Annotated in this window: 38 protein-coding genes, 1 tRNA gene and 1 pseudogene; 22 read left to right on the plus strand and 18 right to left on the minus strand. The window is 47.4% G+C overall.

The features are described from left to right. Nucleotides 1-4 precede the first annotated feature (4 nt). From QT984_RS04480 to QT984_RS04525, 10 genes are all read left to right on the plus strand, one after another. On the plus strand, nucleotides 5-556 hold the full coding sequence (locus QT984_RS04480; RefSeq protein ID WP_333373364.1) for a hypothetical protein: 552 nt from the start codon (nucleotides 5-7) through the stop codon (nucleotides 554-556). Then, nucleotides 553-1062, plus strand: a complete 510-nt coding sequence (locus QT984_RS04485; protein WP_333053783.1) for a hypothetical protein — start codon at nucleotides 553-555, stop codon at nucleotides 1060-1062. Before QT984_RS04480 ends, QT984_RS04485 begins: the two co-directional genes overlap by 4 nt. After that, nucleotides 1063-1326, plus strand: coding sequence for a hypothetical protein (locus tag QT984_RS04490; protein WP_333053785.1), 264 nt, complete (start codon nucleotides 1063-1065; stop codon nucleotides 1324-1326). It begins immediately after the preceding gene. Beyond that, nucleotides 1317-1862: a hypothetical protein gene (locus QT984_RS04495; protein ID WP_333053786.1), complete on the plus strand. Its 546-nt coding sequence runs from the start codon at nucleotides 1317-1319 to the stop codon at nucleotides 1860-1862. The genes QT984_RS04490 and QT984_RS04495 overlap by 10 nt, the downstream gene beginning before the upstream one ends. Then, nucleotides 1855-2127, plus strand: a complete 273-nt coding sequence (locus QT984_RS04500) for a hypothetical protein (RefSeq protein WP_333053787.1) — start codon at nucleotides 1855-1857, stop codon at nucleotides 2125-2127. The genes QT984_RS04495 and QT984_RS04500 overlap by 8 nt, the downstream gene beginning before the upstream one ends. A 422-nt stretch (nucleotides 2128-2549) precedes the next feature. Further along, on the plus strand, nucleotides 2550-2945 hold the full coding sequence (locus QT984_RS04505; protein WP_333053789.1) for a hypothetical protein: 396 nt from the start codon (nucleotides 2550-2552) through the stop codon (nucleotides 2943-2945). Between the two features lie 142 nt (nucleotides 2946-3087). Further along, on the plus strand, nucleotides 3088-6063 hold the full coding sequence (locus tag QT984_RS04510; protein WP_333053790.1) for a DUF5906 domain-containing protein: 2976 nt from the start codon (nucleotides 3088-3090) through the stop codon (nucleotides 6061-6063). A gap of 140 nt (nucleotides 6064-6203) precedes the next feature. Beyond that, complete coding sequence (locus tag QT984_RS04515; protein WP_333270890.1) at nucleotides 6204-6497, plus strand: hypothetical protein; 294 nt, start codon at nucleotides 6204-6206, stop codon at nucleotides 6495-6497. A 91-nt stretch (nucleotides 6498-6588) separates the two neighbouring features. Beyond that, nucleotides 6589-6882: a hypothetical protein gene (locus QT984_RS04520; RefSeq protein ID WP_333270887.1), complete on the plus strand. Its 294-nt coding sequence runs from the start codon at nucleotides 6589-6591 to the stop codon at nucleotides 6880-6882. Nucleotides 6883-6914: 32 nt separating this feature from the next. Further along, the gene (locus QT984_RS04525; protein WP_333231460.1) at nucleotides 6915-7238 is read left to right on the plus strand and encodes a flagellar alpha dynein; all 324 of its coding nucleotides are present in this window, start codon (nucleotides 6915-6917) and stop codon (nucleotides 7236-7238) included. Nucleotides 7239-7316: 78 nt separating this feature from the next. Here QT984_RS04525 and QT984_RS04530 read toward each other — a convergent pair. Next, nucleotides 7317-7390 (minus strand) — tRNA-Pro (locus tag QT984_RS04530). A 91-nt stretch (nucleotides 7391-7481) separates the two neighbouring features. Between QT984_RS04530 and lipA the strand changes: the two are divergent. The 3 genes and pseudogenes from lipA to QT984_RS04545 all read left to right on the plus strand — a co-directional run. After that, nucleotides 7482-8357: pseudogene (gene lipA / locus QT984_RS04535) on the plus strand (lipoyl synthase); the annotation flags it as partial. An 871-nt stretch (nucleotides 8358-9228) separates the two neighbouring features. Continuing rightward, the gene (sigC, locus tag QT984_RS04540) at nucleotides 9229-10494 is read left to right on the plus strand and encodes an RNA polymerase sigma factor SigC (protein ID WP_333057963.1); all 1266 of its coding nucleotides are present in this window, start codon (nucleotides 9229-9231) and stop codon (nucleotides 10492-10494) included. Nucleotides 10495-10958: 464 nt separating this feature from the next. Further along, entirely contained in the window at nucleotides 10959-11486 is a 528-nt protein-coding gene (locus QT984_RS04545) for a transcriptional repressor (protein WP_006632310.1), read from the plus strand. Nucleotides 11487-11660: 174 nt separating this feature from the next. Here QT984_RS04545 and QT984_RS04550 read toward each other — a convergent pair whose 3' ends face one another. The 11 genes from QT984_RS04550 to QT984_RS04600 all read right to left on the minus strand — a co-directional run bounded on the left by QT984_RS04550 (nucleotide 11661) and on the right by QT984_RS04600 (nucleotide 21028). Next, nucleotides 11661-13238 (minus strand): peptidoglycan-binding protein, encoded by a 1578-nt coding sequence (locus QT984_RS04550; RefSeq protein ID WP_333057962.1) that lies wholly within the window; start codon nucleotides 13236-13238, stop codon nucleotides 11661-11663. Between the two features lie 657 nt (nucleotides 13239-13895). Further along, on the minus strand, nucleotides 13896-14072 hold the full coding sequence (locus tag QT984_RS04555) for a hypothetical protein (protein WP_293253839.1): 177 nt from the start codon (nucleotides 14070-14072) through the stop codon (nucleotides 13896-13898). 447 nt (nucleotides 14073-14519) lie between these two features. After that, nucleotides 14520-14981, minus strand: coding sequence for an SH3 domain-containing protein (locus QT984_RS04560; protein WP_333057961.1), 462 nt, complete (start codon nucleotides 14979-14981; stop codon nucleotides 14520-14522). A 204-nt stretch (nucleotides 14982-15185) separates the two neighbouring features. After that, on the minus strand, nucleotides 15186-16694 hold the full coding sequence (locus QT984_RS04565; RefSeq protein WP_333259118.1) for an AAA family ATPase: 1509 nt from the start codon (nucleotides 16692-16694) through the stop codon (nucleotides 15186-15188). A 115-nt stretch (nucleotides 16695-16809) separates the two neighbouring features. Further along, the gene (locus QT984_RS04570; RefSeq protein ID WP_333057959.1) at nucleotides 16810-17322 is read right to left on the minus strand and encodes a YceD family protein; all 513 of its coding nucleotides are present in this window, start codon (nucleotides 17320-17322) and stop codon (nucleotides 16810-16812) included. Between the two features lie 97 nt (nucleotides 17323-17419). Further along, the gene (locus tag QT984_RS04575) at nucleotides 17420-17893 is read right to left on the minus strand and encodes a R3H domain-containing nucleic acid-binding protein (protein WP_333039170.1); all 474 of its coding nucleotides are present in this window, start codon (nucleotides 17891-17893) and stop codon (nucleotides 17420-17422) included. An 11-nt stretch (nucleotides 17894-17904) separates the two neighbouring features. Then, entirely contained in the window at nucleotides 17905-19053 is a 1149-nt protein-coding gene (gene yidC, locus QT984_RS04580) for a membrane protein insertase YidC (RefSeq protein WP_333240900.1), read from the minus strand. A 204-nt stretch (nucleotides 19054-19257) separates the two neighbouring features. Then, nucleotides 19258-19650 carry a PH domain-containing protein gene (locus QT984_RS04585; protein WP_333057957.1) on the minus strand — a complete coding sequence of 131 codons (393 nt, stop codon included), beginning with the start codon at nucleotides 19648-19650 and terminating at the stop codon, nucleotides 19258-19260. Further along, nucleotides 19622-20026 (minus strand): ribonuclease P protein component, encoded by a 405-nt coding sequence (rnpA, locus tag QT984_RS04590; RefSeq protein WP_333057956.1) that lies wholly within the window; start codon nucleotides 20024-20026, stop codon nucleotides 19622-19624. Before rnpA ends, QT984_RS04585 begins: the two co-directional genes overlap by 29 nt. A gap of 42 nt (nucleotides 20027-20068) precedes the next feature. Continuing rightward, entirely contained in the window at nucleotides 20069-20206 is a 138-nt protein-coding gene (gene rpmH / locus QT984_RS04595) for a 50S ribosomal protein L34 (RefSeq protein WP_015174196.1), read from the minus strand. A gap of 687 nt (nucleotides 20207-20893) precedes the next feature. Continuing rightward, nucleotides 20894-21028 carry a MarR family transcriptional regulator gene (locus tag QT984_RS04600; RefSeq protein WP_333231454.1) on the minus strand — a complete coding sequence of 45 codons (135 nt, stop codon included), beginning with the start codon at nucleotides 21026-21028 and terminating at the stop codon, nucleotides 20894-20896. Nucleotides 21029-21165: 137 nt separating this feature from the next. Between QT984_RS04600 and QT984_RS04605 the strand changes: the two genes are divergently transcribed. The 8 genes from QT984_RS04605 to QT984_RS04640 all read left to right on the plus strand — a co-directional run bounded on the left by QT984_RS04605 (nucleotide 21166) and on the right by QT984_RS04640 (nucleotide 30078). Beyond that, on the plus strand, nucleotides 21166-21828 hold the full coding sequence (locus QT984_RS04605; RefSeq protein ID WP_333231451.1) for a class I SAM-dependent methyltransferase: 663 nt from the start codon (nucleotides 21166-21168) through the stop codon (nucleotides 21826-21828). A 124-nt stretch (nucleotides 21829-21952) separates the two neighbouring features. After that, complete coding sequence (locus QT984_RS04610) at nucleotides 21953-22177, plus strand: DUF433 domain-containing protein (RefSeq protein WP_333057949.1); 225 nt, start codon at nucleotides 21953-21955, stop codon at nucleotides 22175-22177. 45 nt (nucleotides 22178-22222) lie between these two features. Beyond that, nucleotides 22223-22933 (plus strand): M15 family metallopeptidase, encoded by a 711-nt coding sequence (locus QT984_RS04615; protein WP_333231449.1) that lies wholly within the window; start codon nucleotides 22223-22225, stop codon nucleotides 22931-22933. A gap of 434 nt (nucleotides 22934-23367) precedes the next feature. Next, the gene (locus QT984_RS04620) at nucleotides 23368-24438 is read left to right on the plus strand and encodes a glucose-1-phosphate thymidylyltransferase (protein WP_333209822.1); all 1071 of its coding nucleotides are present in this window, start codon (nucleotides 23368-23370) and stop codon (nucleotides 24436-24438) included. Between the two features lie 305 nt (nucleotides 24439-24743). After that, nucleotides 24744-25277, plus strand: a complete 534-nt coding sequence (locus tag QT984_RS04625; protein WP_333057946.1) for a hypothetical protein — start codon at nucleotides 24744-24746, stop codon at nucleotides 25275-25277. A gap of 253 nt (nucleotides 25278-25530) precedes the next feature. Continuing rightward, the gene (locus tag QT984_RS04630; protein WP_333373350.1) at nucleotides 25531-27660 is read left to right on the plus strand and encodes a glycosyltransferase; all 2130 of its coding nucleotides are present in this window, start codon (nucleotides 25531-25533) and stop codon (nucleotides 27658-27660) included. Nucleotides 27661-27830: 170 nt separating this feature from the next. Further along, nucleotides 27831-28901 carry a glycosyltransferase family 1 protein gene (locus QT984_RS04635; protein WP_333373353.1) on the plus strand — a complete coding sequence of 357 codons (1071 nt, stop codon included), beginning with the start codon at nucleotides 27831-27833 and terminating at the stop codon, nucleotides 28899-28901. Nucleotides 28902-28995: 94 nt separating this feature from the next. Beyond that, on the plus strand, nucleotides 28996-30078 hold the full coding sequence (locus tag QT984_RS04640; RefSeq protein ID WP_333373357.1) for a glycosyltransferase family 1 protein: 1083 nt from the start codon (nucleotides 28996-28998) through the stop codon (nucleotides 30076-30078). Between the two features lie 106 nt (nucleotides 30079-30184). On the opposite strand, the gene petG is transcribed toward QT984_RS04640, so the two are convergent. Continuing rightward, the gene (petG, locus tag QT984_RS04645; RefSeq protein WP_006632329.1) at nucleotides 30185-30304 is read right to left on the minus strand and encodes a cytochrome b6-f complex subunit V; all 120 of its coding nucleotides are present in this window, start codon (nucleotides 30302-30304) and stop codon (nucleotides 30185-30187) included. A 180-nt stretch (nucleotides 30305-30484) separates the two neighbouring features. Here petG and QT984_RS04650 point away from each other — a divergent pair, with 180 nt between their 5' ends. Then, nucleotides 30485-30865, plus strand: coding sequence for a cytochrome c (locus QT984_RS04650; RefSeq protein WP_333057942.1), 381 nt, complete (start codon nucleotides 30485-30487; stop codon nucleotides 30863-30865). A gap of 64 nt (nucleotides 30866-30929) precedes the next feature. On the opposite strand, the gene QT984_RS04655 is transcribed toward QT984_RS04650, so the two are convergent. From QT984_RS04655 to QT984_RS04675, 5 genes are all read right to left on the minus strand, one after another. Further along, nucleotides 30930-36320 (minus strand): DUF4347 domain-containing protein, encoded by a 5391-nt coding sequence (locus QT984_RS04655; RefSeq protein WP_333373361.1) that lies wholly within the window; start codon nucleotides 36318-36320, stop codon nucleotides 30930-30932. Between the two features lie 978 nt (nucleotides 36321-37298). Further along, nucleotides 37299-37658, minus strand: a complete 360-nt coding sequence (locus QT984_RS04660; RefSeq protein WP_333231441.1) for an NIL domain-containing protein — start codon at nucleotides 37656-37658, stop codon at nucleotides 37299-37301. A 214-nt stretch (nucleotides 37659-37872) separates the two neighbouring features. Next, the gene (gene cysW, locus QT984_RS04665; protein ID WP_333057939.1) at nucleotides 37873-38751 is read right to left on the minus strand and encodes a sulfate ABC transporter permease subunit CysW; all 879 of its coding nucleotides are present in this window, start codon (nucleotides 38749-38751) and stop codon (nucleotides 37873-37875) included. After that, nucleotides 38741-39601: a sulfate ABC transporter permease subunit CysT gene (gene cysT, locus QT984_RS04670; RefSeq protein WP_333057938.1), complete on the minus strand. Its 861-nt coding sequence runs from the start codon at nucleotides 39599-39601 to the stop codon at nucleotides 38741-38743. The genes cysW and cysT overlap by 11 nt, the downstream gene beginning before the upstream one ends. Before the next feature lie 101 nt (nucleotides 39602-39702). After that, nucleotides 39703-40848, minus strand: coding sequence for a sulfate ABC transporter substrate-binding protein (locus QT984_RS04675; protein ID WP_333314319.1), 1146 nt, complete (start codon nucleotides 40846-40848; stop codon nucleotides 39703-39705). Nucleotides 40849-41213: the final 365 nt, after the last annotated feature.

Below are 41213 nucleotides of genomic sequence, written 5' to 3' on the forward strand. Positions count from 1 at the left end.
CTGCTTGTATACCTTGACTGCACCACTAGACACAGTTCTAGGAAGTGTAGACGCAGTGCCTGAACTGCTTGACACAGCGACTGTAGACACTGTAGACGCAGTGCTAGACATACCACTAGACACAGGTGAAACAGTCGCAAACAGTCGCAAGCAGTCCGACTGCTTGTATACCTTGACTGCACCACTAGACACAGTTCTAGGAAGTGTAGACGCAGTGCCTGAACTGCTTGACACAGTACCCGAAGTTATACAAACAGTCGCAAGTAGTCGCAAGCAGTTCGACTGCTTGTATACCTTGACTGCACCACTAGACACAGTTCTAGAAAGTGTAGACACCCTAGATTGGACTAACGACGGTTCGTTCCCTGTGTGCGGTTTCACCCGCCAGAATTCCACCAGCTTTTTAGACTGGGTTGACCTTGGGCAACTCATCGCACTCATACTCGCATCGACGGGAGTGTTTGTGCTGGCTATGTCTATGTGGCGTCAAATCAATCCCCTGAATTTATTTCCCTCCCCAGTTCGCATCAACATTCAAATCGGGACAAAATTATGAGCTTACAACTACGCCTATTCGGCGGCAATTCTGATGCTGGAAAACTCACTGCCAGCAACGACGGCGGACACGCAATCGACAAATCCAAAGTTTTGGCAAGCACCGACGCAAGTGTTATCACACCGCTAAATCCTGGTAACTTTTCCAGCATCCGTAGTGTTCCAGTTGTGCCAGCACCGCGCTACTTCACCAAAGAAGAAGCGGACGCCATGAAGGATTTAGCAAAGGAGAAAACAGACGGTGCAAAACAGTCTAAACGCGCCTATGAAGCACTGGCAAAAGTTGAAGAAGCCGATGCTAAAGTTCACCGGCATCACCGCAAATATGAGGGTGTTGTGGCAGATAATGAACTGGGCAAAAAACGCTCAGACACTCGACTGGCTAAGCACTTGCACAGTTTGCGTCCCGGCTATGCCCGCCTAGGACTAGGTATCGACAAAGCTGACAGCGATGCTCGGACTCGCATTGATGAAATCAAGGCAAAACTCACAGGAGGGACTAACTAAATGAAAGCGATGTATCTGGCAAATTACTTCCTTGCCGGATGCGTCGCTTTCACCCTTCTGGGGTGGATAGCGAGTCTGCATCCGATGGCAATGAAAGCAGTCCTATTCTTGTTAGCAGCGATGGCAATTGCGTGGGGGCTGAGCTGGTTGCTGGACTATTCCCTGAGCAAACTACTTAAGATTACAGTTGCTGATTTGCAAGCAGTTCTCATCGGCGGTCTGGCGATGTTGCTGATTGGTTTGGGGGTGTTTCTATGCAGCTAAAACTGTTTGTGTTGAGTGCGTCCTCTGTCGTGCTGTGGTTGGTTCCACTAGCAGCACTAGACAAAAAGCTAGACATTCACAAAGCACTGCAAGGTGTCAGCTTGTGTGCTGCAATTGCTTGTGCAGTTTCTGCTGGCAACATCGCCCGTCAATTAGCAGACGAGGGAGAGATTGAGGAATTGAAACTGAGGGCAATCAAGGCAGATGTAGAGGATGAAATCAGCACCAGCGTCTACGTTTCACAGCAACAAAGACAGCAGGAAGCTGAACTTATCCTGACTTCCCCTGGTGTTGACGTGGAAGCCAGCCGTCAAGCACTGGAAGCTATATACAGCAGTGACTTACAGGAAACCGCTTCCCCTTCCGACTCTCCTGATTACCCTATATACTTGGAAGTTTGTAAGTCGATGGAAGCGGGTAAGTCTGTGACTTGGATTGTTGAGAATGTACTCAAAATGGGGGGACGTAAATTCTCAGAAGGCAAGGTCAAATTGCAAAATCTACTCAATCAGTTTGAGGGGAAAAGTAATGACTAAACAGCCAAACATCCCAACCACAGCAGCCCTAAGATTGACTGGTACCAAGTCAGAAATAGAGTTAGTTTTGGCAGTTCTGCGAGGCAAGGACTTCTTTTGGAAAACTAACGGCAAGTTCTACCCGCAACGGGGGGAGGACAATCAGTACGCTTACTACCTCAATGACCTGCAATTGCCTCAGCTTGGGGTAGCAGTCCCGGCAACACCAGGGGAACCACAACCTCGACCGTGGGATGCAGTTTTAGGTGGTCAGGGCGATAGGTAGTAGCCGAACAAATTCATCGGTGTAAGGTTTTGCCGAACCCTAGGGCTCGGCAAAATATTTTACTTCTCAAAGCTAGACTAGAAGAGACTTTGACGCTACTAGGTATACGCACAACCCTAGGGTTGGTTCGTTGCACTATCACCTATGAACTTAATCTTTTACCCCCAACTGGGAACTCGCAGCAAGCGGGCCCTTACCCGCCGCACTCGGCAAACTCATAAGGGCTCGCAGTCTCACACTTACCGACCCAAGGGAACTCTACTAACTAGACTTGCCCGTGAATCTGGAATGACTATCAACCAGGTACACTCTCAGCTCCAGAAAGAGCGGGAATATCTCTTAAGCCAGGACTCTCTATCCCTGTAAAATTGGTTCTCATGAACAAGTGGTTGATTCGACAAATCCGCCCATCAACTAGAAATATGGCTCCGCAATCGGCAGCCGCACTTGTTCGCATGATTGAATCCCGAACGCGAGGGGCAAAGACTAGGCAAGAAGCGATAGAGAAAGTAGCAGAGCTTGTACAGGACACCATTAATGCCTTCCGGAAGCGAGGACTCTCTGAAGAGCGTATTGTTGCCCGAATAGAAATAATTGTTACCTTTGCAAGCAATTGGATTGACCTTACCTTCGCCCTACTGCTAGCTTCCTTCAGCCCTGCAATACTTCTGCTAATTTGTCTAGCATCAACCCTAGACAACAATCTAGTACCTGAACGCCGGGACTTTACCTTTGAAGAGATAAAGCAAAGTCTCCTAGACCGACATTGGCCGCCACAGAGACAGCGTTGTGATTTCGTAGCTGCGTCCGCTTACTAAAGTTTGCGGAGCGGTACCTCCTATGCTCTAAATTTTCAGCAAATTCTAGACACCAAAAAACCGCTGCCTTCAATTGGTACCTGAGCGCAACGGTTTTGAGGATTCATCCACATTCAACTCGCCGTAGGGGCGAGCCAAATTTATGTACGACAATTCTACTCCGAACAACGACCAAACTTCAAGCACCCCCAAAAAATTCGACATCCGCGACCATCTGGACAAGCTGGAACCAGGCAAAGCCAAAAATTACTATATTTGCCCTGTCTGCGAAGGTCATAGCTTAGGGATTGACCACAAGAACGGTAAGTACCAGTGCTGGACAAACGCTTGCTCAACCGCTGATATTCGGGAAGCTATCCGACCACTGGCTGAATTTTTGGCAGAGTGCAAAAAAGAGGACAATCCCGCGCCACCGGCAAAAAAACCAAAAGCCAAAAAGAAGGAATATCGACCCGTACCAGTTCCGATCGGCGCGAAACTTCTGAGATTACCCGCACCCGGAAAACCACCTCGCACCGAACAACCCAAATACGTTCCCAAAGGCGTTCCCGACAGTGCCACACAAATCACCTACGCCTACAGCGACACTCAAAAGGTTTTGCGGTTTGATTGGCCCGATGCAAGTAAGCCAAAGGGACGCGACAAAACTTGCCGCCAAATTCACATAGACCCTAGCGGCAAGGAAGTCTGGAGCAAGGGTGATGCTCGCTGGCCAGCATATCGGATTGATGAAGTTATCGAACTACTAGAAGCACTACCAGACGGTGAACCCGTTCTCGTTCTGATGCTTGAAGGGGAAAATAACGTAGAACTTGCACGGGGCATCGGCACAGCGGCCCTGACTCTGCAAGGTTCCAATTGGAGTCATCCCGAAATTCAGATAATGCTCGAAACTCTGCAAGCGACAGGCAAAAACGTCAGTGTTACAGTGTTGCGCGATAACGATGACGCGGGTATCAAGAAGGGTCAAGAAGTTTGGCTGGTTGCCCGTCACATCCAGTTCCCTTGTGTGGTTGTTGACCCATGTGACATCTACTCAGACATCCCAGAAGCGGGAGACATCAGAGAAATCTTGGAAGCCATAGATAGCGAGGAATTCATCCGACTGGTAGAGGAAGTAGTCAACGACGCTGCAACGGAATTAACTCCTAATATTTCTTTAACTCCTCACCCGCGCACGCGAGAAGAAGTAGTATGCCAGAAGTATGACAGTAGTGGAAGCGACTACATCCCAGACACTGCACCGACTCCAGAGCAAAACTACGTGCAGAAAGCTGTGGACGCGCTGTACTCTGACACGCCCTGGGCCTCAATAGCAGGACAACTTTTTGAGTTCATCGGGACTCATTACGAACTGCGCTCGGAAGCTATTGAGAAGCGGCGTATTCTTGACTGGCTGAGCACTTACTCTGAATTGGTCAAAGGGAAATATCGCTGCAACCGTGCAAACACTGCCAGTGTCAATGAAGTCTACAGTTATATGCTCTTAGCTGTGGCCGTAGACCCTAATACCATCAATCCTGATGGGTTGAACACGACTAAAGGGGTAGTGAAAATTAACCCTGACGGTTCTCACTCGCTTGTTCCACATGACCCTAACCAGGTCTATACCTATGTTGGCTGCACGTATGACCCTGACATTGACGCGACGGACTGCGATCGCCTTTTAGAATGCTTGGAGCCGTCGCAGCGTGAGGTATTTTTGCGGACTGCTGCTGCTGCGTTGAATTTGAAGCTTGTTCGCTCCAAGCTGACGGGACGGGGCGTTAAAGGTTTGCTATGCCACGGCGAGGGGTCTAATGGCAAAGATACATTGCGAGCTGTGTTGGCCGCTGTTTTGGGGAGGGGAATGACTAACAAGTCGTTGTCAGACTTCAAATCCTATGACAATGGCCGCAAGTTCAATCTGTCCGGTCTGCTAGGGGGGCTCTGTAATTGGGCTTTTGAGAACACTGCAAAAGTAGACCTCGACAATATTCAGAGTCTCAAACAGTTCATCACTGGCGACCCGATCGACATTGAACCTAAAGGTAAGGACAGCTACGAATACAAACCTGCGGCCATCTTTTTAGCCAACTGCAACAAACTACCCTCTATCACTGGAGGGACGGCCGCTATTGATGACCGCTACGGCATCCTGAGTTTCAAGAAAACTTACAAGCATAATGCTGACCCGTCTCAGGGTGAATTAGAGGCTGACCCGCGCTTTAAGGATGATGAGAACTTTATCCTTGAGCGGATTGCGCCGGCGATGCTCAACAAGATGTTGGAGCGGTTGCCACTGCTACTGAAAGAGGGGATTGACTACAAGGCAACTCGTGAGGCGATGCGGGAAGCTCAAGAGGAAAGCCGGCACTTGTGGCAGTTTGTGAGGGACTTGGGGTATGAAGCTGGCAAGGGCGATCGCGTTTATGCCAAAGACTTATGGAGCGAGTTACAAGAGTGGTATCAAGAGGCGGGGATACTTGAGATTGAGTGGAACGAGAAGGGCAAGGACAAACTGGTTTGGAATGATTTACCTAACCAGTGGGACAAACCTGTGAAAGCTATCAACCAGTTATATGCCCGCCTTTGTGAGATTTTTCCCAAGCTGGAGAAGCATCGGCACACAGAACGGGGCTTTGAAGGTCAGCGGACAATGGGTGATTTTTACTATGTCGGCATCAGCAAACAAAAGTCTGAAAGAAGTGGAAAAAGTGCTCCAGCATCTCCAGCAGTAGACACAGCAAGGATATCGTCTCCAGCAGTGCTCCAGCAAGAAATTTCTGCTGGAGCACCGCTGGAGCAAACAATCCTTACGCAGAGCGCTGCTGGAGATGCTGGAGCACTAAACCCAACTTTGTTAGACTTTTGTAATTCTTTCTCCAAACTCTCGGATTCCGACAAGCAAAAATTGACAGAACTACTCACTGGCATCCCATGTTCTGACCCGCTCAAAGCATTCAGAGTCGGAGACAAAGTGGCTGGCAATAAGCCAGAGGACTCTAGCTACAACTGGCACGGCCGCATCGTTGAGATTCATACGAGCATCAGTTGCAAGGTTGACTGGCAAGAGCGCGAAAAACACAAGGGCGGCCGGATAATCTCCATGCTCTTCTGCGACCTGCGGAAAATTTAGCCACTGCCTGACAACTAACGGCTCAATTCCTCTCCCCCTTAATTGGGGGATTTTCGTGTCTACAAGTTTTGTAGACAAACTGTTGACACTGTAGACAGACATCAGTTATTGTAGACAAATACTGTATACAGGTGTCTACAATGAGTCAGAGTCAAGTCGTATCATTCAGGGCATCCGGTCACTTCCTGAACTGGATAGAAGCTCAGAAGCTAGACGGTGAGTCGCTTAGTCAAGCTGCACAACGCATTCTCAAGGAAGTCTCAGGCACGTCTACAGCGGTGGCTACAGAGAGTGACACAAGCCTCGTGTCTACAGTGACCGCCAAAAGTGTAGACCTACTGATATCCGATCGCATTGCCCCACTAATTCAACGAATAACTGTCATTGAAGAACGTCTGGAACAACTCGGTGCTAACCAACTAGACGACTACTAGACAGGTGCTAGCATCTAACTAGACAATCACTAGACAATGACTAGACAAGGTGCTAGTATCTAACTAGACAATCACTAGACAGGTACTAGACATGACAGACAGATGCCAGCTTAACTTGAGATTGGACGGCCGCCGAGACTTGCTCGAAACCATTAAAGATGTCGCAGCCGCAGAGGGTTTGAGCGTCAATGCTTGGGTAGTGCGAACTTTAGAGCAAGCGGCCAACCAAGCAATAGCGGCGCCGCTAACCCAACCTCAAACACAAGTGTCCGAAATTTTGGACATCGAACCAGTGCTAGACAAACTGCTAGACAATAAACTAGACACTCTGCTAGCAGCTAAGTTAGCAGGGATTGAAGAACGCTTGGGAAAATTGAGTGCCTGAGTGACGGCAACGATGAATCACTCAGGCAGGAATTGAAAGCGGCCAACAAGCAGCTTGCAGAATGGGATAAAGAACTGAATCAGTTACACGAGCGCAACGGCGATTTAGGGCTGAAGGTGCAGATGTTGGAGCAAGAGCTCAAGGAAGTGCGGCGCGATCGGGAGGGACTTGAGACAGAACTCTCCGACCTGAGACAAAAATCAAAAAATGATGCAGCCAGGAAAAATTTTCCCGATTTCCCAGAGCCGGCCGACTTGCTCAACCAGTTGAAAGCGCGGCGCAAAAAGTCGAGGGCAGACTTGGCTGACATGGAGGCACTGTTGGAGATACTCAGCTACTTAGAAGAGTCGGACTGAGCGAAAGATGAGCGGAAAGTCAAATGTCCAAGAAGGTAATAAATCTGAAACCCGTTACCCGTGAAGAGTTAAAAGCAATCGGGATGACAGGATTTGAACCTGCGACCCCCTCGTCCCGAACGAGGTGCGCTACCAAGCTGCGCTACATCCCGAAATTAGTCACTAGATTTTAAGCTTATCACATTCAAGTAAAAATTTAGCAACCTCGTATATAATTATTTGTAAAACACTACTCAGGCGGAGACAGACGTGACAGTTAAGCCCCAGTGGTTGCGAGTTAAAGCCCCCCAGTGGGAGCGCGTCGGCAACGTCAAAGAAATTTTGCGGGATTTATCCCTGAATACGGTTTGCGAGGAGGCGTCGTGTCCGAACATCGGCGAATGCTTCAACGCAGGTACTGCGACATTTTTGATTATGGGCCCGGCTTGTACCCGCGCCTGTCCTTACTGCGACATCGATTTTGAGAAAAAGCCCCAACCTTTAGATCCCACAGAACCCCAAAGATTGGCCCAAGCGGTGCAGCGGCTTAAACTCAACCACGTCGTGATTACCTCTGTCAACCGGGACGATTTGCCGGATGGGGGCGCGTCTCAGTTTGTCGAGTGCATTCAAGCAGTGCGATCGGCGATGCCCGATACAACTATAGAAGTTTTGATTCCCGACTTGTGTGGCAACTGGCAAGCTTTAGAAATTATTCTCGCAGCCGGGCCAGAGGTACTCAACCACAATACCGAAACCGTAAAGCGACTTTACCGGAAGGTGCGGCCGCAAGGAAAGTACGATCGCACCTTGGAACTATTGCAGCGAAGCCGCGAACTCGCACCTGGGGTTTACACCAAATCCGGCATCATGGTGGGACTCGGAGAAACAGACGCCGAAATTCGGGAGGCGATGCAGGACTTACGGGCTGTCGGCTGCGATATTTTAACAGTTGGACAGTACCTGCAACCGACTCAAAAGCACTTGAACGTCGAAAACTTTGTGCCTCCAGAACAGTTTGATGCTTGGAGAAAGTTTGGCGAATCTTTGGGATTCTTGCAAGTTGTCGCTTCTCCCTTAACTCGCAGTTCCTATCACGCCGAACAGGTGAGGGAACTGATGAAACTTTACCCACGCTAGCAATTTTAATTTGAGTTGACTCGCGCCCGTTAGCGAAGCCCTCGAAGAGGATCGCACCATTCTCAGTAAGATAGGATTGAGCCACTCGCCCACAAAGAAACCGGGTTTTTTAACCGAGATTTAGGGCTTTAATCAAGTATTTTGGTGAAAAAACCCGGTTTCGACGCACCCCTACGTCCAGGGCTTTAAGACCCGATCGAGTCAACAGCAACGAAAAACCTGCGCTTTCTGTGACGGCATGGTGCAAAAAACCCCGTTTCTGATGCTGGGGTTCTCGGCCTGATGTTAAGCCCGAAGCAGCAGCCCATAGCAAAACAATTATCGGTCGATCGCCCCCTCAAACTCATGACTTACGCAAAAGACATCGAGAAACCCGGTTTTTGCGTCAGCCAATAACTCGGTACAGGGGACTCTAGCAACTCTGAGACCCATATTCTATAATGGATTAAACTTCCGCGCTCACGGCAGCGTATTTAATCAAGAGCGCCGAGTTATATAAAGTTTTATTAAAAAAATGGCTAATTTTCCGAAGTGATCGGGAACCAGGTAATCGGTGATGAAGATTAACTTAACTTCTGACTAACGTCACTTGTTTATAGCGAGTCACTATCTATACTAGCTACATAAACAAAGAAGTACAACACACTTTTCGGGCCTTCAACCTGTTACATCAGAAAGTTCTTAGCGTTTTCCAGAATCTTGGTAAAACAAGTGGGGCAGCAAAAGTTCGATCTCTCCAACAGCAAAAAAGTCAGGAAAGTTACTAAAGAAACACAAAGCGGTGATGCTTCGTCTTAACCAAGTGGGCATCTTAATTATAAATAACCGCCAAGCGTAGCATCTTTTCACCGGAGCCACTGAGAAAATCACTATGCCAGCCACCTCTTTTTACGCTGAAGCTGAATTCGACGAACAACTGCGAGTCAATCCCTTGCCAGGTGATGTGTTGGATGAAGATGTTGAAGAAGCTGGAGACGAACTGCTCGACCAAGACCCAGCAGAGACAGAAGATGCAGACCCAGCAGCCAAATTGCAAAAAAATGCCAACCGTCGCACTACAGATTTAGTGCGCCTGTACCTCCAAGAAATAGGTCGGGTTCGTCTCTTGGGTAGAGACGAAGAAGTCTCGGAAGCTCAAAAAGTTCAGCGCTATATCAAATTGCTGGAATTACGCAACACCGTCGCCTCCCAGGAAGAAGGGCTAATTGCGCGTTTCGTGCATTTAATTGAAGTGCGCGATCGCTTGTCCGCACAGTTGGGACACAAACCTTCCTTGGAACGCTGGGCATTAACTGCCGGCGTCGGTGACGTGCCAGAACTCAAGCGAATTATGGCCGAAGGCAAGCGCCAGTGGGCCGAGTTAGCCGAGATGACGGTTGAGACGATCGAAAGAGTTCAAGCTGAAGGCATCGAAGCGAAAGACCACATGATTAAGGCGAACCTGCGCCTGGTGGTTTCGGTGGCGAAAAAATATCAAAATCGCGGTTTAGAATTGCTCGACTTAATACAAGAAGGTACTCTCGGACTGGAGCGAGCTGTAGAAAAGTTTGACCCGACGCGGGGCTATCGGTTTAGCACCTATGCCTACTGGTGGATTCGGCAGGGAATTACGCGGGCGATCGCCACTCAAAGCCGCACCATTCGCCTCCCCGTCCACATCACCGAAAAACTGAACAAAATCAAAAAAGCCCAGCGCAAAATTTCTCAAGAAAAAGGTCGGACAGCTACGATCGAAGACATCGCTGTTGAGTTGGACATGACGGCGCCCCAAGTCCGAGAAGTTTTGCTGCGAGTCCCCCGTTCTGTTTCTTTGGAAACTAAAGTGGGCAACGAAAAAGATACAGAGTTGGGCGACTTGCTCGAAACCGACAGCATCTCCCCAGAAGAAATGCTGATGCGAGAAGCTCTGCACCGCGACTTGCAGCAATTGCTGGCAGATTTGACCAGCCGCGAGCGAGATGTAATTCTGATGCGCTTTGGTTTGGGTGACGGACACCCCTATTCGCTGGCAGAAATCGGTCGCGCCCTCGACTTGTCCCGCGAACGAGTGCGTCAAATTGAAGCCAAAGCTTTGCAAAAACTCCGCCAACCTAAGCGTCGCAACCGCGTCCGCGACTATCTGGAGTCTTTGACTTAAATTTGGGCGGTCAGTCAGCGCGATTAATCAGGGATCAAGGCATTTGGCACTTGTGCAGAAGGCATGAGGCATTCGGCAGAAGTAACAATATTTACTTCTCAACAGCTTCTCTGTCCTCTGCAGCAAGTCAATCGATTTTAGATTTTAGATTTTAGATTTTAGATTAAAGAATTGACCCCACGGATGAATCCGGGGGCTTGTATCCTGGATGCTTTCATATCGTTTCCGGTTCTATCGGAATGATTTAACCGCAGAGGGCGCAGAGAACGCAGAGGGAGAGAATACAGAGAGGAATAATTCCGATGCTACCGGATTTGATATCATTCATAAAGCTGGTTAAAAGTCAATAAATATCATAAACCAAATTTTTTCCTCAATCTTTTTTCAATAAGCTGCGATATTTGCAAAATATCTCGATCGTTGTGTATTATTGTCAATAGGCAGACTTTCTTGAGAGGGTCACTATGGCACTTTATACCGCGTCCTCATTCAAATCCGAACTCAATGACAAAGGCTGGCGGATGACTCCCCAACGGGAAACCATCTTGCACGTGTTTCAGAACCTCCCCAAAGGCAATCACCTGAGTGCGGAGGATTTGTACACTTTGTTAAAAAATCGCGGCGAAAACATTAGCTTGTCTACCATTTACCGAACTTTAAAGTTAATGGCAAGGATGAGCCTCCTCCGCGAACTCGAACTAGCAGAAGGTCACAAACACTATGAAATAAACCAGCCTTACCCGCATCACCACCACCACCTAGTCTGCGTTCAGTGCAACAGAACGATCGAATTTAACAACGATTCGATTTTGAAAATTGGCATGAAGCAAGCTGAAAAGTCTGGGTTGCACCTGCTAGACTGCCAGCTAACCATTCATACGGTGTGCCACGAAGCTTTGCGGATGGGATGGCCGTCTTTGGTTTCTAGCAATTGGTCTTGTCCGAGGTCGATCGCCCAAAACGGCAGCAGCGCCCCGGATTCAATCGAGTGACGGTACACTATTTTCGCATTTTAAGTACGGCTTGTTACAATTTTTAACAAAAATCGGTAGCCCAAGTGCGATCGCAGTTACGCGGAAACCGGGTTTCTTAGGAAAAATACATCATTTCAGGAATGAGTCGGAAAGCAGAAACCCGATTTCCTTGATGTAGCCGCAAGGCTGGGGCTAAAAAGTTTGGCTCAACAAATCGTCGCTGCTGACCCCGTAACTGCGCTGAGCTCGATCGAGGGCGTCTCTCGTGGGAGTATCAAAAACTCCGCTGATCGAGCCTGTGTAAAAGCCGAGGTCTTGCAGCCGCCTTTGTAATTGCTGAATGCTCGATCGACGAGAGTTGAAACTGCTGCTAATTGGAACAGCAGGAACAGCTAGCCGCCCAGCTAATCCGTTTTGGAGCGCAGCCCAAGTCGCCGGAGTGGCAATACCCGTCGCCGGTGACAAATTGCGTTCCTGCTGAAACGACAGCACGGCAAACTCGGTTTCGGCTCCAAATACTCCGTTCACCGGGCCGGGGTTTTTGCCCAGACTTCTGAGCGCAGACTGAAGTTGTCGGACAGCAGGCCCAGTATCGCCCCGTCGCAAACCAGCGGCAATTTGCGGCACAGGCGCGGAGGCCTGCCTGTTGCCTTGCCACAAAGCCGATCGAGTGCTGCGATCGACTCTTCCAGTCCCGAACATCCCGCTATCTCTCTGAAAGCGGATCAAAGCTGCTTGAGTTGGTCGATCGAACCAACCGTGAATCTGGCTCCTGTAATAACCCAATTCTTGCAGCCGCCGCTGGACAAATTCTACTTCTCGGCCTCTGTCGCCCAACTCCAGAAAATCTCCGGCATTACTCTGTTGATAATCTTCCTCAGTCCATGAGGTAATTTGAGCTTGCCTCATCTGGGCATCTATAGCAGTCAAAGTAGCAGTGTCAGCGCAGCCGTCAGAAACGAGATTGTAATCTTGCTGAAAACGAGTCACAGCGTAGAGAGTGCGTTCCCGAAACTTGCCGTCAACGCCGCCTTCAAAATAGCCCAAAGCTTTTAATTGCCGCTGGATCAAGTCTACCGTCGCCCCTCTGTCCCCGAACCGCAGCCCCTTGCAACCGCCATTTCCCGAAATATCCCCCGGAAGAGTAACGGGGGGAATCGGCCGGGTGGAACCAAACAGCAAAGCTAAAGTTTGCCTATTGGCAATTCCAGTCACCCGCAGTCGATTAATTCGCTGGAAGTATCTAACCGCATTTTGAGTAACTTCGCGAAAACTCCCTGTGGGATGGGCGCTGAAGTAGCCTAGCTGCTTTAACCTGCGCTGGAGAGCTGAAACATCTGCACCCGCGTCTCCAAAACGCAGCTCCCGATAATTTGTATAAATAGTATTAAAAGGTCGATCGTCCCCGGCAAAACTGTTGAGTGCGATCACAGTAGCTCGATCGGGCCTACCAGTCAGCGACAGTTGATAGTCTCGCTGAAAGTTAGTCAGCGCCTGTTTTGTTACCGGGCCGAGTTGACCTGTCGATGATCTGGGAAAATAACCGAGTTCCCGCAACCTGTCTTGAACAGAGCGCAAATTTGGATATCCCGGATCTATTTGAGCAAAAGCCGAACCGGCTGCACTCAAAACCGACAGCATCAAAGCCACAGACAGCAAACGGACGTAAGTCTGACTCGATAGGTTTTGCCACTTGGGCTCATCAAAAATTTTCGACTCGGCGGGTGCTTCGCAAACAAGAGCAAGTTCGAGGTAAGCAAGAGATTCCATAATTTTTTAGTGTGAAATTGTGGGTGGGTTGTGTGAGCAAACTGCCAAAAATCATTTTTAGCACGCTTGGCTTGGATTTTATCAACGCTAAGTTCTACTGGGAAAGCGCGAAGCACCCGTTTTTCTAAAAAATTTACTGTCAAAAATAATTACAGGTAACAACCAAGATAGCATTGCTGCTTCTAGAGACGCGAGACTCAGCAAAAAAGTTTGCAGGCATAGTCTTAGCCTTTAAGGTCAAAAGACAATTAAGTTCTGGGGTAGTGCTGGCTAATATTTTATCTGGCTGCCGCAGAAATTCCCACAAGACTTGGGCGCAGGTTGTCCTCACCTTAATTTGTTGTCGGGTAAAGAGCCTGAAATCGCAGGTTTTTTGTTAAGAAACGCGGCTTCTTCATGTGGCGAGTGCGTCTGGGAAAGTACCGCTGATTAACGAAAAAACTAGCCACTAAAAATCCCCACTTTTGCTAGTTGCAAATAGGGCGGGGATTTTTTGATAAGCTCACATCTTGCATCATTCTTAAGAACAGGCAAGATGCCTGTTCCACAAAGAGTGAATTTTCTTGTGGAATAGGCTTCTTGCCTGTTCATAAAAAGCTTATTGAGAATGGTGTAACATCTCGTAAGTTGACTGTGTATTAAAAAATCGACGCTCGCTTAAATTAAGCCGAACCGATCGCAAATTACAGCTACTCCTGCTGCAAAAACAGTAATTGCGAGGGCTACCAGCGGGTTTTGGCCTCTGCTCACGGCAAAAGAGGTAACGACCCCAGCTCCCAAAGCCGCAGTAACAGCAGCAGTCGCCAAATCTCGATCGGGACGTTTGTCGTACATATTTTTTATTGTTGCTAGCTCAATAGCAGAAAACTTACATCTTGTAATCCAAGCTACCACTCTTACCTGTTCAGCGGTGACAACAGCCTGGGTTTTGCAACTAACCTTAAAATTTTGCTAATTTTCTTAACATACTCTCCTGAATTACATAAGTTAAAATTATGTTTTTTCAAGTTTTTATGTTGACTTTGAGCTCTTGAAACCTTTTGTCTGCTGGGCTTTTATGTCAAATTCAGGATTTGGCAGGGGCGATCGCACCCGCAGTCTCAGCGCATCAAACTGCAATCTCAAATATCGAAAATAAATTTAACTTGACTTTTTGCAATAAATGTGTATATAGCCCTTGGCAACAATACACAGGAAAAAACCCGGCGTTGGTGAACAATTTTCACACTGCGATTGGTTCGCTGCCCTCACAATGAGATGAGTATATTTGTTATCTAATTCCTATTCGCCCTCAATTCTTTCAGTATTGCCACCTTTGACCCAACCTTCGCGATTGCCATCCTCAATGCGAATTCGCTGCCACTCTTTGTCGGGCGACTCTTCCAAAACTACGACTCTTTCCTTGTAAGCAACACCGCCAATGCGGTTCGAGTCTCGGCTACCAGTATCGCGGAGAATTAAGCCGATCGGCTGAGTCACCATCGCGCGGTAAGCTCCCGGTTCCAGCGGTTTGGGAGACGGGGCATCGCTAGATGTAGAAACAGGGCTAGCCTGGGCTGTTGACTTCGGCGCAGCGCCCGCAACCTGAGCTGGTGTTTTGTCGTTGGAAAAAACAGGTTTTTCGGGGATAGTAGTTAGCTTAGCGGCAAAGTAAAGTGCAGCAGCCACGCTAGCACCTGCCATCAGGACGATCGCGAGCAGAAAACCCACTAAAAATTTGAAAACGCTATATACAGTGTTCATAAAACCGCAAATGAAGGAAGTTCGGCAACGGATGCTGTAACGGATGTAACGGATGTCAGGCAGAAGGCAGAAGGCAGAGGGCAGAAGGAAGAAGGAAGAAGGAAGAAGGAAGAAGGTTGAGTGTTGACTGCTGAATATTGAGTAAAATCTGGTAACTGCCCACTGACAAGTGATTACGAACTACTGACTACTGACTTCAAAAGGTTAGCCTTGAATCCGGCGGCTCAGACTGCCGTATCTAGAAGCAAGGCGAGCTTTCCCAGCAGCGGCCCAATCTTGGAGAAACTGGATTTGTTCTTGAGCCGTTCTGGCTAAGGGCACCATCTGACTAGCTGATTCTAAAATATCATCAGTGGTAAAGTCTCGATTTTGGCTAAACCCAATGTGCATTGCTTCAATCAAAGTTTGCTCGATTTCGGCCCCTGAAAAATCGGGAGTTTCGTAAGCCAAGCGCTCTACATCGTAATTTTTGATGCTGTGCGATCGCAACCGCAACAAATGTACCTCAAAAATCGCCCGCCGTTCCTCCTGGCTGGGCAAACCCACAAAAAATATTTCGTCAAACCTGCCTTTTCTCAGCATTTCCGGCGGCAAAGACTGGATGTTGTTGGCTGTTGCTACCACAAACACCGGCGAAGTTTTTTCTGCCAACCAAGTAATAAATGTCCCGAACACCCGGCTGGTTGTCCCGGAATCCCCTTTACCGTCCAATCCCGCAAAAGCTTTGTCAATCTCGTCAATCCACAGCACACAGGGGGCCAAAGCTTCCGCTAGCTGAATCATTTGCCTGGTGCGGGATTCCGATTCTCCGACTAATCCGGCAAACAAGCGCCCGACATCCAACCGCAGTAAAGGCAAATGCCAGTGGTGGGCGATCGCCTTTGCTGTTAAGGATTTTCCGGTTCCTTGAATTCCGACTAACAACAAACCTCTGGGATGCGGCAAACCGTATTGGCGAGCTCGATCGGTAAAAGCACCGCCACGTCGCAGCAGCCATTCTTTGAGATTGTCCAAACCGCCGATATCGGAAATATTTTCGCGGGCAGGGTAAAAATCCAGAATTTGAGTTTGGCGAATTGTTTGGCGCTTTTCTTCTAAAATCAGTTCCGCGTCGTCGGAATGGAGTTCGCCTCTGGTGGCGATCGCCTTGGCCAAAACTCGGCGGATTCGTTCGATCGACAGCCCTTGACAGCAGCGTACTATTTCGTCCAGCAAACGCCCCTCAATGGCTTGTCCGGTAGCCCCTAATAGCCTTTCTACCTCAATTTTGATTTCCGCCGCCGCAGGCAGGGGAAACTCCAAAACAGTCATCACTTCGCTGAGGTCTTCGGGGATCGAAACTATAGGAGATATGATGACAATATTTTTGGGTACTGATTTGAGGAGTCTCGCCAAATTCCGCAGCTTGCGGGAAATCGAGACATCTTCCAAAAACCGCTGAAAGTCGCGCAGAATAAAAATTGCCGGCGCGCTGGCGGGCAATTTTTCGAGAAATTCCAAAGCTTGGAGCGGGTTGCGCTTGCCAAAACCTGTATCGTTGGGATTGCCTTGGTAGCCATCAACAAAATCCCAGATGTAGACGGCGCGAGAACCTTGTTTTTTGGCACTTTGGGCGATCGCGGCTTCTACGCGCTCTTCTTCCCGTGTGGGAATGTAAATTAGGGGGTAGCGCGATCGCAGGAGTAGTTCAAACTCGTCGCTAAAAATAGTCATTAGTCAGTTGTCAGTGGTTAGTTGTTAGTTGTCAGTGGTTATTTCTTATTTCTTATTTCTTATTTCTTATTAGCTAATGCCAACTGCCCACTGCCAACTGCCCACTGCCAACTGACTAAGGCAATTGCCGTTTAAGTGCTTCCAGAGACGCCCAGCGACTGTCTGAGACTGTTTCGGTGCTTTCTGTATTGGCATCATCAGTTAAAGAAATTCCCGGACATTCAATATCGCATATCTGTTTGTGCGGCAGTTCCAAACACATTTGCTCGTACACCCAATCGCCCGGAGAGAAATAGCCACCTGGGGACAAATTTTCCACCAAATCTTCTAAAGCCACTTCTATTTCTGCTGAACTGGAATCTGTTTGATTTGCTGTTTCTTCGAGCCAGATTAGTTCCGATGAGTTGAGTGCCAAACGATGATTGTATTGTTTCAAGCATCTGTGGCAGGTGAGAGTAACTATTGTTTCTGCTTTCGCCTTCACCTCAAGATAATTCCCTTGGTGAGTCACTTGCAGTCGTCCTCGCACCGGAGTAAGAGTTTCTAAATCGGGGATAAATTCTTCAAAATCAATGACCTCTTTCCGCTCACTTTTTGTGAGGAGATGAGGGATATAAATTGTCTCCATAATCTTTTGCCTTCCTACTTCTTGAATTCAAAGGTCAAAAGGAATAGTTAATTTTTAACTTCTTCCTTCTTCCTTCTTCCTTCTTCCTTCTTTAGCGTCAGCGCAGCCGCACTACCAAACGCCGATCGGGTTCTTGTCCTTGACTGTAAGTTTCTATATCCTCACATTCGCTCAAAAAGCTGTGGACTTGACGGCGTTCTGCCGAAGACAGCGATTTTATTTCAACTTCAACTCCCGTCGATCGGGCTTGATCTGCTGCGTACTCTGCCATCGATCGCAATTCCTCTTGGCGGCGGATGCGATAGCCATTTAGTTCAACTGTATAAGGAATTGACTCCTCTACTTCCTGACCTATATTCTGAACCGTGTTACAGAGGTACTGAATGGCATCTATTACATTACCGTTTGGCCCGACTAAGATTGCAACTTGTTCGGGAGTCAGATTGCTTTCATCTATTGTCATCCAATAGCAATCTTTTTGTTGTTCGCATACCACTTTTGAAGGAATTGCGGACAGTTGTAGCAATTCTTCTAACCATGCCTGTCCGCGCTGCATTTGAGAGTCTTTCATTGTTGTTAAAATCAAGCCTTTTTCTTAGAACGCTTGGGCTCAAAGGGAAGTGCATCTAATCCTTGTTCTTTTTGGGTTTTCGCCTCTGCTTCGTCCACTATTTTTTGGAGGTTTTCGGGCAGCGGTTCTCGCGACAAAATAAACGATTGAACTGTTTGGAAGATGTTAGCAATCAGCATATACATCAACACGCCGGCGGGCAGCGGGAAGAACAAAAACATCCCTGAAAATATGACTGGCGTCAGTTTGTTAACTGTAGCCTGTTGGGGGTTGTCGTTTGGCCCTTGTGCTTGTCCTGAAAGGGTTTGGTTGATGTACAAACTGATGCCGAAGCCCAGGATCATCACCAAAATATCCCAGTGGAGTGTACCGTCTGAGTCGATCGCGCCAACGCGGCCTAGAGCTTCAATAAACAGGAATCCTTTGTTACTAGCCAATCCGGGGATTGTGCCTTGAACTGTGGCTTCACCGGGCGCTAAGGCTGTGATGTTGCCCTGTTCATCTACCTTGACCACTTCTTCGCCTTTGATGACTTTCCAGCCGGGTTCAAAGTCGATTTCGCTCTTATTTTCTGCAGCTAAAACTTTTAGAGGTTTGCCCTCTGGGGTTTGAAAATTTATCTTTGTTGTGTCGCCGACTGCGATTTTGTCGCCCCCTGGAATTACCCCCACAACTGGAGCATGAAAAGTACCTGTGACGTAAATATTTTGGGGCGGTGTAGCAAAAGCTTGCGGTTGAACAGTTTCGATTTGTTCTTTGGGCAAAACTTGAACGTTAACGCTGTAATTTATGTCAGAAAACGGCGAACCCCTGAGCGTTGCAAACAGTGCAAACAGCACTGGCATTTGCAGCACTAAGGGGAAGCATCCTGCTAGAGGATTACCAAATTCTTTGTATACTTTGCTCATTTCCTCCTGCTGTTTGGCAGGATTGTCTTTATAGAGTTTTTGAATTTGATCTACTCGCTCTTTCATCAATGGCTGCGCTACTTTCATGCGCCGCATATTGCGAAGAGAGCCTGCGTTGAGAGGATAAAGAGCAAAGCGAATCACGAGCGTCAGAGCTACGATCGCTAAACCGTAGCTTGGCACGATCCCGTAGAAAAAATCTAGGATCGGAAGCATGAGGTTGTTGGAGAGAAACGAGATACCGAAATCCATTCGCTTTGAGTTAATTTAGGTGCTCTATGTTTGCTGTTGAGAACTATTTTTACCCGCTGAAGGCGAGCCGCCTCAATTTTTAGGGTTTTGTCTCTATCTTAGGACATTGCCCGTCGATCGACCGCCCGGTCTGCGGGTTTGTTTTAATGAGTTTGCCAATACTCGCACTGAATTGGGCCTCTAATCTGGGTGAAAGCGGTTCGGTTATTTAGCTTGGGCCGCGTTTGCTTTTTGAGCGGCTGCGGGCAGTTTTTCGTTAATGTAGTCATACATTGCTCGAAATTTCGGCATAGCTCTGAGTTCCAAGCGGCTGCCATTTTTCATGGTGAGCACCATGTCTCCGTAAGTCCCGAAACCGCGAGGTACTGTGACGATTTTGACTATATCTGAGTAGATAACGTCTGTCTGTTCGCCCCCCATCCAACCGCTAGTTACGGACACTCGGCGGCTCGTGATCCGATACCGCAGCCACAGAGCCCGGACAATTGCTCCTACTGCTAGGGGGATTCCCACCACAGTCAGCCCCAGGAGTAAATTGAGGATCAAGTCTCCGGGCGCGGGGCCGCCTTCATAATATACTTCCTCTCGAATTCCCATCTAGTACCTCGGCTTCTACCAACAACTGCTCTAATTCTTGCAGAATTTCTGCATAATTGCACTCTTGTGCGATCGGACGCACGACAATTACTAAATCCCACCCGAATTTTAATCGGGGCAATAGCTGTCGCAAAGCTGCCCGAATCTGACGCTTAATCCGATTGCGGACTACAGCGCGTTTGCTGACTTTCAGGCTGATGGAAATGCCTGTGCGAGTTGGCTGCAAGGATTTTTCGGCTGTCGGTTTCGCAAAGTCGGCGCTTTTTGGTTTACGCAGAGCTTTTAAGCTGAAATGGGCCGAGTTACGGCGCATTCCCTTGCGGTATACGGCGCTGAAGTCTTTTCGGTGCTTAAGTCGGTTTGTATCGGGCAACATGGCGTAGGGCGATCGTTGAGGCCTCTCAACCTTGATGCAGTGCTAGACTGCGAGGCGGTGGCGACCTTTGCTGCGGCGAGCTTTGATTACCAATCGACCGGTTACGGTACGCATTCTGGCGCGAAAACCGGATGTTCTTTTTCTTTTGCGGCTGGTTCCGTGCAGGGTTTGCTGTGTCATTTTGATTTCTCCCGGCTTGTTACTTTACTTTTGATTAATATTCACAATCTTCTAGTATACCATAGAAGGGTTTTCTTGGCAATTAGATTTTTCCGATTTGAATCGATCGCCACTCATCACAAAGCAACAATACGTTTTCTAGCTGGTGAACGAGATTTCGGTTGGGTTTTCACTATAGCAATCCTCGCATCATTCATGAGGATTTGTAGGGGTAGTGCTACCCCTACAAGAATTATGGAAATGATGCGAGGATCGCTATACCAGATACCTAACTTTTTAAGATGATATTGCAAGGGCGATCGCCTTTAACCGAAAATAATCAAATTCCCGACTTCTCAAACTTCTCCAACTCCCAGAAGTCCGGGATTTCTGCTGCTAGTCGGCCTTAACCCTAAACAACTCAAATCCCCGACTTATAAATTCATCCGTGTATCCGTGTCCAAGTATTTATTAAGACTGCTGTTTTTAAGAGTGCGTAGTATTTTGCGGTTATTTATAATTTAGTAGAGGTAGAGGCTCCTGCGTTTCATCCAAAAGAGCGATTTGTCGGTTTAGGAAAGATTGACGATCGCCCGATCGATTCTCAGAAGCGTTCTTGATCGGGCTGTGAAATTCCAGTCATTGACTTGTCTCGGATTTCAGCTACTAGCGGCGGTAGGACGTTTTGCAGTTCCCTACCTGCATCTGTCAGCCGCGCGTGGATCTCTCCCGGCGGACTAGGCCTGTTTCTTCCATGCGATCGATCGCGCCTGTCAGCGTCTGGCCTACCTCTTGCAGTTTGTCGCCAATGCTGGAAGTCGGCAAACCGTCTTCTTGCCACAAGCCCCAAAGGGTGCAAGTCAGTTTTTTGGCGATCGAATGCTACGCTAAAAGCGGGAATCCACCCTCTGCCGGATATGTTAACAATTCTTAATTGTTCTTAAACTAGAAAGAGTAAATCTAGTTCGCGATCTGAATTTATGTTGCTTCCAGCCGACCAGCGCACCAAGTTAGATGACACCGACGACAATTTGTTCTATTCGTTTCCTCGGTTTGTAACGCACGTAGATGACGGGTTTATTCAGCAACTAACCGATTTGTATCGGGAACGGCTGAAACCGCATACTCGGATTTTTGATATGATGAGCAGTTGGGTTTCTCACTTGCCCGACGAGATGCAATTTGCCCATGTTGAAGGGCACGGCATGAATGAAGAAGAGTTGGCAAAAAATCGCAGACTGAATCATTATTTCGTGCAGAATTTGAACGCAAATCCCAAATTGCCAATGCCGGATGCAGAGTTTGACGCCGTTGTCAACTGTGTTTCGGTACAGTATTTGCAGCACCCGGATGCGATTTTTGCCGAGATTCACCGCATTTTGAAGCCTGGTGGCGTAGCAATTATGAGCTTTTCCAACCGGATGTTTTATCAAAAGGCGATCGCGGCTTGGCGGGAAGGTTCCGAGGGCGATCGGGTAGAATTAGTCAAGAGTTACTTTGATTCTGTCAAAGGAGCGAATATACCCGGATTTAGCAAGCCGGAAGTAATTGCTCGCAAGCCTAACTTGCCGAGTTTTATGCAAATGCTGCGAATACCAAGCGGCGATCCATTTTATGCGGTAGTTGCTTACCGCCAAAGTTAGGATTTTTTGGCTGTAAGGACTTTAGGACTTTAGGTGAAGATTGAAAGCACTAAAGTCCTTACTACAAACCGATCGAAAGCTACGCTCTTTAGGTTAGGATATATTTAATATGTGCTCCTAAAATATGGAAAACGAACTTTTGCAGCGCATCACACTCGATCCAAATATCTGTCACGGAAAACCCTGTATTCGCGGTCTCCGATATCCAGTAGAGTTAATTCTTGAATTACTCAGTTCTCGTATGAATGCTAAAGAAATTGTAGATGACTATGACGATTTAGAACATGAGGATATTCTAGCTGCTTTGCTATTTGCCGCGCGGCTGACTCAAGTGAAAAGCATATACTGAGTATTGTAGTTCATCAGTAATCATAAAGTAGGGTAACACCTTGATATGAAACCATACCAGCAAATAGCGATCGACGAATGTGGCGAACCTTTAGTCCCTATTCCAGCAGAACATTTTGCCTTTGAAATACCGCACCCTTATCAAAAGTTGGGTGCACCCTATCACAACAGCAAAGCAGATTCCCCTTTCTACTTGCGGCAAGGAGTTGTAGATAGTTTAATCGCCGCTCAAACCCAGCTACAGCAAAATCATCAAAATTGGAAAATTCTGATATTTGACGCTTATCGGCCGGTGGAAGTTCAGCAATTTATGGTAGATTATACTTTTAATCAAATTGCCCTAGCTCAAGGCTGCGAATTTCCGGTTTCCGAAGACAAACGCCAAGTGATTATAGAACACGTATATCAATTTTGGGCAGTACCGAGCCTCGATCGCGCAACGCCGCCCCCTCACAGTACAGGTGCAGCTTTAGATATAACTTTAGTGGATGAAAACAATCTGCAAATTGATATGGGTTCTCCGATTGATGAAATATCAGAACGTTCTTATCCAGATTACTTCTGTAATAGTAAGGATCCGAAAAAACAAGAATATCACCGTCGCAGGAAAATATTAAAAGATGCGATGATAGCTGCGGGTTTTCAGCAGCATCCAAACGAATGGTGGCATTTTTGTCTGGGCGATCAGATGTGGGCTTGGTTGACAAATCAAAACAATAGTGGTAGTCAATTGATTGCCCGATATGGCCGCTATTAAAAGGGTAGACAATTAAATCGGGACGGGCGCACTTGCAACCTTAAGAAAGGGTTTTTTTGACAAAAAACTCAGCTTTTAACTGCTTCCTGTGGCAATAAACCTGGTTTCTGACCGAAAGCATCGAGGATACCCGCCACGTGATTCATCCGTCCAGAAATAAAAAACCTGTATCCGATGAAACTTGCCGAACGTATTTATCTCGCGCAAGTCAATTCTAAAATCTAAAATCTAAAATCTAAAATCTAAAATCTAAAATCGATTGAAACTCTGTGTGTCCAGCACTATAAAAGTATGAGCAAAATAAATCATTGGTGTCAGGAGACACTGCAACTATTGCCAGCGGGGTAGCGGTAGTTTAAAATCAACAAGAGCAACAAGTGCAGGCAATAGTTGCCAGCACCGCAAACCCTAAAGCATAACTCAGAGTTCACCCAATGAAAGCACTCATCCTCTCTGGCGGTAAAGGAACACGCTTGCGTCCCCTCACCTATACGGGTGCTAAGCAGTTGGTTCCTGTAGCAAATAAGCCGATACTGTGGTACGGAATTGAAGGAATTGTGGCGGCTGGGATTACGGATATTGGGATTATTATTAGTCCCGAAACCGGGGAAGAGGTGAAGACGAAAACAGGAGATGGATCTCGCTTCGGTGCGAAAATTACTTATATCTTGCAAGCAGAGCCGGCAGGGCTCGCTCACGCGGTAAAAGTTGCCAGACCGTTTTTGGGCGATTCTCCATTTATTATGTATTTGGGAGATAACTTAATTCAGAATCAGTTAGATCCGTTTTTAGAGATTTTTAACACGCAGAAACTAGACGCTCTGATTATGCTGCGTCCCGTTTCCAATCCCTCTGCTTTCGGTGTGGCAAAAGTTGATGAGAAAGGCCGAGTTTTGCAGTTAGTAGAAAAGCCCAAGGTTCCGCCGTCCAATTTAGCACTGGTGGGGATTTACTTTTTTGCTCCTACTATCCACGAGGCGATCGATCAAATTCAACCTTCGCCCCGCGGCGAACTGGAAATCACCGATGCCATTCAACAACTCATCAATAAGGAAAAACAGGTAGAAGCCTGCAATTTAGAGGGTTGGTGGCTGGATACGGGTAAAAAAGATGATTTGCTGAGTGCAAACCAAATCATTTTAGATAGCTGTATCGTAGCTTCAACTGAATTAAAAGTAGATGCGAAAAGTCAAATTATCGGGCGAGTGCAAATAGGAGAAGGAACGGAAATCATTAATTCTACAGTTCGCGGGCCAGTGGTAATTGGGGAAAATTGCCGCATAGAAAATTGCTTTATCGGGCCTTACAGCAGTATTGCCGATCGCGTGACGATGATTGATGCTGATATCGAACACAGTGTAATATTGCAAGGGGCGAAAATAGTTGGCATTCACCAGCGAATTGTTGACAGCGTGATCGGGCAGCGAGCTCAACTCACCAATGCACCGGCTCGTCCAAAAGCTCTGCGGTTTATGATTGGTGATGACAGTCAAATTGAGTTATAGCAATCCTTGCAGGAGTCGTCAACTTTTTACCCCCCCCCCAACCCTCCCCGCGGGTTCGGGGAGGGAGTAAGAAATTCACAAATGATTTAGGATTGCTATAGCTTAAATTGAGATATTGCCAATATCGGAAGCAATAATCCTGATTTAGCAAGAGATAAATTTTCTTGTGGGGAGTAGGGGTTGGGCATCCTGCCCGCCCTTGAACAGGCTTTCCGGCCTGTTCCACAATTAATTACAATGATGGAAACAGCAAAGATTCCTGTTCCATAATAAGTCATAGTAAGTTATCTAAAGGAGAGGAAAGTTTGCAGTACGAAGAAATACCAACTCAACAGATAATACATAAATTGCGGCAAACTTTGGAGCCGCGAATTGGTATTGCTGAGCTGTCGCTGTTGGGAACAGAAAATAGTGCGATCGCCCAAAATGAAGATGACGAAGATATCGCCCTTTTAAAAGCAGGTTTCGACATTTATAATATCCCCATTACCTCTTACCAAAGGCGACTCGGTTCCGCAGTCATCGTCGTTAGGAAAATAGTCCGAAAATTGCTCAGACCGGTACTCGAACGACAAGTAATTTACAATTTTGCTAATACGCGGGTCGTGCATACATTAAGCACACAATTGCAAAAATTGCAAGAAAATCAACAAACTATCTTTGAAAAAATTGAATCGGAATTCAGCAGCGAATATCCCGAAGTTACAGCACAGCTTGAGACTCAACAAAGAGCGATCGCAACTTTTCAGTCTGAAATAGAGCAAATTAAAGCAGTGCAGCAGCAACATACTGCTATTTTAGAGAAGATTACCGCTCAATTGCTCGATCGACAAAAATAAAGCATCAAAGATGACCCAAAATAATTTGGTCACAAGGCCCCAGATTTATTCGCGAGAGCAATGCTTCAATGCTTCAATCAAAAATCGAAAATTATTCAATTCCTCAATCTAAAATCCTAAATCCCCAATCGAAAATTCCTCAATTCTTCAAATTTTCAATGATTCAAATTTTCAATGATTTAATCCCAAATCGAAAATTCTTCAATCCTTAAATTCCTCAATCTAAAATCTAAAATCTAAAATCTAAAATCGAATGACTGCACTGCCCATATGCTCGTTAATTATAGTCAACTATAACGGTCTGCGCCACACGAAAGATTGCTTAAAATCTCTACAAAAACTTGCGTATCCCGAATCGCAACTCGATTTAATTGTAATTGATAATTGTTCTCAAGACGATTCCGTTAATTCCCTGCGCGAACTATTTCCCAAAGTTCGGATTTTTGTCAATACTGCCAACAACTTTGCGAAAGCCCTCAACCTCGGCATCAGCGAAGCAAAAGGGCAATATATCGGGTTTCTAAATAACGATGCTACCCTTGACAGTCGCTGGTTAGAGATTCTTGTAAAACGGCTAGAAACTAATAAAGAAGTAGGTGCGACTAGCGGCAAATTGTTGTTTAAAGACGGGCGAATTAACAGCGCTGGTATTCAGCAATTACCTAACTTTTATTGGCAAGATGTCGGCTTTGGCGAAAAAGATGCGGGACAGTACGATACAGAACGGGAAGTCGAAGGGCTTTGTTGGGCGGCGGTGCTTTTCCGCAGGAAATGTCTGGAAGATGTGGGGCCTATAGATGAAGATTTTGTGATGTATTTTGAGGATGTAGAGTTTGCGAAACGCTGCCACAAACGCGGTTGGAAAATGCTTTATACTCCCGCCGCCATCGCCCATCACGAATATCGGGGTTCGAGTAAAGGTAGCAAACTTACCGAGTATTTCTGCAACCGCAATCGGTTTTTGTATTTGGCAAAACATGAACCGTTGCAATTAGTCAAAGGAATTCATACTTCGGATTTTTTTACTAACAAGCAGTACGATTTGCTGTTCGAGAGTATATTTGTAGCGATTAAAAAACTGCTAGATTATCAGAAGCCAGAAATCATCGAAACTGTATTGCCACAGTTGTCGGAAAAGTTGGCGGTGATTTACAGTCGGATGAAGATCGATCGCATTTTGTCTCGCTTACAGGTGGTTCGGGGCGATCGCAAAATGTCGATCGCCATTTACGATCACGGACTGCATTTTATTGGTGGCGGTCAAAAATACGTTGCTACCCTCGCCTCGCTGCTGCAAAATGAATTTGACATTACTTTTATCGCCAACAAACCAGTTGCTGTTTCCGACTTAGAATCGTGGTACGGACTCAACCTTTCAGGATGCAAAATTAAAATTATGCCCTTGGCGTTTTACGATAAACGCGGAATGCAGTGCATCGATTCCAGCATCATCGTGGAAGATATGGAAAATCCCTTTGATGAAATTGCCAGAGAAAGCAAAAACTACGATATTTTCATCAACGCGAACCAACTGGAAAAAGTTAAACCACTGTCGCCAATTTCAGTATTTTTCTGTCACTTTCCCAATACCTTCCGCAACCGTCACTTTGCTGTCGATGATTACACTTTCATTATTGTCAACAGTCAATTTACCGTCAAGTGGTTGGAAAAACGCTGGAACCTACAGCCAACTTTTCTGCTTTATCCGCCCGTGGAAATGGCAACAGTTAAAGTGCCGAAAGAAAAAATAATTTTGGCTGTGGGACAGTTTGAAGCTGGGGGAACAAAAAAGCAAATTGAACTAATTAAAGCTTTCCGCAGTTTGCTAGCGGATTATCCCGAAGATTTTCAAGGATGGCGACTAATTTTGGTTGGCAGCAGCATTCCGAAAAATCCTTATTTAAAGACTGTTCAGAACTTATTGAAGCAAGATTCAAGGGCGATCGAGCTAAAAGTCAATGCTGACTTTGATGAGGTAAAATCACTTTATGCTAGAGCAAGTATATTTTGGCACGGCTGCGGTTTGGGTGAAGTCAATCCTCAAAGATTTGAGCATTTCGGGATGGCGACTGTGGAAGCAATGCACAACTATTGTGCTCCGATTGTTTTCAACGGTGGCGGCCAACCGGAAATTGTGGAACATGGGCGATCGGGCTTTTTGTTCAATACCGTTGAGGAACTGTGCCAGCATTCACATCAACTAATTGTTAATCCCGATTTGCTAGCAGAACTTCAAGCTGGTGCACAGCAACGCAGTCAGAACTTTAGACTTGCACATTTTGAGAAAAAAGTCAATAGTTTTTTTGATATTCTTCACGAAGAGTATGCTACAATTCGGCTGCCAAATCCTGCCGATATAGCTCAAATGCTCGATCGAACTTAAAGGCTAATTAAATAGTCCACCAGGGGTTAAAACCCCGGGCTCAAAGCTAAAGTCCTCTTGCATAGGACTAATATCAAAGTCGATTTTATTAGCGTTTTCTTTAGTCCGCGTAGGCGGACTTTGTATGTGTAGTCGCGACTTCCAGTCGCCGGATATCTTTCCCTAAAATCATGTCTAATTCACTGTTAATCAATTTGTCCTTCTTAACACCCGAACCAACTGGAATCGGGACTTACGCCGCTAATCTTTTCCCGCAACTGGAACCGCTAGAACCAACATTACTGACTTCCCAGCAAATTAACAATTATACTTGCTATCAAATCCCAGAAACTCTGACACCGGATCGAGGGTCAAAAGGACAAATTAACAGGCTGCTGTGGACTCAATTCAACTTGCCAAAAATTTACAAAAAATTGCAGTCAAGCCTGATATTTTCCCCAATTCCCGAAGCACCTTTATATTCCGGCTGCCGCTACATCGTCACAGTTCACGATTTAATTCCTTTGCGATTTCCCCAACGGTTTTCTCGATTAACAGCTTATTTCCGCTACTACATACCGCAGGTTTTGCGACAAGCAGAACACATTATTTGCGATTCTCAAGCAACGGCGGCAGATGTTGCTAACTTTTTCCAGATTCCGTCTAAGAAAATGACCGCCATTCCCCTAGCTTGCGATAATATTAATTTTAGATATCTCGACTTGCCCGCCAAAAATTATTTTCTTTATACCGGCAGACACGATCCTTACAAAAACTTGGAGAGATTAATTGCTGCATTTGCGAGTTTACCCGATCGCGCAAACTACGAATTGTGGCTAGCAGGGCCTCCCAATGCCTACACGCCGCAGTTGACAGCACAAGTTGAAGAATTAGGTTTACAATCTTTGGTAAAATTTCTCGGTTACGTTTCCTATTCTCAATTGCCCGTACTGATGAATCAGGCGATCGCCCTAGTTTTCCCTACACTTTGGGAAGGATTCGGCTTACCAATTTTAGAAGCAATGGCTTGCGGCACACCAGTCATCACATCCAACCTGTCATCAATGCCAGAAGTAGCCGGAGATGCCGGATTATTAGTCAATCCTTACAGCATCCCAGAAATAGCCGAAGCCATGCAAACAGTAGCCACAGATTCAAAAGTGCGATCGAACTTAAAAACTGCTAGTTTAGCCAGATCATCTCAATTTAGCTGGCACAAAACCGGAAAAGCAACCGCCAACATCTTACAACAATATCTTTAAATCTCCCCTCTCTTCCTTTCTCCTCTCTGCGTCCTCTGCGCCCTCTGCGGTTAAAAAAACTCCCACTCAAAAACCGCCATCTACATATTATCCCATGCCCAATCCCCAATCCAACCTGCTCATCAACCTCTCCTTCCTAATTTCCAAACCCACCGGCTTAGCCATCTACGCCAAAAACCTATTTCCCCACCTAAAATCCCTCAATCCAACATTACTAACAGCCGAAAATTTCCCCAATAACAACTGCTACCAAATCCCCCCAAACCTCACACCAGAACAAGGAACCAAAGGACACATCAACCGATTACTGTGGACACAAACCCAACTCCCAAAAATTTACAAACAGCTAAAATCTAACCTGTTATTTTCCCCAATTCCCGAAGCTCCTCTATTTTCAGGTTGCCGCTATATAATTACAGTACATGACTTGATAGCGCTGCGATTTCCCCGCCGCTTCGATCCTCTGACACCTTACCACCGCTATTACATTCCCCAAGTGCTGCGGCAGGCTCAACACGTCATTTGTGACTCTGAATCAACTGCCAAAGATATCGCTAATTTTTGCAAGATTCCTAATAATTTAATTACGCCAATTTTCCCTGGATATGATAGCAGTTATTTCCGTTTTCTAGATTTACCAACAAGCAATTATTTTCTTTATATCGGCCGCCACAATCCTTATAAAAACGTGCAGCGAGTTGTAGCAGCCTTTGCTGCTTTGCATGATAATTCCGAGTACGAATTGTGGATAGCAGGTTCGGAAGACAAACGCTATACCCCGCTACTGAAGGCGCAGGTTCAAGAATTGGGATTGGCCGATCGAGTAAAATTCCTCGATTACCTCCCCGCGGCAGACTTACCCAAAGTCATCAACCAAGCGATCGCCCTGGTTTTCCCCAGTCTTTGGGAAGGATTCGGGCTCCCCGTGCTCGAAGCAATGGGGTGCGGCACTCCTGTCATCACCTCTAACCTGTCTTCAATGCCCGAAGTGGCGGGGGACGGCGCGTTATTAGTCAACCCCTACAGCGTCGAGGAAATTGCCTCTGCTATGCAAGAGCTTGCAGTCGATGCCAAAGTTCGATCGCACTTGCGGGAGCTCGGTTTGGCTAGGGCAAAACAATTTAGCTGGGAAAAAACAGGCTTGGAAACTGCTGCTATTCTCGATCGATATCTTTAACAAACAAAGGCGAATAGCCCAACACGGATTTGGACACGGATACACGGATGAGTCGGGGGGCACTCAAGGCAGGGCGGGCACTCAAGGCACCGCCCCTACAAGCCTTTTACTTATTGATACCCAACTGATCGCCGCGCTTGTACTGCTGATAAGCAGCAAAAAACAGCCCCGCCAGAGTAACAAAGATTAGACCCAGAACAATACCTGAAAGTAGCGGTTCTACCATGAGAGCTCCTCAACGTTAAGATTTAACAACCTATTTTTAATATTACCAGCACTTACACAGATGAATTTTCCCAAAAGCAGCCTTCCGTGGGTCTCAGACCTTGCTCTCCCCGCTGCGAACGATTAAGCTATGTTATGAGAAATAAATTTTCTTGTAGATACTATTTTTAATTGAACTCCTTTGAATAACCAACTTGCCAGGAATGAAATTAAAAACCCGATCGAGCGACTTGCCATATTTGCGCTAGCGGTGTTGCTTGCCATCATCTTGGCAATTATCACAATACGTCAATTTCAAGTCGCCGATCCTTACGTCAAAAGCGTCCTATCCCTCACGGGCAACCCGTTTCAGGGTTCCGCCATCTTTCAAATGAACTGTGCGGGTTGTCACATCTCCGTTTCAGACAGTCAAGTCGGGCCCAACTTGCACGGAGTTTCCGAGCGCAAATCCGAATTGGATCTGATCCGGCAAGTCACCAGCGGGCAAACCCCACCAATGCCGCAGTTTCAACCGAGTCCGCAAGAAATGGCCGACTTGCTGAAGTATCTCGAACAAATTTGACCAAAGAAGGGGAACGGAATTCGTTCCCCTTCTTTGGCTGACACTCGAAACTTTGATCGGCAGACTAAACCAGCAAGTTAAAACTCTGAGCCGATAACTGGCTCGGCTGTACGCCCGTCAGTATAGCCAAAATCTGGTCGCTGTTGGCAATTCCGATCGCCGTCGAGCCATTAGTTTCGGTTAACGACAGTTGATTGAAGTCCAAGCCTCCCACCAACTCGATCGAATCAACTCCTGCAGTGAAGTTGAAAATCGTGTCAATTCCTCCCCCCGCTGATAAGACAAAACCATCGCTGCCACTGCCACCGACGAGGGTATCGCTGCCAATGCCACCAAAGAGCAAGTTATCGCCGGTGCCACCAAAGAGCAAATCATCACCGCTGCCGCCAATTAAGGTATTGTTACCGTCGTCGCCGCAGAGAGTGTCATTGCCTTGATCGCCAAAGAGCACATCGTCGCCAGCGCCTCCCAAAATTACGTCATCGGCTTTGCCCCCGTACAATAAGTCATTGCCTTCGTCGCCAGAAATAGAGTCGTTGCCACGATTGCCATAAATCGTATCGTTACCGCGATCGCCAAAAATCAGGTCAAACCCTTTGCCACCAAAGAGAGTATCGCTATCGATGCCTCCATAGACAGTATCGTTGGCCGTATTGCCATTGATATAGTCACCGCCCCCTCGACCAAAGATCAAATCGTTGCCGCTCAACCCGAAGATAGAGTCACTGCCAGCACTACCCACGATCGTATCGTCCCCGTTAGGGCCATTGATCACATTACCCGCGGTCGGAGTACCTGGTTCAGTGGGAGTAGCTATCCTGGGGAAGTTCTCAGGGCAAACCAAATCTGTCGGTACAGGTTCCGGTGTCGGTGTCGGCGTCGGTACAGGTGCAGGCGTCGGCGTCGTTACAGGTGCAGGTGCAGGCGTCGGCGCAGGTGCAGGTGCAGGCGTCGGCGCAGGTGCAGGTGCAGGCGTCGGCGCAGGTGCAGGCGTCGGCGCAGGTGCAGGCGTCGGCGTCGGTACAGGTGGCAGTGGCACTGGCGGCGGAGTCGGCGTCGGAGTCGGAGTCGGCGTCGGAGTCGGCGTCGGCGGCGGCGGCGCTGGGAAGTTCCCGAAGTTGATGCCCGTAACAATAGCGCCTGAAGTTAGGGCGATGTCGGCAGGGTCGGGTGTGCTTTGGGTAAACCCAGTTTGGTTGACTTCCCTGACGCGGTAGGTTCCCGGCGTTAGGTTCGCGAACAGGTAGTTGCCACTGTTGTCTGTGGTAGTAGTAACAGGAGCAGGAGCAGTTCCAGCTACGACATTGGTTAACTGAATTTGGAAATTGGGTAAACCCGGTTCTCCAGCATCCTGAGTGCCATTGTTGTTGGTGTCTTGGAACTTCAGACCTCGGATCGCCCCCGGTTGGGGCAGGAAGTTGCCGAAGTCAATGCCTGTGATGTTATCCGAGGGATTAACCGTAACGGGGGCGGGGTTGGGGGTCGTCTGCGTCCAGCCGGTTTGCTGAACTTCCCTTACCTGGTAAGTACCTGCGGGTATATCTCGGAGAGTGTAGTTGCCCGCTGCATCAGTGATGGTAGTCGGTTCGCCCTGCTGAAAGATGCCATCGGGAGTGATACTGTCGAGGAATATTTGCCAGTTAGCTAGCCCCAATTCTCCGGCATCCTTAACGCCGTTGTTGTTGAGGTCATTGAATTTTTGACCGCTGATAGTGCTCGACTGGAAGTTGCCGAAGTTGATATTAGCGATATCTTGACCGCTGGTGACAGTGATGTCCGCCGGGTCGGAGGTAGTTTGCGTCCAAGTAGGCTGCAAGACTTCCCGCACCTTATAGGTTCCGGCTGACAAATCGAGGAATTTGTAGTTGCCGGTGGCATCGGTGAGGGTGTTCGGTTCCCCAGTGTCGAGAGTACCGTTATCGTTGGTATCGAGGAAGAATTGCCAGTTGGGTAGTCCTGTTTCTGCTGGCGCATCTTGGATGCCATTTGTGTTGAGGTCATTGAACTTCAGACCGCTAATCGAGTTGGGCTTGAAGTTGCCGAAGTTGTTGTTTTGGGAGTCTGTGCCGCTGGTGACGGCGATCGTAAACGCGCCGGGAACAGTAGGCCTAGCTGGGTTGACGGGGGGTACAGTTTGCGTCCAGCCGGTTTGTGGCACTTCCCGCACTGTATAAGTGCCGGCTGGCAGGTTGGTGAACTGATACTTACCGGCGACATCGGTGACGGTGGCGTTGGTGCCTGTTTCGCCTGGTATTGCATCTTGGCTGCCGCTGTCGTTGGCATCCAAGTAAATTGTCCAGCCTCCTAGCGGTGGTTCTTCTGGCCCATCTTGGATGCCATTTTTGTTGAGGTCATTAAATTTGATCCCGCTGATTTTGCCTAGTTGGAAATTGCCGAAGTTTTGAGCCGTAATGTTTGTGCCGCTGACCGGGTTAATTGGATAAAAAGTCGGGCCTGCGGTTTGTGAGAAACCATCCGGCACGTCTTCTCTCACAAAGTGCCGACCGGAGCCGACGTTGGCAAAGCTATACGTCCCAGGCGCCGCTGGCGCTGTACCGGTAACTTGAGAGGCAATTTCCGTATCACCGCTATCTAAAGTGCTGTTATCGTTAGTATCTTTGAACAAGCGAATGGTAGTGCCGTTGAGGGGGGTGTCGTCAGCAGAGAAGCTATTACCTGTGAGGTCGGTGAATTTGGTGCCGCTAACGGTGATGTTTTGGAAAATGCCGAAGTTTTGACCGGTGACGGGAGTACCGCTTTGGGCGGTAACGGGAAGTGCGGCAGCGGGGAAAGAGATAGTGGAGTTGGCTGGGGCAGTGGCTTGTATCAGGTAATTGCCGGGGCCTATATCCGCGAATGTGTAATCTCCGGCTCCCGCAGTGGTTTGTGGAGTGCCCACAACCGTATCTGTGCCGACTTCTAGCGTGTTGTTGTTGTTGGTGTCTTTGTATAAAGTTACCGTGACGCCGTTTAATGTGGTGTCGGTGCCAAGGTCTAAGACTTTGTTGCCGACGAGATCGGTGTAGGTTTTGCCCGCGATCGATGTCAGTTGGAAATTGCCGAAGTTAGCACCCGTAACATCAGCAGTACCAGTCGTCACCGTTGGTGCTAAAGTCTGCACCCAATCGGTTTGTAACGTTTCTGCGATCGCTGTATTGGCCTTAGTATCCGTGAGAGTGTATTGGCCGAGAGTGGCAGCAACCGCAGATGTTACATTAGTCTTCGTACCTGCGGTAATAGTCCAGCCGCCTAGACCTGGTTCAGTTGCCGCAGCACCTTGCAGGCTATCCCCGTTCAGGTCGTTGAATTTCTGACCCACGACCACTGGGCCGTACTCGTAAGCACCGATGTCAACACTAGGTTTGCTGACAAGAGTATTGTCGATTTTCCGAGGGAAACCTGTACCGCGTTGGTCAGTAGTTAAACCGGCCGCTGTTGCGTCGGCGCTGTTGCCACCGCCAATGGCTTGGTTAGTGCTAGTTGTGACCGGGCTGTTATCAACTAGGGCAAGGGTGAAAGGAGCCGGAGCCGTTGCGCCATTCAATCCGGCAGAGCCGACTGGTGCTAATACATTTGTCAAAGCACCGGTTAGTTGCTGAGTCGCTGTAAAACCAGTGCTACTGCCGAGAACCCCAATCAGGTTGTTGTTCCCGGTGAATGTCCCTGTAACATCAGTGTCGGTAGTAGCAACGTTGCCAGCGACGATCGTGTTTTTGACTGTAACTGTACCGCCGTTGTTGTAAATTCCTCCGGCACTAGCAATCAGACTAGCCGGTGTGCCAACTGTGGCGGCTGTTGCAGAGTTATAAGCGATCGTGTTGTTAGTGAGGGTAGCTGTAGCACCTAAGTTGACGAAAATTGCACCACCTGCGGCTGTACCCGCACCTGCGGCAACATTACCAGCATTGCCACCCGTAACTGTGTTGCTATATAAGGTGCTGTTGGTCATGGTCAAAGTGCCACCGCCAACAAAAATCGCGCCACCTAAACCTGCACCGCCGCCGCCAGCAGTAGCACCAGCACCGCCAAAAGTGCCTCCTGCGCTTGCACCATTGCCACTACCGCCACCGCCGCCGAAGCCGCCAATGCCTCCAGCGCCGATAGCACCAAGCACCGCACCTGTACCAGAAGTACCGCCAGCACCACCGCCGCCACCAAAGGCGCCAGCACCGCCAACACCGCCATTGCCACCATTACCTGGAATACCAGTACCAGCAGGACCGCCACCGCCACCGGCACCACCACCACCGCCGCCACTACCGACAACACTACCAGCACCACCAGCACCACCAATGCCACCAGCACCACCGTTTGTGCCGCCAACACCAGTACCGCCAGTGCCGCCAATACCGCCAGTACCGCCAGCATTACCAGTACCGCCAGCCTCGCCATCTTCGCCAACCCCACCGGCAGCGCCATTACTTGGTAGACCATTTCTACCATTTCTACCATTTGTCCCTGCTGTGCCTCCAAAGACAGTAGCCAGATCCGCGCTACCACCCTTGCCACCATTCCCCGCCGCACCTGCACCGCCAACGGCAGAGTTATTAGAAAAAGTAACTCTGTCAACTGTGACTGTACCGCTGTTGATAAAAAGGGCGCCACCTAAGCCTGCGGCGCCACCACCACCGATGGTTCCTGCGTTGCCTACTGCTTGTGCGGAATCAATGGTGAGGTTTGAGATGTTAAATGTTGTGTTATCAACTACGAAGGCACGGTTGTTATTGCCGCTGATCTTGAAACCACCGCCAACAATAGTGGTGGTGTCGGTAATTCTCGGCAATTGCCCTGCGAGGGTAATATCGGCAGTGAGAGTGATCGTGTCAATGCCAGTGTTGATGTTGGCAACATTGATGGCATTTACCAGTCCGTTAAAGTCGCCAGTCCTTTGGTTCAAGTCAGCCAGTACGCCACTGTAAGCTTCCCTCGCCTCAGCCGAAAATGCTAAAGGTGTTTCTATGTTGCCCGTAGTTACTTCGAGTTCCCAGTCTCCCCCCAACGCAGCATTGCCAGTCAAGTTATCGGAAGCGGCAATATTTGCCCCCGTGAGCTGGCTCAGCCTTTGGACGAACGCCACACCTGCTTCTGTGGCGGCGACGTTGCAACCGTAAAGCAGAATTTCTGGTTTAGCTGTAATTGAAGAGTTCGAGTTTGCTTCGACTGCTGGCAAAGCAAACCATGTTTCTAAATAATTGCGGTAGCTTTCAATGTTGCACAGATTTAGTTCTGTTGCTCCCAGTTGCAAGCTGGCTGCTGCGCCGTGAGACAAAATGTGGACGGCTGCAATGTTTTTCCGCTGTTTAAGTGTTTCGGCAATTTGCTCAATGCCGTCGCGATCGGCATTCAGAATAACAATTTCTGTATCGGGATTGACCGTTTCTGTTAAACTTTCGCAATCTTTAACTTTTGAATCTGCAAAAACTATCTGGTGTTTCGGTTCTTTATACAGTTCCACGTTCAAATTCTCCTGGTACACGCACACATCAAATTCATATCACAAACCAACCGCAGCAGCCATCGATCTTTTTCCAGCGCGGATGAGAGTCGTTGGCCAAGCCCTCTAAGAGGATCGCCCCTGAGTTTTACCTCACCTAACTTTCACCTAAATTGAATATTGACAAAAACGTTGTTTTATGCTGCCCTGCCCTAACTGAGTTAGTTTGATTGTTTAGAAGTTTTAAAGGGGATATTGTTCCGGCTGTTACATTAATGTTGGAGAAGACTTGCGCGCTGTTTATTGATATGCCAGAGATGGACAAAGTACCAGATTTTATAAAAACTGTCAATCAAATAATTAACTGATGGCGATCGATATTTTTTAATCAAGAGTCATCAATCACGATTATTAGCTGTAAGCTGGTGTTATTTGGTAGTTGTTCCCTGCTGAATGATCGGTATGTGCGATCCGGGAGCATCTCACCTTTGCAGCCCAGCTATAAATTGGAGTTTTGAGGCAGGAGGCAGGAGGCAGGAGGCAGAAGGAAAGAGGAAGAAGGAAGGAGCCAGAAGAAGTATTTTTACAAATATGAGATGCTCCCTGCGATCCTCTTCTGCAAGCTTCGCTAACGAACAACCGCCATTAAATTGCTTTGTAGGGAGGAATGCAACAAGTCCTCTGAGTTTTATGAAGGCTTGCATTCCTCACTAGAACCTTGATAACGGTTATTTTACAGGAAGAGATAGGCTGACTCATGACTAACATTACTTGAGACTATTAGGCTCAATAAATCGGGTCGAAAAAAATATGCGTGTCAGTCCAGAATATTAGGAATGAGAATTAAATAACTTAGAATGCGTGATGGTTCTTGTGGGATGGGCGTCCCGCCCGTCCAGAAAGGGCGGGCGGGACGCCCATCCCACTTTCAAGAGTGTAAATTATTTAATTCGCGATCCTTAGCTGATCTTCCAGGTTGGTGCGTCCCAGACTCACTAATTACCAAGTTTCTTCATCGGGATAATTGGAATTGCTCCAGATTTCCACATCTAAATCATTGAGATACATCAGAGCCGTTTCAATCTGTTTACTTGTACCGTTAAGTTCCAGATCAAACCAACCGTCATCTAAAGTTTTGACACCCAACAAAGCGGCATTAAAATTTACCGTCAAACCGTATTCAGAAATCAGGTTAGAGATTACAGGTTCCTGATGGTATTCTTTAGGAACACGAATGCGAATGCGGGTTTGAGTTGGTCTGCTGTCGCCAATCTCAGATTTGGGAATATCTGATTCTTGGGTTTTGTGAAAATTGTCGATCGGCTCAAATTGAGATTCGCTAGTGTTGTGAGCTAACATTTGGGACTCCTAATTTTTGTTTCAGTTTACATTTTGTACCAATATCTTGTAGGGTGCGTTGCTGCGAGATTTTCGAGCTTCCCACTAGATTGTCGATAGCGCCGCACCTTACTAATGAGTGGTTTGAGGGATGAGGTTCACAGCGCGCACCCTAATGACTAATGACTAATGACTAATGACTGATGACTAATGACTGATGACTAATGACTAATGACTATTCTTCAACTTCTTTAATCCTAGTTTTTCGTTCTAAAATCTCCTTAAGCACGAGAGTAACAACTGCTAAAAGACCGAGAACTACCGCAGCCGAAAATGCGGCTTGCGTCGCGTACTGCTTGTAAGCATCCTCTACAAACAAAGGCAAAGTTTGTGTTTTTTTAGCAATATTTCCCGACACCACAGAGACGGCTCCAAATTCTCCCATTGCTCTAGCATTGGTCAAAATTACTCCGTAAAGCAATCCCCAGCGAATACTGGGAAGCGTGACATTCCAGAAAATTTGCCAGTCATTTGCTCCCAAAGTTTTCGCCGCCTCTTCTTGATCTGTTCCGACTTCTTCCAAAACAGGAATTACTTCGCGGGCCACAAAAGGCAAGGTAACAAAAGCAGTCGCTAGCACCATTCCAGGGAAGGCAAAAATAACCCTGATATTTGCCGCCTCCAGCCACGGCCCGAACCATCCCAGCCGACCGTAAAGCAGTACAATCATTAAACCTGCAACTACGGGAGAGATGGCAAAAGGCACGTCTAAAAGGCTGATTAATAGCGTGCGCCCCCGAAATTTGTTGCGGCCAATTACCCAGGCTGCACACAAACCGAATACTGTATTTATTGGCACAACTATCAGAGAAATTATCAGGGTTAGTTGCGCTGCGTGAAGAAAATCTGGTGAGGTTAAATTAGAAAAAAATGGCTCAAATCCCTTTCTGAAGGCTTGATAAAAAACGTTGAGAGTGGGGATAAATAAGACAAGAGCGAGATAGCCGATCGCAATTCCGATTAAAGTTGGTTTTACCCAAGCTTTTTCCTGGCTCCGACTAGAACCTGCGGGCGGACTTTTGTAACCAGCGGGTGAATTGATATTAGTCGTCATAGCGTCTTCTCCATGCTTGTAAGAGATTAATGGCGAACAACATTGCCAGGGAAATACCTAACATGACAGTGCCGATAACTGTTGCTCCTGCATAGTCGTACTGTTCCAATCTTTGAAAAATTAATACGGGCGCGATTAAATCTTTGAACGGTATGTTAGAAGCTACAATTACAGTAGAGCCGTACTCGCCTACCGCTCGCGAAAAGCCGAGTGCTACTCCGGTTAAAATAGACGGAAATAACGGCGGTAAAACTACTCGCCAGAAGGTTTCAAATTGAGAAGCACCTAAACACCAAGCTGCTTCTTCGATCTCTTTTTCCATCTCGTTTAAAACTGGCTGTACGGTTCTAACGATAAATGGCAAGGAAATAAATATCATTGCTATACCTACGCCTAAGCGAGTAAACGATATCTTGATTCCCAAAGGTGCAAAAAACCAACCAATCCAGCCGTTATCGCTGTAAACTGTGGCGAGGGTTAAACCGGCGACGGAGGTAGGGAGCGCAAAGGGTAAATCGACGATTGCATCTATAATCCGTTTTAAGGGAAAGTCGTAGCGGACTAATACCCAGGCAATTAATGTGCCGAAGACTCCGTTAATTAATGCCGCAATTAATGCCGTAAAGAAGGTGACATCGTAGGCGGAAAGGGCGATCGGACTGGTGGCAATTGCCCAAAATTCGGCGGGGTTTGCTGTGCTGGCTTTCAGCAGCAATGCTGCAACTGGGAGCAATAGCATTAAGCTGAGGTAGCCTAGGGTGATTCCCCAAGGTAATGTGATTTTGCCGATCGCCCTTTTGATATTTTCGATCGGAGATTGAGGGTTACTGATTGCAGATGATTCAGCCATAAGTGAATAGTTTTGAGTTGGAAAGAATAATTGCGATCGGGGGCTGGTTTTACCAAAAATAATTGCCTAAAACCAATCATCTGGTAAACCCGCCCCGGCCACTACTGTCTAATTGAACCTTGAATTTTGTCAAAAATAGCTCCGTCATCGAAGAATTTCTGCTGAATATCTCCCCAACCTCCTAAGTCTTGAGCTGTAAATAGGGTTTTGATGGGGGGATATTTTTGGGCAAATTCCGGTTCCGCCGCTACTGTCGCATCTACTGGGCGGAAGCCTGCTTTGGCAAATTCTCGCTGAGCTTCTGGGCTGTACAGAAATTTGACAAATGCTTCGGCGACTTCGCGATTACCGTGTTTATCAACGTTTTTATCGATAATGGCAATGGGATTGTCGATCGACACATTCACGTCTGGAATAGTGTAAGTCGGTTTTTCGCCTTTCTCACCAGCCAAAATAACCTCGTTTTCGTAATTAATTAAGGCGTCGCCTTGGCCTTGTTTGAAAAATACGTCGGTGGCTTCGCGGGCATCTTTAGTCAGGATGGGGACGTTTTTGTAGACTTTAGTAGTCAAGTCTAATGCTTTGGTTTCGTCTCCTCCGGTTTTAACAACCGAACCCCAAAGTGCGAGGAAATTCCAGCGGGCAACGCCTGATGTTTTGGGATCGGCAGTAATCACTTTTACTCCGTCTTTGCCTAAATCTTCCCAGGTTTTGACGCCTTTGGGATTGCCTTCGCGGGTGACTATTGCTGCTACGGATTTGCTGACTATGCCTTCGTTGGGGACTTCTTTTTCCCATCCAGGCTCAATTAGTCCGGCTTTTTCGATTCTTTGAGTGTCGAAGGCGAGGGCTAGGTGTACGATGTCTGCTTCTAAACCGTCAATTACGGCGCGAGTTTGGGAACCGGAACCGCCATAGCTTTGGTTGAAGGTGACGGTTTGGCCTTTTTCTTTTTTCCATTGTTCTACGAATTTGGGAATTATGGCTTCGTGGGCGACTTTGGTGACTGCGAAGGATACTAGGGTTAATTCTACGTTGCCTTTGTTGGCTGCTGGGGTAGCACCGCCTGGAGTGCCTGCGGGGTTGTTGGTGGTTCCCTGGCTGCAGGATGCAACGGCGAGACTTAAAGTTATTCCCACTAAAAATAGCGATACAAATCTTTTCATGGCAGTAAATGATTGATTTGTGCTGGCTGATGGCTGTTTTGGCCAGTGAAGGTGTTGAGTTAGGCGTTGCCACGGGCTCATTATATTTGTTCCTCTAGTGAATGTACGGTTATTAGGTCGGAATACCGTAATTAGGGTGGTGAAGTACGATTATAGACAAGAGCGAGTCAAAAGGCAACAAAAAAAACAAATTGGGGGAACTCAGGGTCGATCGCATATCCTGAAGTCTTTTCCGTCGGTGCTTTGGATTCAGATTCGGGGTAAAATGTAAAGTGTATAAATACTCTGATTGAGTTAAGGTGCTAAACTTGCGCGGCAGCACGATACGCCTTCTAGATACGTTGACAAGCGAATTTCTTCATGTGGTATCCGCCACGTGATTTATCCGTGGAATCAATCCAAAATCTAAAATCTAAAATCCTCAAGCCCCCGAATTTATCTCGCGC

Origin of the sequence: Microcoleus sp. Z1_B2 (assembly GCF_036700325.1) — a bacterium.
Classification (GTDB): domain Bacteria; phylum Cyanobacteriota; class Cyanobacteriia; order Cyanobacteriales; family Microcoleaceae; genus Microcoleus.

What these genes read in the sequence shown, in the direction of transcription:
- QT984_RS04485 (WP_333053783.1), top strand. Translation starts at nt 553, where the DNA reads ATGAGCTTACAACTACGCCTATTCGGCGGCAATTCTGATGCTGGAAAA.
- QT984_RS04490 (WP_333053785.1), top strand. Translation starts at nt 1,063, where the DNA reads ATGAAAGCGATGTATCTGGCAAATTACTTCCTTGCCGGATGCGTCGCT.
- QT984_RS04495 (WP_333053786.1), top strand. Translation starts at nt 1,317, where the DNA reads ATGCAGCTAAAACTGTTTGTGTTGAGTGCGTCCTCTGTCGTGCTGTGG.
- QT984_RS04500 (WP_333053787.1), top strand. Translation starts at nt 1,855, where the DNA reads ATGACTAAACAGCCAAACATCCCAACCACAGCAGCCCTAAGATTGACT.
- QT984_RS04505 (WP_333053789.1), top strand. Translation starts at nt 2,550, where the DNA reads ATGGCTCCGCAATCGGCAGCCGCACTTGTTCGCATGATTGAATCCCGA.
- QT984_RS04510 (WP_333053790.1), top strand. Translation starts at nt 3,088, where the DNA reads ATGTACGACAATTCTACTCCGAACAACGACCAAACTTCAAGCACCCCC.
- QT984_RS04515 (WP_333270890.1), top strand. Translation starts at nt 6,204, where the DNA reads ATGAGTCAGAGTCAAGTCGTATCATTCAGGGCATCCGGTCACTTCCTG.
- QT984_RS04520 (WP_333270887.1), top strand. Translation starts at nt 6,589, where the DNA reads ATGACAGACAGATGCCAGCTTAACTTGAGATTGGACGGCCGCCGAGAC.
- sigC (WP_333057963.1), top strand. Translation starts at nt 9,229, where the DNA reads ATGCCAGCCACCTCTTTTTACGCTGAAGCTGAATTCGACGAACAACTG.
- QT984_RS04545 (WP_006632310.1), top strand. Translation starts at nt 10,959, where the DNA reads ATGGCACTTTATACCGCGTCCTCATTCAAATCCGAACTCAATGACAAA.
- QT984_RS04550 (WP_333057962.1), bottom strand. Translation starts at nt 13,238, where the DNA reads ATGGAATCTCTTGCTTACCTCGAACTTGCTCTTGTTTGCGAAGCACCC.
- QT984_RS04555 (WP_293253839.1), bottom strand. Translation starts at nt 14,072, where the DNA reads ATGTACGACAAACGTCCCGATCGAGATTTGGCGACTGCTGCTGTTACT.
- QT984_RS04560 (WP_333057961.1), bottom strand. Translation starts at nt 14,981, where the DNA reads ATGAACACTGTATATAGCGTTTTCAAATTTTTAGTGGGTTTTCTGCTC.
- QT984_RS04565 (WP_333259118.1), bottom strand. Translation starts at nt 16,694, where the DNA reads ATGACTATTTTTAGCGACGAGTTTGAACTACTCCTGCGATCGCGCTAC.
- QT984_RS04570 (WP_333057959.1), bottom strand. Translation starts at nt 17,322, where the DNA reads ATGGAGACAATTTATATCCCTCATCTCCTCACAAAAAGTGAGCGGAAA.
- QT984_RS04575 (WP_333039170.1), bottom strand. Translation starts at nt 17,893, where the DNA reads ATGAAAGACTCTCAAATGCAGCGCGGACAGGCATGGTTAGAAGAATTG.
- yidC (WP_333240900.1), bottom strand. Translation starts at nt 19,053, where the DNA reads ATGGATTTCGGTATCTCGTTTCTCTCCAACAACCTCATGCTTCCGATC.
- QT984_RS04585 (WP_333057957.1), bottom strand. Translation starts at nt 19,650, where the DNA reads ATGGGAATTCGAGAGGAAGTATATTATGAAGGCGGCCCCGCGCCCGGA.
- rnpA (WP_333057956.1), bottom strand. Translation starts at nt 20,026, where the DNA reads ATGTTGCCCGATACAAACCGACTTAAGCACCGAAAAGACTTCAGCGCC.
- rpmH (WP_015174196.1), bottom strand. Translation starts at nt 20,206, where the DNA reads ATGACACAGCAAACCCTGCACGGAACCAGCCGCAAAAGAAAAAGAACA.
- QT984_RS04605 (WP_333231451.1), top strand. Translation starts at nt 21,166, where the DNA reads ATGTTGCTTCCAGCCGACCAGCGCACCAAGTTAGATGACACCGACGAC.
- QT984_RS04610 (WP_333057949.1), top strand. Translation starts at nt 21,953, where the DNA reads ATGGAAAACGAACTTTTGCAGCGCATCACACTCGATCCAAATATCTGT.
- QT984_RS04615 (WP_333231449.1), top strand. Translation starts at nt 22,223, where the DNA reads ATGAAACCATACCAGCAAATAGCGATCGACGAATGTGGCGAACCTTTA.
- QT984_RS04620 (WP_333209822.1), top strand. Translation starts at nt 23,368, where the DNA reads ATGAAAGCACTCATCCTCTCTGGCGGTAAAGGAACACGCTTGCGTCCC.
- QT984_RS04630 (WP_333373350.1), top strand. Translation starts at nt 25,531, where the DNA reads ATGACTGCACTGCCCATATGCTCGTTAATTATAGTCAACTATAACGGT.
- QT984_RS04635 (WP_333373353.1), top strand. Translation starts at nt 27,831, where the DNA reads ATGTCTAATTCACTGTTAATCAATTTGTCCTTCTTAACACCCGAACCA.
- QT984_RS04640 (WP_333373357.1), top strand. Translation starts at nt 28,996, where the DNA reads ATGCCCAATCCCCAATCCAACCTGCTCATCAACCTCTCCTTCCTAATT.
- petG (WP_006632329.1), bottom strand. Translation starts at nt 30,304, where the DNA reads ATGGTAGAACCGCTACTTTCAGGTATTGTTCTGGGTCTAATCTTTGTT.
- QT984_RS04660 (WP_333231441.1), bottom strand. Translation starts at nt 37,658, where the DNA reads ATGTTAGCTCACAACACTAGCGAATCTCAATTTGAGCCGATCGACAAT.
- cysW (WP_333057939.1), bottom strand. Translation starts at nt 38,751, where the DNA reads ATGACGACTAATATCAATTCACCCGCTGGTTACAAAAGTCCGCCCGCA.
- cysT (WP_333057938.1), bottom strand. Translation starts at nt 39,601, where the DNA reads ATGGCTGAATCATCTGCAATCAGTAACCCTCAATCTCCGATCGAAAAT.
- QT984_RS04675 (WP_333314319.1), bottom strand. Translation starts at nt 40,848, where the DNA reads ATGAGCCCGTGGCAACGCCTAACTCAACACCTTCACTGGCCAAAACAG.